Genomic DNA, 46422 nt, shown 5'->3' with positions numbered 1-46422 from the left:
GCATTTTAAAATTCATAGTAAGGCTTCCTCCTTAAGACGTTGAGTTAGATTGGACTCTATACTCGTATCTTACTGAGGGGCTCTATTTTTTTCAAACCTGATATTTAAAGATCTACAGGAATGCTAACCTGCCTTGTTAGCTTAAGTACATCTTTTCACAAACTTTAATTTAATCTTTATATATATATCCAATTATAACTGGTTAAGCCAGCCATGTAATCAGCGGCACTGCAAGGAAAATAATCAAAATCCGGAAAATCAATAAATCCCCGGTATAAAAGCCAGGGATCACGGAGTTCTTAGGGTGATTGACCCTTTTACAACGGTCTCACCCCGGGAGGTTCCTTTAATATGAAGGATATCGCTTTCTCGGGAAAGCGTCAGCTGAACTTCATCCCCTGCATACACCGGCGCCAAAAACTTCATGCGTATCAGGCTTGGCTTGGGACCGGAAAGCTTGAGCTCCTGTGCTGCGGCGCTCCATATTTTAGCCATAGTCAACATGCCATGGCCAATTCGATTTGAATACCCGTATCTTTTTGCTGCCTCTATATCCATGTGGATTGGATTAACATCACCGGAAATGAGAGCATATTGCTCAATATCGGTCTCCTTCACTTGAAATGCTATTACTCTCATTTGTGAATGCCTCCTGCCACAAGGGATGATACACCTGTAAAGCATAAATGACCGTCCAGATCATATAAATGAAGGGTTTGTCTGACGAAAAAATAGTCCCCGTGCTTCCTTTGATCTGACAGGCTGATAACGGCTTTATACTTTTCATTGCTGAACATTACCTGATAAAGCGTGCACTGTTGCTCTCTGTGAATAACTGGTGCTTGCAGCTCCCATGGAACCGAAATCCGCTGATAGGAGATAACGGGCATGAGGGGCGGAAGGGGGATATGCTTATAGCCATGCTGCAATGCCTGTTCTGCAGATTGATATACAGGGTTGCGATCTCCGAGAGCCTGAACATAGGAGAGCACATCCTTATCTGTAAACAGTATTTCCTGTGCTTCTGTTTTCATCTGACCACCTCAAATAACACAGCTGCTCCTATTCCGCCGCCGCTGCCGATTGCGGCAAGGACATAGCGGCTGTCTTTTCTCCGCTGCACCTCGTAAAATAAGCGGGTTACAAGGATTGCACCTGATGCGCCATACGGATGCCCAAGGGTTAAGGCACCTCCCTGGACGTTTAATTTGCTATAGGGAATGTCAAGCTCCTTTGCACAAGCGGCAATTTTTGAAGCAAAGGCTTCATTGATTTCAATTAAATCAATATCCTCCATCGTCAGCTGGTTTCTCTTAAGCAATTCCCGAATGGCCGGAACTGGTCCAATGCCGGGGAAATGGGGATGCACACCAGTTACCTGACTGTCCTGAAAACGCAGTACAGGCTGCATGCCCATTTTCTTTGCCATACTCTCTTCCATCACAATGACAGCACTGGCGCCGTCATGAATGCCGCAGCTGTTTGCTGCCGTAACGGTGCCTGTTTCTTTTTCAAAGATGGGCTTCGCACGTTTGACAAGGCGTTCCATGTCCTTTTGCCTGCGAAACTCTTCATCTGCAGAAAATTCTCCGAGGGGGACGATCTCAGGCTCATATAGCTGAAGCTCATGTGCCTGAAGGCTCCTCTGATAAGACAGCAAAGCATACTCATCCTGCAATTCCCGGGAGACATTGAAGGCCTTTGCCACATATTCAGCTGCAGTTCCCATCTCTGGATCTCCGATTTCATAAGGAGCAAACTGGGCTCTTTTCTTAAAGGGAGAAGTACTGGCGCTTTCCACTCCGCCTGCTATGTAAGCCTGCCCTGCCCCGCCCTGAATGAGAAAGCAGGCTGTCCGGATGGCTTCAAGTCCAGCACTGCATTGGCGATCAATTGTCAAGCCGGGGACGGAAAGAGGGAAGCCCGCTTCCAATGCGGCAAGCCGGGCGATATTCCCCCCTGGTCCGACAACATTTCCTAAAAGGACATCGTCCAAACGGTAATCAATTGCCCTGCCCAAGTGCTGCAATAGAGGGGATATAAGCTTATGAGGTTCGTATTCCCTGAGCATCCCGTTTTCCCTGCCGACAGGTGTCCGCTTTGCCGCAGTAATAACCGCTTTCTTAGTCATAAACATATTCCTCTGCAAGTTTTTTCACCGCGGCTCTTGCGATTTTTCCGCTTGAGGTAAGAGGCATATCTTCAATAAAGAACCACCTGCGAGGCACCTTATAGGAAGAAAGCTTCTCGCGGCATAAGCTCTTCAGTTCCTTCTTGGCTGCCTGTCCTTTTATGGCTGCAGTAACAATCTCTCCCCAGTAGGAATCCTTTAAACCGACTACAGCAGCTTGCTCGACAAGGGGATGCTGCAGCAGGACCGATTCAATTTCTTCGGGGAAAATATTGATGCCGCCATAGATCATCATATGATTTTCCCGTCCTGCAAGATAGACAAATCCGTTCTTATCCAAGTATCCCATGTCATCCACCGACATCCACCCGTTACTGTCTGTTTCAGAAGCAATCATAGAGCCACGGGTATGCTTATAGCCGAGAAAAATCATATTGCTCTTGACGTAGATCTTTCCTATTTCACCAGCAGGCGCGATGCTGCCATCCTTCTTTCTGATTTGGATTTTCACATTATGGCAGGGTCTTCCGACAGAGCCCGGGTATTTAAAGTTATCCTCATGGGAGAGAACCGTTACAAAACTAAGCTCGCTGGCGCCATAAAATTCATACATCCTTAACTCGGGAAATACGGTATTCACTCTGCTTTTCGAATCCGGCTCCCATTTGGCTCCTGATGAAATGATGGTTACGGGCTTATTAACCTGATATTTATTCTTGATAAGCCCTTCAATCATGGTCGGTACGAGATAAACCACTGTTACTGGGTTATGATTCAATCCTGCAAGGAGCTTTTCAGCTGAATATTTTTCCAGCAAAAAAACGGTTCCGCCCAAATAGAGCGTACTGATAGCCCCATAGAGAAAATGCGAATGAATCAGCGGTCCGGGAATCAGAACCTGTTCCTGTTCTTTCATCTGAAAGTCGGTTTTATTGCAGGCAAAGCTTTCGACCCAGGAACCGTGAGAACGGACAAAGGCTTTGGGATTTCCGGTAGAGCCGGAGGTAAACCCCATATAAAAAGGGGGATCTTCTTTTATTGCAGGAGGGGAGGTGCCATACTGCTCTGTCTGCTTCAAGAATTCCTCCAGGAGGATAATTTTTGTCTGGACAGAGACCAATTGATCTGCATATTCCTCCGTTGTGATGATCATAGAGGGATTGCCGATTTCTGCTCTTGCATTTAAGTCCTCTTTTCCCCATCTAATATCCAGCGGGCACACTATCCATCCGGCACTCGCTGCCCCAGCAAAAAGCTGCAAAAAAGGAATGCCATTCGGCAAAAGAATGGCGGCTGTTTTGCTGCCAGCGTCCTTATAGGAGGAAAACCAATTCGCTGTCTGGAAAACGGAGTCGCTCCATTGTTTATAGGTGATCTGTTCATCAGCAGTCTGAAGCGCTATGGAGTCCGGTGAGGCAGCACTGTGCTCCAAATAGGAAGATGTAATAGAAGTCATGCTAATGCTCCTTTCTTAGAAAGAACGAGACACTTCAAAGTGTCTCGTTCTTGGTCAGTTTTAAGCTTCGCATTGCGGGGGATTTTCTCAGACGATAGACTAAAAAGGAAGCAAGCAAAGCTTTCAGAATATCCCCTGGGATATAGATAAGGGATATTTTAATGGTTTGGCTGATTGGAAGGTTCATAACGAAAGATTGGACAGGGACTCCGAAAACGTACAGCAAAAATACCCCTGCAATTAAATTTACTCCCAGTATCTTAGGGAAAGTAACTGTTTTTATCCGGGAAATGATGAATCCCAGCAGGAATGAAATAAAAATATAGCCGATTAAATAACCGGCACTTGGACCGACAAATACGCCAATACCCCCGCGTCCGCCTGATAGCAGGGGCATACCTGCCGCAACTAACGCTAAAAAGACAATTTGGCTCCAGGCGCCTAATCTCGCACCCAGGATCCCGCCCGAAAGCAATACACCCAGCGTTTGAAGGGTAATGGGAACAGGCGTAAAAGCTAAGGCGATGGGAGGGACTAATCCTAAAGCTCCCATAACGGCTGCAAATAATGAAATGTATGTAATGTCCCTTATTTTCATGATGCTCTCCTTTACAAGTCAGATGATAGGCAAGTGCTGAATTGGCACTTCTAATCTTATGGTGCCTGATTATTGTTATAAATGTCAACTTTTTATTTTTAATAGTTAACATATATTTGATAGAAATTTGTGATTTTCGGAATTGCTACTGAAAAAAGTGCAAAATGAATCTAAAAGTAACAGTTACAATAAGGGTGTTAAAAGGCGTCATAACTTATATTTAAAAGTGAAGGAGCAAGAGCCTTTATAAATCTAAAAATCTATGTATCTAAAAGTTGTAAGTTTTGAACATATCCATTTATTTTAAGGAGGAGAAAATATATGAAAAAAAAGAAGATTCTCTTAGCCTTACAGGGCGGAGGGGCGCATGGAGCTTTTACATGGGGAGTTCTCGACCGATTGCTTGAAGAAGAAAACTTGGAAGTTGTAGCTGTATCGGGTACGAGTGCAGGGGCGGTTAACGCAACCGTAATGGCCTATGGATTGACGATTGGAAACAGACAAACGGCGCGAGAGAAGCTCGACTTATTTTGGCGTAAAAACGCTGAATCGGGAATGTTTTCTCCTTTTCAACCGACATGGTTGGATAAAATGATGGGTCCTGGTAATATGGATTTCAACCCACTCTATCAATCATGGGGGATCATCACATCATTCCTCTCCCCTTATCAGCTCAATCCTTTCGATTTCAACCCGCTTAAGAATACTCTAAATGAGACGATTACTTTTGAGAAGGTCCGTAACAATCAGAAAATAAAGCTTTTCTTATCTGCTACTAATGTGAGGACTTCACAAATTAAAGTGTTTGATACCCATGAAATTACAGTCGATACCGTCTTAGCCTCAGCGTGCTTGCCGCAAATCTTTAAAGCTGTTGAAATCAATGGAGAGCATTACTGGGATGGTGGTTATGTAGGGAATCCTGCTCTCTTCCCACTGCTATGGGAGCATGACTGCAATGATTTAATAGTTGTGCAAATTGACCCAACCAATTACCCCAAGCTGCCGACAAATGCTCATGACATTGTTGATCGTGCAACCGACATCGGTTTTAACGCTAGTTTAATGCGTGAAATACTCGTCATCAATTCGTTAAATAGACTAGTTGATCATGGATTTGATTACAATGGTCAATTGGAGAAAGTTAATATTCACATTATTAATACAGGTGAAGGTTTGAACAATCTAGATGGTTCAAGCAAATTGAATGTTTCATGGGATTATCTCATTTACTTGCGTGACTTCGGCCGAAAAAATGCTGATTCATGGATCAAGGAAAATTACGATAAGATTGGCGTCAAGTCAACATTTGATGTTGAAAAGTTTTTTGGTTCGGACTCTCCTGAAGCCCTCGATTTAAAATTTCCCAGAAGGAAAAAAGTCCGACCATTTGATTGCTTTTTCCAATAAGTATTTTTACGCCAAGAAGTATCATAAAGGCATGTATAAATAATAGATTAAAAGGTTCCGGTTTCCCGGAGCTAAAAGAGGAGCACCCCATTAGTCATGAGACATAATGGGCCTGCTCCTTTGAATAATGACTTCGACACTTTGATTTTGGATGTAATCCTGATGAGGAGCTCGGAGAGAGAGCTTTGCCCAGTCCTTTTGTAAGGAAGATCAAAGACTAATCTATATAAATGAGCTGGCTCATTCTTAGGCCAGCTCATTTGTTATTCCAAATAATTGAAAACATACTTCCTGCCGGACTGGTCTTTCTCAAAACCAAGTCCCCGCCGAGCGCCTTTGCGAGCATCCGGCTGAAAGGAAGTCCAAGCCCAAGCCCGCGCACCTTCAGCTTTTTCTTTTCACCGCGGAAGAAGCGTTCAAAAATATAAGGCTGTTCTTTTTCTGGAATGCCGGTGCCGGTATCAGCGATATCAATTCCTGATTCAGAAAGGGATACGATAATCGAACCTTTTCCGTTCATTGCCTGAGCCGCATTGTTGAGCAGATTGATAAGAATCTGCTGCAGACGGAGTGGATCGGTTTCTCTATAAATGATTTCCTCCGGTGCCGATACAGTGCATTGAACTTCTGATTGCTGGGTAACACGCCACTCACGAATAATGGTATGAATGAGTTCGTTCATATTACAAGTTTCAGGATGAATCGTAAAAGCACCTGCTGAAAGGGAGTTGAAGTCAAGTAAATCAGCAATCATATTTTGCAGACGCCCGATTTCTTTTAAGGTAATGTCCAGAAATTCCTGCCGTTCATCTCCTGTAACAATGCCGTCCCGTACTGCTTGGATGAGTCCGCTTATGGAGGTGACAGGCGTTTTTAAATCATGGGTAACGCCCGCTAATAATTCTGCCCGGAGTTTCTCAAGCTGGGTCAGCCGCTGAGTCATTTCTTGAAATGAAGTAACTAAATCATAGATCTCCTGTTCCTTCACGGCGGAATTCAGCTTCACATCATAGTTCCCGTCTTTCATACTGGCAGCTGCATGGGCAACCTCCTGAATCGGCTTTACGATTTTTTTTGATAGAAAGTATATAACTAGCCAGCCCAATAGGCCAAGTCCGACAAGCAAAATAATCAAAAGGCGGTATTCCTGGTTCACCTTCGCAAGTTCCGCCTCATCCTGCATCACAACAACCCATCCTGTCTGAACGGAATTGTCTTTGATAGGTGCTTTGACAGCATATAAGGCAGTGCCGTTTGGATTCAGTTTTTGCACGGAATCGCTGTTTGCAAAGATTTCAGCAGGGAGTTTCACTTGAAAAGCTCCAGGCCTGTTATCATCTCTTAGGCCGCGGCCGCCGCCCCGTCCGATCTCATTTCCTTTCAAATCTGTGATGATTAAAAGGGGAGGGCGTTCCATATTGAGGACGCGCGATCTGTTGTCAAAACGTCTGTCAAAGGCATCAAATTCATTCCCTCCTGAGGACTGTGAGACCTGGTCAGCTGTTTCATCAGCCAAATATTCCAAGAGATTCAGCCTGTTTTCAATCGTAGTATGCCTAATCCACCAGAAAGATCCGGCACCAAGAAGAAGGAGACCGATGCAAAGAGAAATGAGGTAGCGGGTCGTCCAATAGGTTAAGAGACTTGTGCGTGTATTATTTTTCGTTAACACTGAACTGATACCCCAATCCTCTGAATGTGCGGATCACACCGTATGAAGATGACCAATTGGACAAAGCCTGACGGATCCGTTTCACAGCAAGATCAACGGCCCTGTCACTGCCTTCGTAATCAATGCCCCATACTTGATCAAGCAGTTCTTCTCTCGTAAAAGTGCGGTTCGGTCTTTCAGCGAGGAATAAAAGAAGAGAGAGATCCTTCGGGGTCAAAATAACTGTTTCGCCGTCGATCGTTACAAGGTGTGATTCTGTGTTAATGGTTAAATTTCCGAACTGTCTGCGGTTGTCTGACTCAAGTACTTTAGTGGATCTGCGCAAGACAGCATTGATCCTGGCAACCACTTCTTCACCGATAAACGGCTTTGATATGTAGTCATCGGCTCCCTGATTGAGCCCTTTTAATTTATAATCAATATCTCCAAGGGCAGTGAGCATTATGACCGGACAGGCACTGCTTTTCCTGATTTCCTGAAGAACACCCCAGCCATCCACCTCCGGAAGCATCACATCAAGGAGAACGAGATCAGGCGCATTTTCTTTGAATTTGGATACAGCTTCAGGTCCGTCAAAAGCATGCTGTACATCATAGCCATCATGTTTTAAATAAACCGTTAATACCCTTGAAATCGTTTCTTCGTCTTCAGCGACTAAAATGGTTTTATTCATGGCGATCCCCCTATCCTTCTCCACTATACAAGAAAAATCCCTGGCGATAAATACCAGGGATTTGCCCGAAATCAGATGCCCGTATTTTGCGAGTTGCTTTGCTGCAGGCCGTTTTGGGCTGAAGCAGAACCTGTGCCGTTTTGTCCTTGGTCAGGAGTACCTTGTGGACCGCCATCTGGACCATCATGCCCTGGGCCGCCATGGCCGTGGCCGCCGCCAAAACGGCCGTCTTCCATTCCACGGCCATGTCCGAATCCGCCTATGCCGAAGTGATCGTCGCCTAGAAGATCTTTCAATTTATCAGGGTTTTTGTCTTTGATTTCGTCAATCAAGTCTCTAGTTGTTTTGTTATCCGTTGTGATATTCAGTTCTTTTGCAAGGTTTTTCACTTTTTGATCCATTACCTCAGAAGCAAGCTGCCCAATGGATTTACCATCGATTGTGATATTCAATTTTTTCGCTTCTGCTTTCACCTTAGCTGCCTGAACTTCCTGAGCTGCCTGGCGGATATCCTTACCTGTCAGGGAGACACCATACTCTTTCGCATCTTTCTTCACTTGTGCGGTAAACACATCCTGCATAAGAGTTTGTACATCTTTACCTGAAGCTGCAACGCCAAGTTCCTTCGCTTTTTTGGTTAGAGCCGCTTTTTGAATATCCTGTCTTAACGTCTGCTCATTTTTGCCTGTTGTGGAAACACCGAGTGCAGCCGCTTCCTTTTTCAGTTCTGCAAGATGGATGTTGTTCATCAGTGTTTGAGCTGTTTTTCCTTTAGTAGCTACACCAAGCTTCGCAGCTTCTTTTTGAAGCTTGGCTAACTGAACTTCCTGCGCAAGCTTGTCTGTTGTTTTACCGCTAGTTGAGATGCCAAGATCCTTCGCTTCTTGTTTAAGAGTCAGATCTCTGATTTCTGTCATTAATGTTTCAGCGTCTTTTCCAGTTGTGCTGATGCCGAGTGATTTTGCTTTTGCCAACAGCTCGTCTGTATTTCCGCCAAAGAATCCTCCTGGACCGCCGTGTCCGCCAAATCCGCCGTGCCCTTTAAAGCCTCCGCCGTGACCCATGCCGTCAAAACCAGGTTTCGCTTGCTGTGCTGATGAAGCTGAGCTGCTTTGAGCCGTTTTCGCAGTCGTGTTATTTACCGCCGCAAACGCAGACGATGCCGTATATCCTCCAACTAAAACCGTTCCGGCAATCGCAAAAGTTAAAACTGATTTTTTCATTTTTCATTCCTCCTAAAGTATGTGGTAAGGATCATTTTGTCCTGAACCTTATACTCATACTTTACTGGGCGAATGTGTCAGGGAAATGTCAGAGGGGAGAGCTTTTAGAAAAATTATGAAAAAAATTCGAAACGGGGGAAGTGCTGCTGGGACTGGGCTGGGAAGCAGGTCTTTGTGTCAGGTGTATGTCAGGGGCAGCTATTTTAAAATGCGTTGTTAAAGAGGATAATTGATTTTTTTGACTTTCACTATGGTGATACAGATAAAAGAGCGCAAGCCCTTGACAGCCCCAACAAGCGACTTGCAGAGTGAAGAGCAGATCAGAGCGGTTGCAACTACTTTGATTGAGAAAGGCTTAAAAAATGTCATTGTTACTATGGGCAGCAGAAAGGTTATGTGGGTGACGAAAGAGGATGTACATGTTGTGGATTCCCATAAGGTAAAGGCTGTTGATACAACCGGTGCTGGGGATGACTTTATTGGTTGCTTCTCTCACTATTTTGTGAAGAATGGGGATATGCTGGAGGCTATTAAGATGGCTACTGCTTTTGCGGCATTGAGTGTGACGAAGTGGGGGACTCAGGCTTCTTATCCTAGTTTGGAGGAGGTTGAGGGGTTTTTGGAGACATTCGTATAATGTGCAATTAAGAGTATGGGAAACGCATTATCCTAAGAGCAGTTTGGGCAAATGCTTTGTTTTTTTGAACAGAAGTAGATAGCTCTCTTTAAATTTTCTATTAACAAATAACCACCTGCTATCTCAGGTGGTTTTAATTATATATTTTATAAGGAGTTGAAAATCAATAATTCTTCAATCGTTATTAATGGTGAAAGTGAAAACCTTAGTGTATTTCGAATCTGATCTAAAGTAAGTCCAATTGCAGCTAACACATGACTAGGCTTACTAGAACTACAAGCTGATCCAGTAGAAACAGCCATAACTGGTGCCAATTTTTTTACAAGGATCTCATTATTAATGCCTATAAACTGAACATTAAGTATTCCAGGGATCTTATTTACAATATCATTATTAAAAATAATATGATTTGAAAATTTCTCTTTTAATAAATCAGTTAATTTCTGTTCAAGTTCACCTATTTTAACAATGTTTTCTTCAAGAGATTTAAAGGCCAACTCTGCAGCCTTACCCATTCCTACAATATTGTGAACAGCTAAAGTTCCACTTCGAACTCCATTTTCCTGGCCACCGCCATGAAAAAGAGGAGTTAATGGAGTAGAGACACCATATTCATCTGATTTAATATAAGCAGCCCCGGTTCCTTTGGGGCCATGAAATTTATGAGCGGAACAGGATAAAAACGAGATCCCTGGATATTCTTCCAATGATAATTGAATCTTACCAACAACCTGCGTAGCATCAGTATGGAATAATACACCCATTTCCTTGCATGTATTCGAAATTTCTTCAATGTTATTCAATGATCCAAGTTCGTTATTACCCCACATGATTGAAACTAGAATTGTATCATTTCTGATAGAAGCTCTTAATTCCTCTAAAGATATTCTTCCGTATTGGTCTACATTGAGGTAAGTCACTTCATATCCTTTTGTTTCTAAAAATTCACACGTATCTAATACAGAAGGGTGTTCAACATTTGAAGTGATAATATGTTTCCCTTTTGATTGATAATAATCTGCAACACCTTTAATGATCATATTATTTGTTTCAGTAGATCCACTAGTAAAAGTGATTTCATTGGCATCACAGTCTAATAAAGTTGCTACATTATTCCGAGCTAATTCAACAGCTTCTTTAGCATTTACAGCATATGAATAGTACTTGCTCGATGGATTTCCAAATTCCTCAAGCAAGTAAGGCAACATTGCTTCTTTTACTTCAGGTAAGAGAGGAGTAGTAGCACTATTATCAAGATATAACATAGGTAACTCCACCTTTAAGAGTTAATTTTTAATAGATTATTGAGTAATTTATCGTAATTTCCTGCGTGTTTATATTCATTTTCAAGAAATTGAATTCCTCGCTCTAAATGTGCATTGAAGTAATCAGGAAAGTATTCTTCATCCTTTATGTTCTTTTTAGCATGCTGTCTAATCAATGCCTTATATACGTAATCATATTCACCAGTCATTGCATTACGATGAATATCAACTCCATTTTTATCTTGTACCAAATCTGGGATTTCGGGAATTCTTAAAGATAATCCAACAGCTAATCTTGAAAGAATATTCCAAGTAAGCCCTGTAGTAGCTTGGAGTGATTTTAGTTTTTCAGCAGTTCTCCTCGATGTTTTAATTCTAAAATTCATATTTATACCTCCAAGCGCTTAAATGAAAAATAGTTCGATAATATATTTGTTTCTTTTTTAACTACATTAAAATCTAATGTATATTCTTTTGCAGTGTACGTATGAAGTAATTCATAAGTCTTTTCATCTATCTCAGCGTCTGTAGAAAGGATAATAGCTTGCCTACCACAGTGGGGAATGTAATGAGTCAATAGACTATTCTTATGAGTACGATCTAATCTTCCTAATAGAGTATCAAAGATAAATGGTACATTTCTTCCGGAAGATTTAAAAATGGCCCATGAAATAGATAGTAACAAAATTTCTTTTTCCCCAGCAGATAAAGTTGATTTTTCCATAGGGTCGCCATTTTGATCGTATAAAGATACCTCAAACGAGACAGGATCTACTTTTAATGAAGAAATATAATTTTGTTTTCTCATCAATTTATTTAGCATTTTTGTAGCCTCAATTTGAACCTCTTGAAGCTTTTTCTTCAATTGAAGTACTCTGAATTTTCTGCTTAGAGAAATGATTTTTTGGGATTCAACGAAAGAATTTCGACTTTTTTCTTGGTCCTTAAAGTTTAATTCAATAGCTTCTATCGCAGAATTCACCTTTTTTAATGAGAATATTAATTCATCTTTAATTTCGTTATGTTTTTCAATGTCACTTTTAACTATATTCAACTTTTGAGAGTACTTTTCCATACTAGACAACATGTCACTGAATTCTGAAGACGCATCATTCACTTTTTGTTTTTCTCTAAGATTTTGAATATCTTTCAGCTTTTTCTTATTTTCTTCTATACGTTTAGATTGGTGAAGAAGCCTATCGCTTCTGATATCTTCATAGACATTCTCAATTTGTCTACTTTCGGAGAAAGAGGCTCCATGAATAATAGCAATTTCGTCAGATGGTTTAACGGTTGAAAGAATACCTTGTTTTAGTATGTCCTCTTTTTCAGGAGTTGCTTGTACTTCTGTAAGTAGTTGTGACAGTTTTTCATGTGTAAGATTTTTTTCAAGAGATGTATAGAGTTGATATTTTTCCTCATTCATTAATTGAGCACGAGTTTCGTTAACTACATCCTTTGCTAGAAAAAAGGGAAGAGAATTAGAGACAAATTGTCTTATTAATTCATGATTTTGTTTCCGAACATTTTCTAGTTCGATCATCTTTTGATTTATTTTGTCACGTTCATCTTGTGCTAAGCCACCGTGGACTTTAAAATCATTTTTAACATTTTGATAACTTTCCTCTAATTCCTGTTCTTTTAATAGAAGATGTGAGAGTTGTTCATCTATTTGATTTAACTTATGGGTTATAGTGTTCTTCTCCTCTATTAACTGCAAGTGTTCTTTTTCTTGTTTATTTAGATTAGAAAGAACTTCGTTTTGCTGAGAATAGGAATTCAAATCGTTTTCTAAGACATCAAATAGATCGAGATTAAATAATACATAAGTCAATTTTTCAAGGTAAAGGGATAGTTGATTATTATTAATAATCCTTGAAATTTCCTCTCCATCGAACAGGCACAAATCCAAAAGATGGGGCGGCATAATCTCTCTAATTTTAGATTGGAAAATATCTTTTTCATATTCAGTTAAGTGTTTTCCATCTTCTATAATATCTATTTGTTCTTTAATGTTGTCATTTTTAATCTTCCAAGCACGAAAAAGTGAGTAACTTTTCTTAGAAAGGTCATCAACGATATCAAAATCTAATTTTATTCGAAAATTATTTTCTTCATTATTAACAGCTATATGATTTAAAAGGGTTCCGACTTTTTTGAAGTAATCTTTATTCTCAGTTTTAAAGCCAAAAGCAAATGAGCCGAATAAACCTATTTTAATTGAGTTTAAAAAAGTGGTTTTTCCTGCACCATTTTCTCCACCAATTAATATTGTGTTTTTTCTATTAGAAGTGTCTAAGTCAATAGAATGAATACCACGGTATGGACCAATGTTAGTTAATTGAATTTGTTTTAAATACATAAATTAAACCTCACAGAATCATAGATGTAAATAATCTTGTTTAAGCACTTTAGAGATCTCATCCATCAATCCCCTACGTACTTTAAAACCGGAATAGTCTTTTTCAACCGAAAGAAGTTTCTTTAACACTTTAATGTCAACTTTATATTCATCACATAATAGGTCAAGGTCTGAAAGCTGATCTTTATTAAGTAGAGGGCGATCGTCCACTTCCCAATCCAAGACATAACCCATTACAGAATGAAAGATTTTAGGTAATTGGTCTTCCCAATCGCCTTTTTTATACCAAACTTTTCTAATCGCTTTTAATTCTTCTTCCTTAATTAGCTCATAATTAGGATCATCTGGATGCTGAAGTTGTTTTTGAACCTGCAACAACCGTTCCAATATTTCTCTGCGGGTTTCAATTGTGAATGGACCTAATCCTAATTGTGCTAGTTTTTGTGTATTGCTCTCTTCATCTAGATACTGAATAAGGATTGGAGGGTCTCCAGCAGCACTCAAGTCTATATTGTTTTCATGCAAATAATTCTTTAGATTTTCTTTTTTTACTATGGTGTAATGTTTTAATTGAATAAACTGTTTTGGTCGACTTCCTTTTTTAGGTACTATGTGAGTTGGTATGCCATCTATATCTTCAATCTTAATATCTTTATAATAGATTTGTCCGTTCATTCTATATTTCATCCGTCTGCTTCGGTCATCTCTAATAGAAGAAAGCCAATTTCTGAAATCCAATAAGGGTTTCATCCAATCATGGCCGCTTTGAATAAAACCAGTAAGAGCTTTGTCTTCATTTACAACAGTACATACCCAACAACCAAATCTACTATTTCCACAAGATCCAGCAGTATCTTTAACGGTTTTATCTACAACCAGTGGGCATTCACCACTGCTTGAATCTTGGTACAACCGATGAAGCTCAAAGTTGTCGTCTCCCCATGGTGAAGGGCTGCTTAATAAGTAATCCCATACATCATCTAATTTAAATCCTTTAATAGGTGCATATACATAAGCGTTTGATAAAGTTGAGTGTCGCATTAAGACTTTACCTTCAACGGAATGAGAACGAATAACGTTAGCTCTAGTTGCACTTTCATCCTCTCGGACACCTAAAACCATGATTACTTCCCCAAAAGAATTGACTTTATCAGTAATAAATTGATTGGCAGGATCAATCTTCAAACGGTCCGTACACCATCTGAATTGTTGATTAGGAGAAGGATATCCCTTGCCAATAATATTTAACCAAAATGATTGTTCTACGACTGGTTTTACCTTGTGAGTCTCTATAGGAAGCCCAATTTCTAAAGACTTTTCTTGAATTTTCCTAAGTGTATGATTAATTGATTGTATGATCAATGGGGTCTCTACTAACGTATCTGATGAGATCACGTAAACTTTTTTATGAAGTTTTTCACTAGGTAATTCTCTTAGTGCTTCAAAGACAAGTTGAACAACTACAGTTGAATCTTTTCCTCCGCTGTATCCAACTACCCAAGGGCGATCATCTTGAAGGTAAACATCCTTAATTTGCTGCTTTGCCTCTTTTACAAGCGTTTTCTCATTGCTGAGTAGACTTGAAATAATTCCTTCACTCATATTACATAACTCCCTGTTTAAATTTCTCTTCAATTTTTCTCTCTGTCTCCAGTAAAGGCAAATCCAATAAAGTTTTTATTTTGTTTGCCGTTAATTGAATCGTGTAATTGGTTTTTTGAATCCGTCCACTTTCATTGAATGCCCTGCCTAGCCATAAGTCTGTATTGGTTCGGTTCCAATCAATTGCAGATAATTTCTGTATTTTGCTAACCCAATCTTCAGGGTAATACTCTCTTAAATATTTCCCAATGATTCCGATCGCTTCTATAAAAACTCCGTGGCCAACGATGTAAGTAGCCCTCAATTCTCTTGGAGAAAGTTCTTTGTTTAATACTTGGTTCCATTCAGTCATTGAATTTGTTAATACAGTCCAAAACCTTATTAAAAACTTTTTATCTTCTTCTGTGATCGGCTCCCCTTTGCTTTTTCCGAGTAATTTTAGGTTGGTATTAAAAAGATGATTTAACGCTAAAATTTTTGGAGAGTTTTTTGAAAGGGAAACACGCTCTTTATCTGTATATCTTTTTAATAGTGGTATTTCATCAACGATTTCTTTGGTAACAAGTGACAGTTTATCACGGTGGTCATAAAGAATTCCAATGGAAGAGGTTGTGTTAACTGCATGACGATTCAGGTCTGAAAAGATTTGTTGGGACTTCGTTAATCCTTCATCATAAAAGAAAACTACAGATATTGTTTCAGAGCCAATTTCAGGAGAAACTTTGAGAGCTTCTTCAATCGCTGCCCGTCTATGCTGCCCATCATTGATTAGAAATCTTGCATCCAAGGAAATACGTAATTGTCCAAGATCTTTAGCAGATGGATCCTGACTAAAAGAAATAAACTCAATCTCTCCATCGATGGATGCTGTTAAAGACGAAAAGACATAATCGTGGTTATTCTCAACGATATAGTTTGCAATCTCAGGTATCCTTGTCTTATTTAAGATCCTCTGTGAGCGGTGTTCAGGTGGGATCTCTTCCTCATCAAAAAGAAAAATTTTCGGAATAATTCTTAACGGGCACATAGCAACATAATATTCCTTGTTTGCTTGGATTCCTCGTATAGCAGGGAAGCTGTAACTGAATGCTGCGTCCATTTATAATACCTCCAAATTACGTACGTAAATTCATAGTTCGATTATATACTTTTTATATTTTAAGTACAATAAAAATACGAACTTTTATTCGGGTTTTTTAGAGGGATATTTTGTTATTGGTAATAAGCATTACTACGACTAAAAAACAACATAGTTGTATGATAAAATTATTTTAATAATGCTTTTTTGGAGTTGATATTAAATGCTATCTTTTATGGATTTTTTAGAGAGTGTTAATCCTGTTGCATCTCTTAATGCTAAAAAAATGGAAGAACTAATATATGAAGATCCGGCAAGCGCAATAGTCAAAGCGAGACTTTTTGCAGAATCTATCTTAAACGAGGTTTATAAACAAGAAAATATTGAAGCCCCCTATACCACTACTTTTTTCGAAAAGATATCCTACTTAACTAGAGAGGGTTATATCCAAAGAGAAATACAAAAGTCGTTCGATACCATTCGTCTAGCTGGAAATAAGGCAGCACACGATGGAGGCTATAACGATATCACGGAAGCCTTTAGGCTTCACCGTGAAATGTACAATATTGGGGTCTGGTATTACGAAGTATATACTTCTGAACAACTGCAAGTACCATTATATGAAAATCCTAAACCTCCAAAGGAAGCAGAGAATGTAGAAGAAATTGTAAAGCGAAAATTAATGGAGTTATTAAGTACTAATAAATTCTCTCATCTAACTGACAGCGAAATGAAAGAAAATAGTATAGAAGAAAAAGAGAAGTTGTCCACTTACGAATTAGAAAAAAATCTGGAAGCAGGGGAAAGTTATCTTTTACGAGAGTTAGGAAGATTGAAAGATTCTTCTCAAGAAGCAATTGAAAATGCCAATCAATTTAGCCAATTTAAAAACTATTTACATGTTGAGCGAAAGATTCAAACAGATTTAGAAAACATTTTAAATCAAAGAAAAAATAACGGAAATGGAAATTTAATTTTATTATGTGGAAGCGTCGGGGATGGAAAGTCGCATTTACTTGCTTATATTAAGGAAAATAAACCGCATTTATTGAATGAATACGAAATATTTAATGATGCAACCGAGAGCTTTTCTCCCGGGAAAAATGCCATGGAAACACTTGAAGAGGTGTTAAGGAGCTTTTCGGATAAGGAAGTTGAAAATACAAATAGGAAAGTAATGGTAGCCATTAATATGGGCGTCTTACACAACTTTATTAATATGGAACATGCTGATCATAGTTATGTAAGTATTGTGAACTTTATTAATGAAAGTGGGCTTTACTCTCAAAATATTACCACTCATTTTTCTAATGAAAAATTCGACTTATTAAGTTTTGGAGACTATCATTCATACGAAATTACAGAAAACGGACCTACTTCTAATTTCTATTCGACTTTATTACAAAAGATCTTTTCTTTAAATGAAGAGAATCCATTTTATTTAGCTTTAATGGAAGACACTAGAAATGGAGTTAACACAATCGTACATGATAATTTCAAACTCCTGCAAAATACAACCGTTCAGCACAACATTGTTCAATTAGTTGTTAAAGCAATCATTAAGAATAAATTAGTTTTGTCTGCTCGAACCTTTTTAAACTTTATTGCAGATATACTAATTCCGGATAATGTAAATAGCATGGAACTTGTGACAGAATTTGATTTATTAAATCAATCATTACCCAATTTATTATTTAACAGAAAAGAAAGATCTAGTCTTTTAAGCGCAATGAGAGATTTAGACCCTATTCATATCCGGTCGTTTTTTATAGATGAGATCGTTGTTGGTCTTCATACTGTAGAGAACTGGGATGAATTGATTCAAAGTCATATTAAAGATCAGCATGCAATTAGATGGTTAAGCCCTTTTTCAAGTAGTGAATCTCTTAGTGGTTTTTCGTTTCAAGCTTTTTATGAATCATTTTTAAGAATTTCATACCTGACTAATAAAGACTTCTCTTTAAAACTTAAAGATGTGAATTATGAGAAATATCTTCAAAACCTTTATTCGTTTAATGTTGGAAATATGAAGAAAGTCAGAGATATTTATGATGAAATAAAATCAGCGATCTTTGCATGGAAAGGTAGTCCAAAGAAAGACTATATATATCTTAGCAAGACAGATGAAAAATTTAGGCTAGCTCAAAAGCTCAATCCCAAACCGTATATTTCCCATATAAAGAAAAATAATGTAGAGATACTTGATTCATTTAAATCATCTATATTACTAGGCTATCAAAATGAAGAGGGGACCTCACATGTCTTTCTTGATATTGATTTCCAACTATATCAGCTCATCAATAAGGTAAGAGAAGGGTATAGGCCAAATAAAAAGGATAAAGAGGATGCTATTAAGTTTGTAGAGTTTATTGAAAAGTTAATGGAATATGGAGAGAAAAGAAATGAGATGTTGATCCATTATCCATGTGACAATAAGTCATATAAAATCAAAAGAGATGATTTTGAAGGGTTTGTTTTTGAAAGGGAGTTGTAGCGTTGGAAGAAACATTATATAAAACTGATTTGAAAAATCACTTAGAGAAAAAGGGGAAACATGATGTAGGTGATGTTCTTGATGTGCTCCCTTTTTTATCAAAAAAAACAAGAGCGATTAGAGGAAACTTTAACAAAGTATTGGGCGAATATACAAGAAGAATCTGTTCTGTGCATTTGAATACGAACTTGTATAAGCAGAAAGAATTTTACACTTCTGCAGATGAGAACATCCTGAGCGAGCAAATTGCTGAGAGTTTAGATTTCAATGATAGTAGTGAAGCCTCTTACGACTTTATCCGCTTCCTTGATCAGTATTTATTTAATCAGGATGAAATTAAACCAATACATCTACACCTTTTTAACTATATAACAATAGATGAAAAAAATAGCAATGAATTTAAAAAATATGCCCAGTTTTTAAATGAAACGTTGGCTAAGAATAACCGTGAATTAAAGGAAGTATTTACAAATAAAACAGCAGAAGATATTCTAACTGAATTAATTTTAAGTCAATTAGATGCATTAAAAGAGGATAAAGCAATTCAAAATCACTATCAATCATTGTTAGAACCACTGGCAAAGTGTTATCAGGAAGATGTTTTATATTTAAGCAAGTTTAAAGACTATTTTATCTCCGCATTTCCTGTATTAACACATTTTTATGCGTTTATGTATGCGAGTCAATTAATAATAAAATTTGAACAATTTACAAAGGGCTCATTTGATCAAGTGCAACCAATATATTTTTCCTTAGATTGGGAGGCACTTAGTAAGAGAAGGAGAGCAGCAGAAGAAATACAAAGCTATAAATATATTAAAGCGAGTGCGAAACATCTTTTTCCTCATATACATGCTATTTCGCACTTAAGCAACAATGTACTTAATGAAAAAAGTAACGGGAAATTATCATTTATGCCTTATAAAGAACTTTATGATGAGATAGTTGCTAGAGGTACTGACTTTGAACAAGCATTTCTTAAAGATTTAAAAGCTTGGATTAATGAATATAAACAATTAAAATTTACAGGCGTTTCTATAGAAGATCATTCTGCAACAATACCAGAAGCATTTGAGGTTCTGTTTAAGTGTATAGAAGAAGGTACTAGTACATCTGTAAGTGAAAAATACGGTGGGAATATTGAAGACCTAGCAGCAAATCAATTTATAAAAAATCGAGGGAACCTAGGCCAAGTTTTGAATATTAAACATGATTTTTTATTACTCCTTACTGCAGTATCAGTAAAAGATAAACGAATTCCATTGAAAGATTTGTTTAATGAGTTTGAAAAACGAGGAATTCTGTTGGATCGCTACTCAAAGACTGAAGTCGTAAAACTGTACGATAATTTAAACATTATAGATAAAAAAAGTGATAGTGGGGATGCCCAATATGTCAAACCAATTTTATAACTACATTTCATCAGTTATTTTAGAATATTTTCAAGGAACAGGAATTAAAAATGGAGACAGGTTTTATTTGCAATTGGATAAACAGTCTGATGTTTCAGCTCTTATAGAGTCATTGGAAAATAAAAATGCTCGACCCTTTCAGTACCAGCATGAATATGGGGATAAGTATGAAACATTTTCAATTCCTTTTGAGAACATACAATTAGTGGTTGCCTACACCTCTGAAAAAGTTAAGCCTGACTTTCTCGTTACATTACGGAATCAGGTTGGAGAACAAAGAAATGAATGGGAAAACACCGCCTTATTAAGCCTAGTCTCAGAACAATTAGATTCTATTCAGGGTGGAAGCAGTGATCTCCAAAAAGAAGGTATGCCGCTGCATCCATCTTCTCTTTTTTTAAAGTTAAAAAAGCAAATTGAGGATAGCGAATTAAATAAAATTGAAAAACTAATTCTACTAGATAACCTTAAGAATCTGTTGACTGAACAAACATATCAGCAACTTACTATTTTTGAATTTGAAGACATTTTTTCTACATTACAAAGAGGAAATATTGCTGATACAGATTACTATAAATTTGGAATATTTAGAGATCCAGATCTTGATACATTTAAAGGAAAAGCCCAAACAGAACGATTAATTGAAAATAGGGAGTTATTTGAATTTGTAAGAAAAGTTCATGAGTTTGGACTGGGAAGTGATGAGTTAGAGAAGAGGTTTACACCTGAGGGTGCAAAAGAATTGCTAGATGTCGAGTGGAAGAACATTTCTTTTCCGAAAGTCTACAAACTCAACGAAGAATTTATCGTAACCAATAAAGGAAAAAAAATAGACATAGATTCTATTAAGATAAATGGTAACTTACTTTTTTGGGAACGGCCTCAAAAAAATTCTGCTGCAGGAAATCGAAAAAGACATATTATTGTATTTAACTCTAATAATGAAGAAGAAATTACCATTCAGGTTTCTTTTAGAATAACGGGTAGTGATAAAAGTCTCTCACAGCAATATTTTACGGTGCCTAACCAATTTAAAGTGAATACTACATTTGAAGTCAAAAGAACAAATGTTTTAGTGAATGTGCATACAGAGAGGAATAAAGTTAGATTTATAAGGTTTTCTTATAAACATGAAAAGAAAGCTCAATTAGGAGCAGACTTTTTAGTTGCTATTTTACCAGTAAACCCAGAGTATTTTAATGAATATAAATCTAATTATGTTATTGATCCTGTTGAGGGCTCAATAGGTCTTCATTTTGAAGATGAAGTGTTGAATTTTGGACATGGGCTTGAACGAAAAGAAGTTCAAATAGACTCTAACCAAAATCAGCCGATTGAAATAACAAATGACCTTCAAGTGAAAGTTCGGCCACTTCCAGAAGCATTTGATGACAATGATGAGCTATTGATTAACTTAAAATTTGATCAAACCCTTGTACCAATCAAATTAAAAAATGAACTCCCAGAATCAATGCCTATTTCTGGTCAACGGTTATGGAAGACTATTAGAGAAACAGGTAAGGATGTTCGGTGGGTTAAAGGCAACAATCGACTAGTTCATGAGAATAGAGAATTTTATTTTCATTCTGAGTACAAGGACTTCTTTAATTGGGAAAATAGCTGGGTTGAAAATGGAATAAAAGCAGCGGAATTTAGTTCGGACCAATTAGTCGTTAGGGAATTATCATTAAGCGAAGATCTTAGAGAAGCATATAGTAGATTAATTAACTATTTTAAACCTAGAGAAAGTATTCCGAGTTTATCTGCTGTTACTGAAGAGTACAAGCAAAGAGCTTTAGAATATTTAAAGATTTATATCAATGAAATAAAGAAATTCGAAGACGGAGCGGCTGCGGGAAGAAAAGGGATGGACCTATTTAAGCTGGGGACGATCCAAGCCAATGAGACAATCTATTTTACTCCTTTTCATCCCATTTCTGTTGCTTTTAAATTAAAAATGTATGAACAACTTGAACAAGAAGAAGTTGATAATAGTATTCTAAACCGTCTTAACCCTGTATCATTAGTACCCTTCATTTACGATGATAGAGATTTGTATAGGCCTGAACACCAGCAAGCAGCTATGGAATGGATAGTATATAAGCCTGTTAATCAAGTTTCTGTCTCAGACGCTAATCAGTATTTGGCTAAAGTCGTCATGGATAAAATTTCTCAGTTTAGAGAGCATTTTTCCTATTTGTTTATGGAAAAGTCTGAAGCTCCTTTACAACTAAATATCATTAATATTGCGAATGATATAGAAATTGTTCGCGGTATTATACTATGGATGATTAGAAAGATAGAGCGGAATGGAATTAACAATTTAGGCAAAATCGAAGTGACGATTTACACTGAATTGGTAAAAGAAAGTGCTTTTGATCTCTATGCTCGTACGGAATCAGTTCAACAAATAGAAGATACATTCAACTTAAAAATAAAATCTAAAGAATATGAACAGGATGATCTCTTAAGAAAGATTCGAGAGAATTTATCCTTTTATAAAAAAGACCCAAATTCAGCTTATAGATATGCACATATTTCTTTTTATAAAATGAACGCTCAAGAAAATTTTGCAGTTCAACCATATAAAGAAATGGTTTCTGGTTTTGCTCTTGAGGGATTATATGCTAGTGTTCCAACAATGAGAGATGAGGAAACTTATAAGGCTGGCTTTGGTATTAAAGGTTATTCAATAAAAGAGGATAACGTTCTAACAACCACGGCACTATATGTTAATGAACTAGCTGCAAATTTAAGAAATAGTGGGAATGATAGTTACCGTAAAGGTGAATCCATCTTTTCAAGGACAACTTCTACAGATTCAGAAAATCTAGAGAGAATATTCAAGGCTTCTTTATGGGTAACATTTGTGGATCCTACTATTGATTTAGAGTATTTTAATGAACAAGAAAACCTTGTAGTTATTCATTATAGTGATCAATATTCCTCATCAAACAGATATGATGCCATTACAGTAACGGACAAATCACATCAATATTATGCTGTGATCAAAGAGTTTCTTAAACAAAAAGATATAGAAGGAAACGATGAAAATGTTTTAAACACTATTAAAGCTTTTAATACATTTAATGGTGAATGGCTGCTAAGGATTATAGGCAGCAAAGGTCAATATGACCGGGAAAAGTTAAGTATTATTTCTGCAATCAAGTATGCTGTGTCGTATTTTGATCACCCAAATATTATTTGGATACCTATCTCATTGGAAGAAATACTTCGTGTTGCAGGGGCGGTAAGCTTAAGCAGAATTGATGGAGTATTTACAGCGAAAAATTTAGGTGTAAAAGGCAGCCATAGTGATGACCTGCTTTTAATTGGGCTTGAAGAAAGTGAAGGCGAAATTTCTCTCCATTTCTATCCTGTCGAAGTTAAAATAGGACTGAATAGAGGGGATGTTCTTGATAAGGCACAGAAACAGGTTAGACAAACCAAAAACTTATTTAGAGAAACTTTAATTGGAGAAACAGGTAAATCCTTTACAGGTAAATTTTATAGAAATTTCTTTGTGCAATTACTTATATCAAGTGCCCAAAGGCTTCATAAAAGTGGATTTTGGCTAGACAAAAACTACAATCTTTCAGAGTCTGTTATTGAAAAATTACTAAAAGATCAATATGAAATTTCCAACTCATTAACACATTATGTTGGTGAAGGGGCAATTCTCTCCTTTCAAAAAGATGCTTTTCACAGAAGTGCTGAGATGGAAGCTGAAGTGCTTTTATTAACACTTACTGAAAAGGATGGATATGAAGGTCTCGTTAAGCCAATCAGTAACCTATGGCAATGGATTCAGAAAGATGAAAGTGATTTTGTGAAAGAAGATATGCTTTCTTATCAGTATCAGGTTTCTTCTAATACAAATGATAAAAATCAACTAAGTAATTTAGCATCTGAAAAGTCACCTTCCATAATAAATAAACACCAAGGGGAAGAATATCTTACAACAACAGAAATAGCGACTACAATAGAAAATGAAGTGTTTGACAAAGAGGCAAAGGTAGAAAAGAAAGAAACTGACTTAGATTTTACTAATAAAAGGTTACCTTTAGAAAATGCAAGGATTTTAATTGGGAAAGCAGCTAATTCTAATAAAGATATCTATTGGGAATATGGTAATAGCGGGTTAGCTAATAGACACTTACTTATTTCAGGTAAGTCAGGCCAAGGAAAAACTTACTTTATGCAATGCCTATTGCTTGAAAAGTCTAAGCTGGGAATTCCAAGCATCATTATAGACTATACTGAAGGATTTCTTCCTAATCAACTTGAAGAAGAGTTTGTCAGTGCTTTAGGGGATCATTTAAAACAAAAAATAGTCTATAGCGAAAAACTTCCTTTAAATCCTTTTGAGAAAAACACACGGGATATCGGGGGAATCCTCCTGCCTGAATCTAATACTGATATTGCTGAGCGTGTAAAAAGCGTTTTCTCATCAGTTTATAAGCAGCTCGGTATTCAACAACTTAATGCAATATATGAAGCAATTCTGAATGGGCTTCAAAAGTTTGGAGACCAAATGAGTTTAGTTAAACTTAGAGATTTGCTTGAAGAGGATGGAAGTAATTACTCTAAAACTGCGCTATCTCAAATCAGACCATTAATCGATCGAGATCCATTCAGCATTAATAATACGATTAAATGGAGCGATATTATTGAGAGCAATGGAGATGTATATGTTATTCAATTGACTGGGTTTCCAAGAGATGTTCAATTAATCATAACGGAGTTCATTTTGTGGGACTTGTGGAACTATTCGGTGAAAAATGGAACCAAAAATAAACCAATGCCAGTAATTATGGATGAAGCACAAAATTTAGATCATACTGAAAAATCACCTTCTGCTAGAATTTTAACTGAAGGTAGAAAGTTCGGTTGGTCTGCTTGGTATGCTACACAATTTTTGAAGTCGCAACTAGATGCTGATGAGTTAGCAAGGTTACAGAATTCGTCTCAAAAGATTTATTTCTCACCACCTGAGCAAGAAATATCTCATATTGCAAGTAACTTATCAAAAGAACCTAGTGAAAGAAAATTGTGGGAAGGAAAACTCTCTTCTTTAAAAAAAGGACAATGTATTGTACATGGACCATTATTAAAAGAAAATGGAGAACTCTCCAACCCAACCATCACAGTAGTTGATATTATTCCACTAAGTGAGCGGATATAAAAAACAGACCCCATCTAAATATTGATGGGGTCTGTTTAATTTTCACAAGATCATTAACCGAAAGTCTTCCATGGAGGTTTTACTCTTTTTAAGAGAATCTAGGGCTCTTAAACCGATCTCAATATAAGCAATCATATAATCATGCAGCGTGTCATCATTAAGAGGCTTTTCCGCTTCATTGATAATTAAATGCTTAAATAATGTAAATTCCTTATCTTTAATAATACTATCAGGAATTGTCCATTTATTCTTTCCACTGGAATTGTATTGGGGAATATCAACGTTATCTGAAATCGAAATTCCTTTAGCTAACGCAATTTTAATTGCTTGAGGCCTTTCAGTTTCTAACAAAGCAATTATATTGTCCAGAATCTCTTTACCTTCTTCAGATAAATTCATTCTTTTATTGGCCATTATGTCACAACCTTACAAAATCAAAATACCCATCTCTGATGATGGTATATTTTTTATTCTCATCATAATCTAACATGTATTGTCTATAAGATGCATCTTGCATTATTTTTATATAATCTTCCGTGATTTCAGTATCCGTTGATAAAATGATAACTTGCTCGCCAAGCTCTTTATAATAATGATTTATTAGGTGATTCCTATGGTAACTATCCAATCGTCCTAGCGGGGTATCTATTACCATTGGTAATGAAAGATCTGATGCTTTAGTGAGAGCCCAAATTAATGAAGAGGAAATCATTTGCATCTCTCCAGCTGACCTTTCCTGAATACTAATTTCTTGCATTAGATCACTATATAACCTTATTGAATAAGTGTTGATATCAAATTCTATTTTTCCAAATTCATCTTGCTTTCTAAACAAAATTTTCAGCATTTTAGCAAATTCTGCTCTAATAAATTCTGCTTTCATTTTGGTTACTTCTGTAACGTATTCTTCCATTGCTGCAATCGTTTTATCGACATTCTTATATCTTTCCTGCAGTTCTTCTGTGTTTTCATCTTGGCCACTTAAGCGTGTGAATTTATTTTTAAGGTTCGTTCTTTGATCGTTTAGTTTGTTGAGTCTCAGCATGACTGATTTGTATTTAGAATCTATTTCGCCATATGATTTAGTTAAAAGGTCAATTTTATTGTTTTCTTCTTCTATGTTAACAGTATCTGGTGCATTTCTTATTTCATTATCTAATTCGTTAAATTCTTGACTAAGCTTTTCAATTCTGTTTAAAAATTGTATTACTTGCTGCTTATCTTTAATGGGTATAGAAGTTAAGAAACTATACTCTTTATTAGAAATATCGTGAATTTCTTCAGTATCAATAGAGCTTTTTATAGCATTTTCTTTTTTCCAAATTTCTTCACCTAGTCCGTTAATCTGCATTACTTGTTCTTCAGTTAAAGGAGGATGAATGTTCATCTTTAAAAGTTGATCCATAAAATTTCTATAAGGTGTTAAAGAGGCTTTTTGGATGATCTTGTTATGCGCATTTTGATTTTCTTCTTTTAATTTGGTTTTCAGATTGTGCAATTTTTCACCTAAAATGATGGTGATAACATTCTCGGAATAAAATGATGCGAAATCCTTATTAACCAATTCTAACTCAGTGGCTACTTTTGTTTGTTTCTTTAATACTGCCTCTCTAGATTTAGAATTGTGAATTAATTTATCATTTCTCTCTTTTTTAGCTTCAATAATTAATTTTTCATACTGTTGCTTTTTTTGTGAAATTAGGTTTTTTCTATCTTCAAATTTTGAAATACTTTCATTAAGCTCCTGTAATTCTGCTTCATCATTTTTAATACTCGCACGACTAGTTGATCTTGCAAGTTGATTTTGAATAGACGTCCTCATTGATTTTAAATCATTCAGCAAAAGTTTATATGATTCCATCCCTGTTATCTTATGAATGGCTTCCTTCATTTCATGGCTGTTTTGGCGGAGTATAATATCTTTTATCTCTTCCCCATCAAAAATAAAAAAAGGAGCAGCATGGTAAGGAATAATTTTATCAATGTAACGGTTATAGACCTCAATATTATCTATTCGAGCATGCTTTGTGGCGAAAGAACCTGTCTTTTTAACGTCTAAGGATCTCTCCTCGTGAGTTAGTCTCTTGAGATGATCAAAATACCACTTTACCTTTAGGGTCCATTCCTCGCCCGAATCTAGCTCCAAGGACAAGGATACTGAACAACTTTTACCACCTTCATTATAAAAAGTGTTATTAATTACATTTGAAAAAAGTCTTTTATATTCAACCTCACTCATTCCTCTTTTTCCAAACAAGATATATAAAATTGCCTTTAAAATTGTTGTTTTTCCAGCACCATTTAGTCCGCCTAATAGAATAATATTCTTCCCATTTTCTTTGCGTTCTTTTTCTGGTATATATAAATCTACTTCCTGAACACCATAATATGTTTTATAGTTGTCAAATGTCAGTTTCTTAAGAAGCATTGCTTTGTTTCATCACCTTTACTTTTCACTGTTAAAATGATAATCAATTAATTTCTGGTATTCCTTCATTCTAATAGCCTGTGAATTATTCTCGTAGGATTGAATTTCTGCTGTATTAATCAACAGTTTTCCTAATTTAGCAGGCACTTTGTGTCGCGCAAAGACTTTATACAGTAATTCTGTTTTTCTAATGTTAATTTCTTTCAAAAAGACCACCTATTCTTCTGTTTGGTGATAATACTAATAATTAAATACTACTATAATTTCCTTTTTTCTACATACCATTTCCTTAAAAAAATTATTTCCAATAAATCAGCAAGCTCCTCAATAGCCTCAGCATTGCTTTCGGCAGCCATGTATTCCTAACGTTCTTCATAACCCTTTTTCTTTAATTCTGTTATGTATTCATCCTTTTCAAGAATGCGAGTTTCAAAGGACTTTCCAGTCGCACTGATGATCTCTGGAATTCTGTCACGGACAAGCTTGTTGTAAGTTGGCATATCGTATTCCCCCAATTTCGTCATTATCTCTTATTTTACCATTACTCTATCGGTGCGTTTCAACTGCCTGTGAGGTAAGTTATAATGAAGAAAGAATATAGGATGGTTCTAAGGAGGCTGCTATGAAAAAGAATATTCATGTAGTAGGCGCAGTAATCATTGAAAACGGCAAAATCCTCTGTGCCCAGCGGGGAAATGGCAAAGTGCTTCCGCTAAAGTGGGAATTCCCAGGCGGCAAAATTGAAGAAGGGGAAACGCTGCAAGAGGCTTTGCGCCGGGAGATTGAAGAAGAAATGCTTTGCAAAGTGGAAATTGGAGAGAAGATTGAAACAACAATTTATGAATATGACTTTGGCATAGTGCATCTTACCACTTTTTACTGCGAGCTGAAGGAAGGGAAACCGGTATTAACCGAGCATGCTGCGATGAAATGGTTAGAGCCTGGGGAGCTGCAAACGCTGGATTGGGCTCCAGCTGATGTGCCTGCTATTGAAAAAATCTCAAGAGAATCCTTTATTAACTAATAGAGAGCTACTCACAAAATGTGGGTAGCTTTTTATGTTTAATCTTTATTTGCAGGATCTACTATATCGTCTTACAATGAAAGAATACTTGGTAAATAAGGGGATATTATGTCAAATTTAGTTGAGAACTTAACGGCTTCTTTATATAAAGGGTTTATTGATCAGAAGCATACTCGCTCAGGTAATTTTCGACCTGAATTATTGGTGAATAACACCCATAAAAACGAGAATGTCTTAAATGCCGTATTGGAAGAACTGGATAAAAGCATCGACTTTATCTTCTCTGTAGCGTTTATTACAGAGAGTGGCTTAGCTACATTAAAGTCTCATTTGCTTGATTTAAAACGAAAAGGGATTCGAGGTCGGATTTTAACCTCCACCTTCTTAAACTTTAACCAGCCAAAGGTATTTAAAGAGCTGCTGAAGCTTAAAAATGTAGAAGTGAGGACAACCGATTTAAAAGGCTTCCATTCTAAAGGATATATTTTCAAACATAAAACGCATTATTCTCTTATTGTAGGTAGCTCAAATTTAACCGCCCATGCCTTAAAGGTAAATTACGAATGGAATGTTAAGCTCACATCTCATGAAGATGGGGAGATTATTCACCATTTCAAGAATCAGTTTGAGGAAGTGTGGGAGAATGCCCATATCCTTACTCCAGACTGGATAGAAGAGTATGAGAGGTCATACACTCCAATTGCAAGAGGTAATGAGATCAATCAATTGATTGAACTGCCAGCTCCTTATGAAACAAATGCTTTGAAGGAAGCTTTGAGAATTGTCCCAAATAAAATGCAAGAGACTGCCCTACTACAAATTGAGGCCGTAAGAGATGCAGGAAAAAACAAAGGGCTTATTATTTCTGCCACTGGGACAGGAAAAACCTATTTATCGGCATTCGATGTTCGCCGCTATGCTCCAAAGAGAATGCTCTTTATCGTACATCGCGAACAAATTCTTTCAAAGGCTAAAGCAGACTTTTTAAAGATACTTGGTGGAATTGAATCTGAATTCGGCATTTACTCAGGCAACATTAAGCAGACGAAAGCAAAGTATCTTTTTGCTACGATTCAAACCATCTCGAAAGAAGAGAACCTAAATCAATTTGATTCAGAGGAATTTGATTATATTCTCATAGATGAAGTACACAAAACTGGCGCCGCATCTTATCGTCGAGTCATCGATTATTTTAAACCGAGATTTTTGATGGGAATGACAGCTACACCTGAACGGACAGATGATTTTAATATCTATCAGCTGTTTGATTACAATATTGCCTACGAAATTCGATTGCAGGAAGCATTAGAGGAAGATATGCTTTGCCCTTTCCATTACTTTGGTGTCACCGACATGATATATGAGGGGGAGTTGCTTGATGAAAAGGTCTCTTTTTCAAAATTATTTGATACCGAACGAGTGGATCATATTTTAGAGAAGCTTCACTACTATGGCCATTCTGGTGAAAAGGTAAAAGGATTAATCTTCTGTAGTAGAAAAGACGAGGCAGCCAAGCTTTCAATTGAATTAAACAATAGAGGATTACGTACCGTTTCCCTAACAGGTGAAAACTCGCAGGAAGAGCGGTCCCTTGCAATAAACCAGCTTGAAAATGGGGATTTGGAATATATTTTAACCGTCGACATTTTTAATGAAGGCATTGATATTCCTTGTATTAACCAAGTGGTGATGCTGCGACAAACACAATCCAGTATTATTTTTATTCAGCAGCTGGGAAGAGGTCTTCGTAAACACGCATCAAAAGAATATGTGACCATAATCGATTTTATCGGAAACTATAAAAATAACTATTTGATTCCTGTTGCGTTATCAGGGGACAAGTCACAAAACAAAGACAACATTCGCCGTCATGTTAAGGATACAAGCTATATTAAAGGCGTTTCTACCATCAATTTTGAAGAAATCGCCAAGAAGCAGATATTCAAGGCAATAACCAATAGTAAATTGACATCACTAAAAGTACTAAGGGAAGCCTATACGGAGCTTAAAAATCGCATTGGACGTATTCCTGAACTATATGACTTTATTCAGCATAACTCGATTGATCCAGTCGTTATTGTAGAGGAGCATTTCAATTACTATCAATTTCTAATGAAAATGAAAGAAAAGGTTCCTGTTATCACAGAGTATGAAAGTAAGGTACTCACAATGCTTTCATTAGAAGTACTAAATGGACAACGGCTACATGAGATTGTATTGATAGAACTCTTAATGAAGCATAAAAGAGTAAGTATCGAAATGTATACGGATAAATTACTTGAACTAAATTGTCAAATTAGTCCTGAGAAGCTTACTTCTGTTCGTCGAGTATTCGATCTATCCTTCTTTACGAAAGTTATTAGTAAAAAATACGGGGATATACCTATCGTTGTTGCGGAAGAGGCATTTTTTACTTTTGGTCAGTCAGTGAAGGAAAGCCTTCGAACGAATTCTTATTTTAGAAGAATAGTAGAGGATATTATAAAAAGTGCTAAGGTAAAGACAAAAGCCTATCGATGTGATCAGCCGCTTACGATTAACCAGAAGTATTCTCGTAAGGACGTCTGTAAGCTCTTAAATTGGGAGAACGATGAAAGTGCTATTGTAAATGGATATAAAACAAAGCATCAAACATGTCCTATTTTTATTACCTATCATAAAAAGGCGGATATAGATGAAAGTATTAATTATAAAGATGAGTTCCTTAGCCAGGAACTCCTAAAATGGGTAACTAGAAGGAATAGAAAGTTGGATTCGAAGGAAGTAAAGGAGATCATTCATGCCGATGAGAACAACATTAACCTTCATATCTTTGTGAAAAAGGAAGATGGGGAAGGTAGCGATTTTTATTACTTAGGAAAGGCCCATCCTGATAAAACGAATATCAAGCAAAGTAAGATGATCGCTGATGGAAAAGAGCTTCCGGTTGTTCATGTTCATATGGTGATGGAGCAGACGATTGATTATAAGATTTATGATTATCTTGTTAATGGTGAAGAGCAAGCTAATTAATATGGATAAAATACAAAGAGGCCCAAAATCGGCCTCTTTCTAATTTTCCATTATTCCTTCGCACCAACTTCAAAGGCACCGGAATTCAGCCATTATCTTCTTTCTTCTGTTCACAAGATCATACATCTGTCCCATTCCTCATTCTCCTTTCCACAGCCAATACTTTTCTGCGGCGCTATTGTTCGCTTTCTGTTCCATTTCAGAGCAAGCTTAAAATATGCAGCCGGCCTTAAGCTTAAGCATTTGCAGTCCTTCTTTCCGGAATCCTCTCTTCTTTGCCAAGAATTTGATCCAATAGTTTACCTGCTTCCTGGGCAAAAGCCGCACTGTCCCTTTGTCTTGGACGCGGCAATGAAACGGGCATGTTCAGGGCTGCTTTCCCTTCGTCGATCACAATGACCCGGTCAGCCAGCGCGATCGCTTCCTCAGTATCATGTGTGACCAAAAGCGCTGTAAAACGATTTTCCTGCCAAATCTTTTCGATTAAACGCTGCATTTCAATTCTAGTCAGGGCATCTAAGGCTCCAAGCGGCTCATCCAAAAGCAGAATAGAAGGCTCATTGATCAGCGCTCTTGCCAGCGCCACTCTTTGCCTTTGGCCGCCTGACAAAACAGTTGGCCAGTCATTTGCCCGGTCGCGGAGGCCTACTTTTTCAAGCGTGCTCAGCGCTTTTTCTTTCCAATCGCCTTTCAAGCCTGTGCCGACATTCTGAAGAACAGTTTTCCACGGAAAAAGCCGCCCATCCTGAAACATCATCCTTGAATTTTTGTTCAGCCCCTTCAGCACTGTGTTATTAACCCTTATTTCGCCTTCATCCTGCCTTTCCAGTCCAGCTGCGATTCTCAGAAGCGTGCTTTTTCCGCAGCCGCTCTTTCCAACTATGGCGGCAAACTCTCCGGGTTCCAGATCCAGGCTGAAATTTTTCAAAACATCATGGCTTCCAAACGATTTTTTTATGCTTTGAAGCTGGAGCCTCCCATTGACTGTCATCCGTCACCCTCCTTATTGATAAGATGGATGCCATTTCAGGCATCTTTTTTCGATCACCTTTGCAATGAAATCAGACAGCTTGCCTAACAGAGCGTATAACAGAATGCTAAGCACCACGACATCCATTTGAAGGAATTCCCGTGCGTTTGCTGCCATGTATCCAATCCCCGAGTCAGCTGAAATAGTTTCCGCTACGATTAAGGTCACCCACATGATGCCAAGCGAGAACCGGATTCCAACCAGTATCGATGGAAGCGCAGCCGGAAGAATAATTTCCCGGAAGAGCGCAAACCCGCTCAATCCATATATTTTCGCTGCTTCAATAAGTCCTTTGTCGATCGTTTTTAATCCATGGCATGTATTCAAATAAATAGGGAACAGAACCCCAATGGCCACCAGGAACACCTTGGCTTCCTCGCCGATCCCGAACCACAAGATGACAAGCGGGATCAGCGCCAGGTGGGGAATCGTTCTCAGCATCTGAAGAGAAGAGTCGAACAGCTTTTCCGAAACGGCGGATAATCCGTTCAGGAGTCCCAGCAAAAAGCCCGCACTCCCGCCAATGATAAAGCCGATCACAGCCCTTTGTGTGCTTGTGCCGATATAGCGGAGAAGTTCGCCGGTGGATCCAAGCTTAATAGCCGCTTTTACGACATCGCCCGGGGCCGGCAAAATCCTCGAGGAAAGAAAGCCGAACTGTGACAGGAGCTGCCAGACAACGATAAAGGCTGCCGGGACAGCCCAAGGCAAAAGCTCATTGAAATTCATACGTTTTGCTGTCATGACCGGTTCGCCTCTTTTTGCTTCGGATAATGGGAATTCGCTATGATCTCGCCAAACGGGCTGAAAAATTGGCCGCCGTTTTTCTCAGGCTGTGCGAGATGAAGCTTTGGAAATAACAGCTCGGCAACTCTGTAGGCCTCCTCCAGATGGGGATACCCTGAAAGAATAAAATGTTCAACCCCAAGGTCTTTGTATTCCTCTATCCGTTCTGCCACTTCATCCGGGCTGCCGACGAGGGCTGTTCCCGCTCCGCCTCTGACAAGTCCGACACCGGCCCATAAATTCGGACTGATTTCAAGTGAATCCCTCTTACTGTGATGAAGAGCGGCCATCCGCTTCTGACCCACTGAATCAAAACGGGCAAATACTTTTTGCGAAGCCTCGATGATATTGTCATCTGCATAGCGGATCAGATCGTCTGCTGCTTCCCACGCTTCTTGAGAGGTTTCGCGGACGATGACATGAAGCCTGATGCCAAAGCGCACCGTCCTTCCAGTTTTTTCAGCAGCTAGTTTGACCCTATTGATTTTTTCCGCCACATCTGCCGGCGGCTCTCCCCATGTCAGATATACATCAATGTGATTGGCCGCAGCCTCAATGGCCGGGTCGGAGGAGCCTCCGAAAAATAAAGGAGGATATGGCTTTTGAACAGGCGGGTAGAGAAGCTTGGCTCCCTTTACGTTAAGGTGCTTGCCGCTGTAATCAGTCTCCTCGCCGGCAGATACTCTTCTCCAAATATCCAGAAACTCATTTGTTACCTCATATCTCTCGTCATGATTCAGATGAATCCCGTCTCCTGCAAGCTCAACAGGATCACCTCCCGTCACCACATTGATCAGTATTCGGCCGCCGGACAGCCTGTCAAAGGTAGCTGCCATCCGTGCCGCTGCTGACGGCGAGATCAGCCCCGGACGGACGGCGATCAAGAATTTCATTCTTTCGGTGACAGGAATAAGCGAGGATGCTGTCACCCATGAATCTTCACAGGACCGCCCTGTAGGCAGTAAAGCACCGGTATATCCCAGTTCATCCACCGCTTGTGCAATTTGTCTTAAGTATGGAAAAGTAATGGCCCTTCCCCCTGTACTCGTTCCTAAATACCTGCTGTCACCATGAGTCGGCAAAAACCAATAAATATTCATTGGATACCCCTTTCTATTTTTTGCTTTCCGCTGCTTCATTGACGTCAATCTTTACCGGTATCAGCTTAAGATTGTAGAAGGAATCAGCAATTTTCTGCTGCTGGGCGAGAACCTCCGGCTTGATTTCTTCCAGACCGTATTTTCTTCTGTTAATTGTTTTCTCCAGAGCGGAAACACTGATGTTGATTTGAGGCGATAAAAATTCCGCAGCTTTTTTAGGATTGTCCTGGACCCATTGATCTGTTTTCCGGAGCTCTGCGAAAATGGTTTTTTGAATGTCAGGATGCTCGGCGGCAAATGTTTTGTTTGCCAGTAAAAATTCGCGATTGGCCACAAGTCCCTCGCCATCCTGCACTATTTTCACCCCCAGTTTTTCTTCTGCATTTGCCAAAAATGGATCCCAGATGACCCAAGCGTCTACACTGCCGCGCTGAAAAGCACCAAGTGCATCAGAAGGCGGAAGATAAACCGTTTTCACATCCTCCGGTTTTAAATGAGCTTTCTCCAAGGCTTTTACAAGCAGGTAATGCACGTTGGATCCTTTATTCAGCGCAATTTTTTTGCCCTTAAGATCCTCCAGGCTTTTAATTTTGGAGTCCTTCGGCACGACAATGGCTTCCCCTTTAGGATTGGATGGCTCATTCCCTGCATAGACAAGCGGTGCCTTTGCTGCCTGTGCAAATACAGGAGGAGCTTCTCCTGTATGCCCAAAATCGATGCTCCCTACATTGAGAGCCTCCAAAAGCTGCGGACCTGCCGGAAACTCAGCCCACTTCACGGAATAGCCCTGTTTCTTTAATGCCTGATCGAGATTCCCCTGTGCCTTTAAGATGTTCAGTGTCCCGAATTTCTGATAACCAATGCGGATTTCTTTCCCCCCGGCTGTACCTGCTGCCTTTTCATCGTTTGCCTGGCATGCGGCCAGCAGCATGAAGGCGGCCAGGGCGAATAATGCGTAGGAATGCTTTTTCACTACCATCTGCTTTCTCCCCCTTTTTTTATTAGTTCTGGCCTTTTTCTGTCCTCTTTCAAAAAAAGAAGGCTCCATAAAAACTATAAAATTTTATTAGAATGCAAAACAGCCTCCAAAAGGGAGGCTGTTCAACCTTCCCTCTTATCTGTGCAGGAATTGGCACCGTTCAAAAAGTGGTTGCCGAGGCTTCATTGGGCCAATCCCTCCGCCTCTCTTGATAAGAGTTTAATTGTTTTGCTTGAAACACATGTTAATACACAGTAATCCGATCTGTCAACTTAATATTCAAAAAATTAAAAATTAAGCCAAAAGTCATTTTTTATAATTCCAAGTTGACTTATCGGTTAAATCGTATTTAGAATAGGAATATCCATATAATAAGCCGATCGGTTAACCGAAGGCATTTTATTTTCCAACCTGGAAATAGAGTGCCTTTTTTTATCTTATTCTTAATGAAAGGCAGGAGCGGCTATGGGAAAAGTTGATCAGGAAAAGAAAGAATACCTTCTGTCCATTCTTGAAAAGCTGGAATACGGCTCACTGTTTATCACCATTCATGAAGGGGTTATCACTCAGTTGGATATCCATGAGAAAACGAGATTGATTAAGAAAAATCCGCAGCCTAAGAATAGACAATAAGTTATGAAAGGAGACAAGGGGGGTTGGGTGAAGAACTGCATTTTCCAGATTTGAAATTTCAGCAGTATTGCAAAGAAAAATACGGTGTCAACAGAGGGATTTATAATACTATTGAAGAATGGCTGTACAGCAGAGGAGCTTATGAAATCCTCAAAAGAAGGAAATGGCTGCTTCTATTTCTCGAATTCGCAAAAAGCAGACAGCAGAATGAACAGGCTCTGCAGCTTTTTAAGATCGGCAAGGGCGAGCTTATTCCTTCTCTTGAAGTCTTTTACAAGCGGTTTGTAAAATCGGCTTAGCAGCCAGCATCACCGCGACAGCCACTTATGAAGCGGTATGCTGAGCAAAAGACCGATAAAAAACTGCGCGGCAGCTGTCTCAAAAAGCAGTTTTAAGGAGAAAATGCTATACCTTTTTTATTACAAAAACAACATATTAAAATTAGTAAAAGCAATTAAAAATTTATATCCCCTCTTATAAGACTTGAGCTCATTATTAGCCCTTTTAACAGTCGATCAGAGGGGATTTATTTAATTAATTGAATCCCTTGGCAGATCCATCATTACTTTTAGTCCTTCGCCACCAACCTCAAAGGCACCGGAATCTTTTTCTCTATCTTCTTCCCACTTAGTACATCTTTTCCTGCTTTCACAGCCAGTGACCCAATCAATTCAGGCTGCTGCGCAATGGTGGCTTCCATCTTTCCTGCTTTAATGGCGTTGAGTGCATCATCATTTCCATCAAAGCCGATGACCATAATGTCTTTACCAGAGCTGTTAATAGCCTGGATCGCACCTAATGCCATTTCGTCGTTGTGGGCGAACACGGCCTTGATGTTTGGTTTGGCCTGGAGGATGTTTTCCATGACGTTTAAGCCTTTTGTGCGGTCGAAGTCGGCTGCCTGGCTTGCTGTGATGTTGAGCTGTTTGTCCGCGACGTTGTGGAATCCTTTTCCTCTTTCGCGTGTGGCTGATGCCCCTGGTACCCCTTGGAGCTCAGCTACCTCTGCATTTTTCCCGAGCTTTTTCACTAGGTAGTCGCCAGCCATTTCGCCGCCTTTGATGTTGTCAGAGGCTACGAGAGTTTTGACATCTCCTTTTTCAGCGGAGCGGTCAAGCGTGATGACAGGGATCCCGATGTTGTTTGCTGATTGTACCGCTGATGAGATCGCGGAGGAATCTGTTGGATTTATGAGCAGCACATCTACGTTTTGCTGCATCAAGTCTTCGACATCGTTAATTTGCTTCGCTGAGTCGTTTTGGGCATCCACGACCTTTACCTGCATGCCGAGTGCTTTCGCTTCTTTTACGACGCCATCCTTTAATGAAACAAAGAACGGGTTATTTAAGGTAGAGACAGATAATCCGATTTTAATATCCTTTAGATTCTTTTTCTTCCCAGGCTTTGCCCATTCCGGTGGATCAAGGGAGCATGCGCTTAAAAGCATGAGAGATAATGCGACAAGTATGACAAGTGTTTTTTTCATAGTAGCCTCTCCTTACGCTGATTTATTTCGGTCGAGCAATACGGCAATGATGATGACAATCCCTTTTACAACCATCTGATAGAAGGAGGAGACGCCAAGCAGGTTCAAGCCGTTGTTTAACGTTCCGATAATTAAGGCACCGATCAGTGTGCCGGCAATTCTTCCTTTACCGCCTGACAGGCTTGTCCCGCCAAGGACAACGGCTGCGATCGCATCCAGCTCATATGACGTGCCGGCTGTTGGCTGCGCTGAGTTCAACCTGGAAGTGAGAATGGATCCGGCAAGGGCTGCGAGTAAACCGGACAAGCCGTAAATCATCATTTTCACACGAGGCACTTTAATCCCGGATATAATTGATGCCTTTTCGTTCCCGCCAATGGCATACGTTCGTCTGCCGAAAGGTGTTTTATGAAGAAGGACATAAAGAATGACAAAGGTGAAGATCATCGTAATTGCGGGAACTGGGATGCCGAAGAAATAGCCGCGTCCAAACAACTGGAAGAGGTAATTGTCTCCGAGACCTGTGATTGGATTTCCGTTTGTGAAGACAAGCGTGAGTCCTCTAAACAGCGTCATTGTTGCGAGTGTTGCGATAAACGGTGCCATTTTTCCTTTAGTGATTAATAGGCCGTTCACCATCCCCATGATTCCGCCAAGGATTGTTCCGATGAAAATAGCGAGAATGGGATCAACGCCTGCAATGATCATGCCTGCGGATAGAGCGCTTGATAGGGCGAGAATAGCGCCGACAGATAAATCAATGCCGCCGGTTAAAATAACAAACGTCATGCCAAAGGCGATTAAGGCATTAATGGCCACCTGACGAAGCAGGTTAAGGATGTTCAATGGTTCTAGAAAGCTTGGATTTAATATCGAAACGATAAGGACTAATAAAAGTAAACCGAGCAGCGGGCCAAGCTTTTGCGTGATGGACTGAACACTGGCTGCTTTTTTAGGCTGTGTGCCTTCGATGATTGTTTTCATGTTATAGACCTCCTGTAGCTAATGACATAATCTTTTCCTGATCAGCTTCTTCTTTTGGCAGATTTCCGGTCAGCTTTCCTTCATGAACAACAAGGATCCGGTCGCTCATTCCGAGTATTTCAGGGAGCTCAGAGGAGACCATAATAATCGCGACTCCTCTGTCCGTCAGCTCGTTCATCAGCTGATAGATTTCTCGTTTTGCCCCGACATCCACACCGCGTGTCGGCTCGTCAAGGATCAGAAGCTTTGGTCCAATCCCGATCCATTTCGCAATGACGACCTTTTGCTGATTTCCTCCGGACAGGGTGCTGACCTTTGCAGCGGCTGAAGCGGTTTTGACAGAAAGGCGCTTGATCAGCATGTCTGTAAAATCAGCCTCGCTTTGGTCGCTGATGATTCCATTAGGGGCAAAGCTGTACAGCGTAGGGAGGACCATGTTGTCTTTAATGGAGAAATCAAGGATTAATCCTTCTGTTTTTCGGTCTTCTGTAATAAAGCCGATTCCTGCTTTTACTGCCTGGTCTGGCGTTTTAATGGAGAGCTTTTTTCCTTCGAGCCAGATTTCACCGCTATCGAAGGAATCAACCCCGAAGATCGCTCTCATGATTTCGGTTCGGCCTGCTCCCATGAGACCGGAAACACCGAGAATTTCACCTGCATGCACGGTAAAGCTGATATCCTGAAAGGCGTCCTTTTTTGTAAGCGATTTCACTTCAAGGGTGATGGGTCCTTCTTTGAAGCTTCGATCAGGGAAGCGGTCATTCAGCTCCCGGCCGACCATTTTTTTCACGACATCATTGAAATTCGTTTCTGGAATCGCCTTTGTGTCAATTATTTTCCCGTCCCGCATGACGGTAATCCTGTCACAGATTGCAAAGATTTCTTCCATTCGATGAGAGATGTAGACGATCGACACGCCTTGATTTCTGAGCGAGTTCATAACATTGAACAGCTTCTGAATTTCGCGCTCCGTCAGGGCAGCTGTCGGTTCATCCATGATCATGACCTTGGCATCTGTCATTAAGGCCTTCGCAATTTCAATCATCTGCTGTTCGCCGACGGAGCAGCTGCCAGCCGGTTTATCAAGCGGAATCGAGACGTCGAGCCGGTCGAATTGTTTTATGGCAAGCGCCCTCATTTCTTTTGTCTTTAAAAAGCCGATAGGGGATCGCAATTCTTTTCCGATAAACAGATTCTCAAGCACCGTCATATCCGGCCAGATATTCAGCTCCTGATGAATAAAGGTAATACCGTTTTGCTCGGCTTCCTTTGGATTGCTGAAGACGATTTCCTTACCATCTATATGGATGGTCCCTTCATCAATGGAATGAAGACCTGTCAAAAGGTTCATCAAGGTGGATTTTCCGGCTCCGTTTTCCCCCATGAGAGCGTGAATCTCTCCTTGCTTTAAAGGGAAGTCAACTCCCCGCAGCACCTGATTGCTTCCAAATGCTTTGTGAATGTTCTTCATTTGAATGTCCATTTTTTCACCTCATTTATTTAGAAAAGGCTGTTTTCGCCAAGATTGCTGCTATTCGTAAAAGCCTTTATCACCCGTTTAGTCTAGCTTCGGGGCATCTTTTCTTAAAGTTCTTGCCTTATAGCTGGTTTGTTGAACGAAATATAGGATCATGAGCAACAAAGTTTAAGAAAAGAGCCTTAAAAGATTACACCTGCATGTAAAATACAATTGGCATAAGGTGTGATTTCACCTGTTCGGATAATAGCCTTCACGTCTTTTGAAAGGCGCTTCAATTCTTCATGAGAAACTGTTTCGATATCGGTATTTGTAAAAAAAGAGTCTAAAAAGGCTTTTGCAGCAGGGTTGGCATGTTCGATCTCAGAAGCAATGGTTACTTTTTCAATGACCATATCTGATGCCACGGCATGGACGACATCTTGAAAGGATGGCGTTCCGGCTGTGAGGGCAAGGTCAATTTTATGAACACCGTCTGGAACAGGCAGACCGGCATCCGCGATCACAATGGTGTCGGTGTGGCCAAAGTCAGAGAGTACCTTGGCTATATTGCTGTTGAGTATCCCGTGTCTTTTCATTTTTCACAGCTCCTTTTCTACTTCAGCTCGTGTTGGCATTCCGCCTTGTGCTCCGAACTTCGTAACTGAAAGGGAGGCAGCGCGATTGGCAAACCGGATGCTTTCTTCAAGGCTCATCCCTTCTGAGATCGCAACGGCAAATCCGGCATTGAAGGTATCGCCGGCTCCTGTTGTATCAACAGCTTCAACCTTAAAGGAAGGAACGGTCATTTCTTCCATGCCATTATAGAAACGGGCACCCTTGCTGCCTTCTGTGATCAGCAGTTTGTTTGGAAACTGCTTTAGTGCATCGGTAATCGAAATTTTTTCGAAGATAACGTTTGCCTCTGATTCATTCGGAGTCAGGTAGGCAGCTTGCTTTAGCACTTTTTCACTGACTGGACGGGCAGGAGCAGGATTCAAAAGGAGCGGGATGTTAACCTTATCGCAAATTTCGCTGACGTACTCAACTGTTTCTTCTGGAATCTCCTGCTGAATGAGCACCATATCCGACTCGCGAACAACATCCAGCGCTTTTTCAACAAGCGAAGGGAGCACGTATTGATTCGCTCCTTTAACTACAATGATGCTGTTGTCTCCTTCGGCTAACGTTATATGAGCGGTTCCGCTTTCTGCATGTGTAACCGGTTTCATATATTCGGTACGAACGCCGTTTTCCTTTAAATTCGCCAGGATCTGTTCTCCGAATGCGTCATCTCCGACACATCCAATCATCGTGACGTCTGCGCCAAGCCGGGCTGCTGCTACTGCCTGATTCGCGCCTTTTCCGCCGGGAACCGTTTTAAAGGATTCTCCCATAATGGTTTCCCCGATGGCCGGGCGTTTTTTCGCTTCGACGACAAGGTCCATTGAGGCACTTCCGATTACTGTGATTTTAGCCATTTCACTCTTCCTTTCTCGTGGTTTGCCTTTCAATAAAGGTGACAGGCATCTGAATGTTTTTTTGACTGACAGGTTCGTTTTGAATCAGCTTGATTAACAGCTTAGCCGCTTCCTTCCCCATATCGTAGGCAGGCTGCCTGATGGTTGAAAGAGGCGGGAATAAAAGACTGGATAACGGAATATCGTCAAAGCCGATAATCTGAAGATCTTCAGGAAGTGATTTTCCAAGACGGTGGGCTTCATGCAAAACAGCTGCCGCCACTATGTCGTTGCTGGCAATGACGCCATCTGTTTCAGGGAATTCCTCGAACAATTCGTGAGCCCACTTCTGAGCTTCTTCAAAAGAAAAAGAGGTTGTGCTCATGACATTCACTTTTGCGTTTGAATGTGACAATTCATCGATGGCGCCTCTGAAACGATCCTGGGCGGTAGGAAGATCTGCCGGGCCTCTTAGAACGGTAATCGTTTGACTGCCTCTTTTAAGGAGCACTTTTGCTGCGATTTTTCCGCCTTCCACACCATTTGCATATACGGAAGGATGATGATTTGAAACACGGTCCAGAAAGACAATTGGCAGTGAGAGGTTGTTATAGTGATCTCTGTCACCGTGGCTAGTAGCAGAGATAATTCCAATGACATTGTTTTGGATGAAGGTTTCAATGTACTCGGATTCTTTTGCAGGCATTTCATCTGCATTGCCGATCATCAGCCGAAAGCCCTGTTCCTGCATCTCGTCCTCTACACCGCGGGCAAGCTCAGGGAAAAAGGGGTTACGGATATCAGGGAGCAGCAGTCCAATCAATCTTGATTTTTTCTTATAAAGGGATCGGGCCACTTCATTTGGTTTGTAATTTAATTGCTGAATCGCATCATTTACGAGTTTCCTAGTATCTTCATGCACATAACCGTTATTATTTAAAACTCGGGAAACTGTTGCAACGGATACACCAGCCTCTATTGCAACATCTTTAATTTTTATCAATGCTTTCACCTCTGATATGTAACCGGTTACACAATTAAAATAGCACAGCTTAGGGAAATTTACAATAGTTTGATATTTTTCATCCTGGAAACTGGCACAGTAACCATTCGAAGCCCAAGTCATACCCTATGAAAAAGGATTTCGATGAATAACGCATATAATGAGGAGTGCAGTGATGGAAAAACGAACCTTACATCAATCGGGGGGAAATATACCTCAGCCAATTCGAAGTGACGGAGCTGGGGGGATTGACTCCGGACCGCGTAATATTATGCGGGATCTTCAAAATCCCGATATGCTCGTCCCGCCGATTACGGATGCGGGCTTGCTCCCAAACTTAAAATTCTCATTCTCAGATACTTCTATGATATTAAAACACGGTGGATGGTCCCGTGAAATCACGGTGAGGGAACTTCCTATAGCAACCACCCTTGCAGGAGTAAATATGAGTTTAAACGCAGGCGGAATACGTGAACTCCATTGGCATAAACAAGCAGAATGGTCCTATATGCTGTTAGGAAGGGCACGCATAACTACGGTTGATCAACAAGGACGAAATTTTATTGCCGACATCGGACCGGGAGATATTTGGTACTTCCCGCCAGGCATCCCGCATTCTATTCAAGGGCTGGACCATTGTGAATTTCTGCTCGTTTTTGATGACGGAAACTTTTCCGATCTTTCCACTTTATCGATCTCCGATTGGTTTGCGCATACCCAAAAAGATGTTCTGTCTGCCAATTTCGGAGTACCAGAGAGTGCTTTTAACTCCATTCCTTCTAAACAGGTCTATATCTATCAAGGGGAGGTACCAGGTTCACTGGAAAGTCAAAAAGTCCAGTCACCCTACGGAGAAGTTCCTTTAACTTTCAAGCACGAGCTGTTGAAACAAACACCAATTAAAACTCCTGGCGGCAGCGCACGAATTGTAGACTCTTCTAACTTCCCAATTTCACAAACAATCGCAGCAGCACTCGTTGAGATTGAGCCAGGTGCAATGAGAGAGCTTCATTGGCATCCCAATAACGATGAGTGGCAGTATTACCTTACCGGACAAGGGCGAATGACAGTATTTACTGGAAACGGTACAGCTGGTACATTTGATTATAGAGCTGGCGATGTCGGATATGTACCCTTTGCTGCTGGACACTATATTCAAAACACCGGTACCGAAACATTATGGATTTTAGAGATGTTCAAAAGCAGCCGCTTTGAAGATGTATCGCTAAATCAATGGATGGCACTGACTCCTAAAGAATTAGTTAAGAGCAACTTAAATGTCGGATCAGAATTGCTCATTCTCTACGCAAGGAGAAATGGCCCGTTGTAAAATATCCCGGGTATCCTACTGCCTAAAAAACAGGTAGATAAAAGTGGATTTTATTGACATATTTTAAGATAATTCTTTTGGGTAAGATGCAAGGTTATTTTGAACAAAGAAGAGCATAAAAGGGACCATTGTCGGTCCCTTTTATTGTTCTTCTTTAATAGTTAAAATCGCGTTATTATCTAAACTCCATAACTTACTTGAGGGCCTTAAATACGATTTTAGCAGCCTGTGCAATTAATGCATCATCAGGAGCAGCATCCTTCGCATCCTTTGTAGACAAAATAGCCATCACAATGGGAGCGCGATTCGGCGGCCAAATGACGGCAATATCATTTCTCGTTCCGTAGCTTCCTGTTCCAGTTTTGTCGCCAACTACCCAGCCTTTTGGAACACCTGCACGAATCGTATGATCCCCAGTCGTATTTCCTTTCATCCAATCAGTAAGTAATGTCCTCTTGTCGGCAGTAAGAACGTTATCGGCTGCGAAAGCCTTAAGGCTCTTTGCGAGTGCTCTTGGGGTGCTTGTGTCACGGATATCTCCAGGTAGGGCTTCGTTCAAATCTGTCTCCAAGCGATCCGACTCGATGACCCTGTCTCCAATTTGTCTCATGGCATTTTCAAATCCGTCAGGACCTCCGAGCTGCTGAAATAAGAGATTTCCCGCTGTATTGTCACTGTAGCGGATTGCGGCATCGCAGATTTCCTTCAAGGTCATTCCGGTATCCACATGCTTCTCTGTAATTGGCGAGTAAGTAACGAGATCATTTTTTGTATAGTGAATGACTTCGTCTAATTGTGACAGCGATTTTTGCTGAAGCACTGCTCCTGCAGCAAGAGCCTTATAGGTTGATGCGAAAGGGAAACGCTCATCTGCCCGGTAAGTGATCATCTTTTTTGTGCCCGTATCAAAAGCATAGACGCCAAGCCTGGCATCAAATTCTTTCTCGAGCTTAACGAGTTTCTGTTTTGCAGCATGGCTTGTCCGTGAGGCTTTTCCCTCTGCATTTGCCTGATTCGTTCCAATTGAATTGAGCAATAAACCTGTTAGACTTAAACACAATAGTCCGAGCCAAAGCCTTTTGAAAATCCTCACACTTTTCCCCAAGATGTTCAGTCCTTTCGAATTTTTTTGGCAGGGTCCGAAAAAGTCACTGTCATTACAACATTTATCCTATCAGAATGTCATCGATAGATTAAAAAAATTTTCTGAAAATATAAAAATGGTAAATTTCTTCTATAAGAGTTAATCAATTTATGGGGAGATTTACTCAAGTGTGGATATCTGTCTATTTTACCTAAATTTAGTTAAGTTAACTGTCTGATTATTCTTGGTAACAACCAAAATTATCAAAAAATTTGAAAATATAGGTTGTTTTATCGTTATGCCCCTGCTATATTAAAGTTAACATTTAGTTAAATTAACTAAAATTAACAAGTTAAGTTAACTAGTCAGGGTGATGTGATGATAACGATAAGAGATATAGCCAATAAAGCTAAAGTATCTACAGCAACAGTATCTAGAATCCTTAACAACGATCAAACGCTCTCTGTTACAGAGGATACCAGAAAACGGGTGCTTGAGGTAAAAGAGGAGCTGAACTATAAGCCATCTCGTCAGAGAAGCTCTAGAAACAACGGAAATAGTGAAAAGCAAACCGTTCAGATTGGCTTGATTTCTGCTTTGTCTCAGGAAGAAGAAGTAAATGATCCCTATTTCCTTTCTATCCGACTTGGCATCGAGCTTGCTTGTCAGCAGCTTTCAATGAATGTCGCAGAGACGATCAGAGCAGGAAAAATGGAAGCGGCTTCAGACTTGAACTATTTGGATGGCTTGATTGTGGTTGGCGGGGTAGATCTTGATTCCATTAAAGAAATTTACTCGAAAAATGATCATCTTGTTTTTGTTAATCATCAGGAGCATAACGGGTCTTATGATGTAGTTGCAGCAGACCTTGGAAAAGCGACAGAGGATGTCCTGCAGTGGCTGATCCATTTAAACCATCGAGAAATCGGCTTCATTGGAGGCTTCGATGATGTTAAGAGCATTGATGATGATAAGATCCTCTATGAAGTAGATGATATCCGCAAAAGAACGTTTGAAAAATTGATGACTGAGAAAGGCTTACATAAGCCGGAAAATGTGCTGATTGGAGAATGGGGTCCAAACGGCGGATATCAGATGATGAAGCAGGCGATTGAAAGAGGGAAACTGCCAAGTGCTTTTGTGATCGCCAGTGATCCGATGGTCATCGGTGCGCAAAGAGCTTTGCATGAAGCAGGTATAAGCGTTCCTGAGGACGTCTCACTCGTCAGCTTTGATGATATTGAAGCAGCTGAATTTTTAAATCCGCCGCTGACAACCGTCAAAATTCATGCGGATGAAATGGGCAAGACAGCTGTGAAGCTGTTATGGGACAGGCTGAACGGCAGGAAAATTCCAATGAATGCGATCCTCGGAACAGAGCTGATCGTGAGGGAAAGCTGCAAGGCAAGGGAAGAATAAAGTTAACCAT

Annotated in this window: 37 protein-coding genes, 2 pseudogenes and 1 riboswitch; of the genes and pseudogenes, 11 read left to right on the top strand and 28 right to left on the bottom strand. The window is 39.5% G+C overall.

The window, feature by feature from the left end; all coding sequences use genetic code 11:
- Window positions 1-288: 288 nt before the first annotated feature.
- The 5 genes from ACOT8F_RS12200 to ACOT8F_RS12180 are packed head-to-tail and all read right to left on the bottom strand — an operon-like array spanning window position 289 to window position 4185.
- Window positions 289-639 (bottom strand): MaoC family dehydratase, encoded by a 351-nt coding sequence (locus tag ACOT8F_RS12200; RefSeq protein WP_421652183.1) that lies wholly within the window; start codon window positions 637-639, stop codon window positions 289-291.
- The gene (locus ACOT8F_RS12195; protein ID WP_421652182.1) at window positions 636-1034 is read right to left on the bottom strand and encodes an FAS1-like dehydratase domain-containing protein; all 399 of its coding nucleotides are present in this window, start codon (window positions 1032-1034) and stop codon (window positions 636-638) included. The genes ACOT8F_RS12200 and ACOT8F_RS12195 overlap by 4 nt, the downstream gene beginning before the upstream one ends.
- On the bottom strand, window positions 1031-2131 hold the full coding sequence (locus ACOT8F_RS12190) for an acetyl-CoA C-acyltransferase (protein ID WP_421652181.1): 1101 nt from the start codon (window positions 2129-2131) through the stop codon (window positions 1031-1033). The genes ACOT8F_RS12195 and ACOT8F_RS12190 overlap by 4 nt, the downstream gene beginning before the upstream one ends.
- Window positions 2124-3587, bottom strand: coding sequence for an AMP-binding protein (locus ACOT8F_RS12185; RefSeq protein ID WP_421652180.1), 1464 nt, complete (start codon window positions 3585-3587; stop codon window positions 2124-2126). Before ACOT8F_RS12185 ends, ACOT8F_RS12190 begins: the two co-directional genes overlap by 8 nt.
- Before the next feature lie 34 nt (window positions 3588-3621).
- Window positions 3622-4185, bottom strand: coding sequence for a biotin transporter BioY (locus ACOT8F_RS12180; protein WP_421652179.1), 564 nt, complete (start codon window positions 4183-4185; stop codon window positions 3622-3624).
- Between the two features lie 321 nt (window positions 4186-4506).
- Here ACOT8F_RS12180 and ACOT8F_RS12175 point away from each other — a divergent pair, with 321 nt between their 5' ends.
- Window positions 4507-5595 (top strand): patatin-like phospholipase family protein, encoded by a 1089-nt coding sequence (locus ACOT8F_RS12175; protein ID WP_421652178.1) that lies wholly within the window; start codon window positions 4507-4509, stop codon window positions 5593-5595.
- A gap of 256 nt (window positions 5596-5851) precedes the next feature.
- Here ACOT8F_RS12175 and ACOT8F_RS12170 read toward each other — a convergent pair whose 3' ends face one another.
- The 3 genes from ACOT8F_RS12170 to ACOT8F_RS12160 form a co-directional block, all read right to left on the bottom strand.
- Window positions 5852-7267, bottom strand: coding sequence for a HAMP domain-containing sensor histidine kinase (locus tag ACOT8F_RS12170; protein ID WP_421652177.1), 1416 nt, complete (start codon window positions 7265-7267; stop codon window positions 5852-5854).
- Complete coding sequence (locus tag ACOT8F_RS12165; RefSeq protein ID WP_421652176.1) at window positions 7251-7940, bottom strand: response regulator transcription factor; 690 nt, start codon at window positions 7938-7940, stop codon at window positions 7251-7253. The genes ACOT8F_RS12170 and ACOT8F_RS12165 overlap by 17 nt, the downstream gene beginning before the upstream one ends.
- 71 nt (window positions 7941-8011) lie before the next feature.
- A complete protein-coding gene (locus tag ACOT8F_RS12160; protein ID WP_421652175.1) occupies window positions 8012-9163 on the bottom strand; it encodes a hypothetical protein in 1152 nt (383 codons plus the stop codon).
- 250 nt (window positions 9164-9413) lie between these two features.
- Here ACOT8F_RS12160 and ACOT8F_RS12155 point away from each other — a divergent pair, with 250 nt between their 5' ends.
- Window positions 9414-9800: a PfkB family carbohydrate kinase gene (locus ACOT8F_RS12155; RefSeq protein WP_421652192.1), complete on the top strand. Its 387-nt coding sequence runs from the start codon at window positions 9414-9416 to the stop codon at window positions 9798-9800.
- 146 nt (window positions 9801-9946) lie between these two features.
- On the opposite strand, the gene dndA is transcribed toward ACOT8F_RS12155, so the two are convergent.
- The 5 genes from dndA to dndB are packed head-to-tail and all read right to left on the bottom strand — an operon-like array spanning window position 9947 to window position 16128.
- A complete protein-coding gene (gene dndA / locus ACOT8F_RS12150) occupies window positions 9947-11065 on the bottom strand; it encodes a cysteine desulfurase DndA (RefSeq protein WP_421652174.1) in 1119 nt (372 codons plus the stop codon).
- 14 nt (window positions 11066-11079) lie between these two features.
- Window positions 11080-11451, bottom strand: coding sequence for a DNA sulfur modification protein DndE (gene dndE / locus ACOT8F_RS12145; RefSeq protein ID WP_421652173.1), 372 nt, complete (start codon window positions 11449-11451; stop codon window positions 11080-11082).
- A gap of 2 nt (window positions 11452-11453) precedes the next feature.
- A complete protein-coding gene (gene dndD / locus ACOT8F_RS12140; protein WP_421652172.1) occupies window positions 11454-13427 on the bottom strand; it encodes a DNA sulfur modification protein DndD in 1974 nt (657 codons plus the stop codon).
- Window positions 13428-13445: 18 nt separating this feature from the next.
- Window positions 13446-15029, bottom strand: a complete 1584-nt coding sequence (gene dndC, locus ACOT8F_RS12135) for a DNA phosphorothioation system sulfurtransferase DndC (RefSeq protein ID WP_421652171.1) — start codon at window positions 15027-15029, stop codon at window positions 13446-13448.
- Between the two features lies 1 nt (window position 15030).
- Complete coding sequence (gene dndB, locus ACOT8F_RS12130) at window positions 15031-16128, bottom strand: DNA sulfur modification protein DndB (RefSeq protein ID WP_421652170.1); 1098 nt, start codon at window positions 16126-16128, stop codon at window positions 15031-15033.
- A 202-nt stretch (window positions 16129-16330) separates the two neighbouring features.
- Between dndB and dptF the strand changes: the two genes are divergently transcribed.
- From dptF to dptH, 3 genes are read left to right on the top strand one after another with little or no spacing between them, the layout of a single operon-like run.
- A complete protein-coding gene (gene dptF / locus ACOT8F_RS12125) occupies window positions 16331-18601 on the top strand; it encodes a DNA phosphorothioation-dependent restriction protein DptF (protein WP_421652169.1) in 2271 nt (756 codons plus the stop codon).
- Window positions 18602-18603: 2 nt separating this feature from the next.
- Window positions 18604-20013 carry a DNA phosphorothioation-dependent restriction protein DptG gene (gene dptG, locus ACOT8F_RS12120; protein WP_421652168.1) on the top strand — a complete coding sequence of 470 codons (1410 nt, stop codon included), beginning with the start codon at window positions 18604-18606 and terminating at the stop codon, window positions 20011-20013.
- Complete coding sequence (dptH, locus tag ACOT8F_RS12115; RefSeq protein ID WP_421652167.1) at window positions 19994-25198, top strand: DNA phosphorothioation-dependent restriction protein DptH; 5205 nt, start codon at window positions 19994-19996, stop codon at window positions 25196-25198. Before dptG ends, dptH begins: the two co-directional genes overlap by 20 nt.
- Window positions 25199-25240: 42 nt before the next feature.
- Here the strand turns inward: dptH and ACOT8F_RS12110 are convergent, their stop codons facing one another.
- The 4 genes and pseudogenes from ACOT8F_RS12110 to ACOT8F_RS12095 all read right to left on the bottom strand — a co-directional run.
- The gene (locus tag ACOT8F_RS12110; protein ID WP_421652166.1) at window positions 25241-25612 is read right to left on the bottom strand and encodes a hypothetical protein; all 372 of its coding nucleotides are present in this window, start codon (window positions 25610-25612) and stop codon (window positions 25241-25243) included.
- A gap of 4 nt (window positions 25613-25616) precedes the next feature.
- Window positions 25617-27626, bottom strand: a complete 2010-nt coding sequence (gene dndD / locus ACOT8F_RS12105) for a DNA sulfur modification protein DndD (RefSeq protein ID WP_421652165.1) — start codon at window positions 27624-27626, stop codon at window positions 25617-25619.
- Window positions 27627-27644: 18 nt separating this feature from the next.
- A complete protein-coding gene (locus tag ACOT8F_RS12100) occupies window positions 27645-27833 on the bottom strand; it encodes a hypothetical protein (RefSeq protein WP_421652164.1) in 189 nt (62 codons plus the stop codon).
- Window positions 27834-27922: 89 nt separating this feature from the next.
- Window positions 27923-28126, bottom strand: a pseudogene (locus ACOT8F_RS12095) (nucleoside triphosphate pyrophosphohydrolase); the annotation flags it as partial.
- Between the two features lie 122 nt (window positions 28127-28248).
- On the opposite strand from ACOT8F_RS12095, the gene ACOT8F_RS12090 reads away from it, so the two are divergent.
- Both ACOT8F_RS12090 and ACOT8F_RS12085 read left to right on the top strand, forming a co-directional pair.
- Complete coding sequence (locus tag ACOT8F_RS12090; RefSeq protein ID WP_421652163.1) at window positions 28249-28650, top strand: (deoxy)nucleoside triphosphate pyrophosphohydrolase; 402 nt, start codon at window positions 28249-28251, stop codon at window positions 28648-28650.
- Between the two features lie 108 nt (window positions 28651-28758).
- Window positions 28759-31662: a DEAD/DEAH box helicase gene (locus ACOT8F_RS12085; protein WP_421652162.1), complete on the top strand. Its 2904-nt coding sequence runs from the start codon at window positions 28759-28761 to the stop codon at window positions 31660-31662.
- Window positions 31663-31897: 235 nt separating this feature from the next.
- Here ACOT8F_RS12085 and ACOT8F_RS12080 read toward each other — a convergent pair whose 3' ends face one another.
- The 4 genes from ACOT8F_RS12080 to ACOT8F_RS12065 are packed head-to-tail and all read right to left on the bottom strand — an operon-like array spanning window position 31898 to window position 35557.
- The gene (locus ACOT8F_RS12080; RefSeq protein WP_421652161.1) at window positions 31898-32653 is read right to left on the bottom strand and encodes an ATP-binding cassette domain-containing protein; all 756 of its coding nucleotides are present in this window, start codon (window positions 32651-32653) and stop codon (window positions 31898-31900) included.
- A 12-nt stretch (window positions 32654-32665) separates the two neighbouring features.
- The gene (gene ssuC / locus ACOT8F_RS12075) at window positions 32666-33436 is read right to left on the bottom strand and encodes an aliphatic sulfonate ABC transporter permease SsuC (protein ID WP_421652160.1); all 771 of its coding nucleotides are present in this window, start codon (window positions 33434-33436) and stop codon (window positions 32666-32668) included.
- A complete protein-coding gene (ssuD, locus tag ACOT8F_RS12070) occupies window positions 33433-34578 on the bottom strand; it encodes an FMNH2-dependent alkanesulfonate monooxygenase (protein WP_421652159.1) in 1146 nt (381 codons plus the stop codon). Before ssuD ends, ssuC begins: the two co-directional genes overlap by 4 nt.
- Before the next feature lie 13 nt (window positions 34579-34591).
- Entirely contained in the window at window positions 34592-35557 is a 966-nt protein-coding gene (locus ACOT8F_RS12065; protein ID WP_421652158.1) for a sulfonate ABC transporter substrate-binding protein, read from the bottom strand.
- A gap of 132 nt (window positions 35558-35689) precedes the next feature.
- Window positions 35690-35775, bottom strand: a riboswitch (SAM riboswitch).
- Between the two features lie 247 nt (window positions 35776-36022).
- Between ACOT8F_RS12065 and ACOT8F_RS12060 the strand changes: the two genes are divergently transcribed.
- Both ACOT8F_RS12060 and ACOT8F_RS12055 read left to right on the top strand, forming a co-directional pair.
- Entirely contained in the window at window positions 36023-36190 is a 168-nt protein-coding gene (locus tag ACOT8F_RS12060; RefSeq protein WP_421652157.1) for a DUF2292 domain-containing protein, read from the top strand.
- Window positions 36191-36213: 23 nt separating this feature from the next.
- Entirely contained in the window at window positions 36214-36489 is a 276-nt protein-coding gene (locus ACOT8F_RS12055; RefSeq protein WP_421652156.1) for a hypothetical protein, read from the top strand.
- Window positions 36490-36758: 269 nt separating this feature from the next.
- Here ACOT8F_RS12055 and rbsB read toward each other — a convergent pair whose 3' ends face one another.
- The 6 genes from rbsB to ACOT8F_RS12025 form a co-directional block, all read right to left on the bottom strand.
- Entirely contained in the window at window positions 36759-37676 is a 918-nt protein-coding gene (gene rbsB, locus ACOT8F_RS12050) for a ribose ABC transporter substrate-binding protein RbsB (protein WP_421652155.1), read from the bottom strand.
- A 12-nt stretch (window positions 37677-37688) separates the two neighbouring features.
- Window positions 37689-38660, bottom strand: coding sequence for a ribose ABC transporter permease RbsC (rbsC, locus tag ACOT8F_RS12045; RefSeq protein WP_421652154.1), 972 nt, complete (start codon window positions 38658-38660; stop codon window positions 37689-37691).
- A 1-nt stretch (window position 38661) separates the two neighbouring features.
- Window positions 38662-40143, bottom strand: a complete 1482-nt coding sequence (locus tag ACOT8F_RS12040) for a sugar ABC transporter ATP-binding protein (RefSeq protein WP_421652153.1) — start codon at window positions 40141-40143, stop codon at window positions 38662-38664.
- Window positions 40144-40319: 176 nt separating this feature from the next.
- Window positions 40320-40715 (bottom strand): D-ribose pyranase, encoded by a 396-nt coding sequence (gene rbsD / locus ACOT8F_RS12035; RefSeq protein ID WP_421652152.1) that lies wholly within the window; start codon window positions 40713-40715, stop codon window positions 40320-40322.
- A 3-nt stretch (window positions 40716-40718) separates the two neighbouring features.
- Window positions 40719-41597, bottom strand: a complete 879-nt coding sequence (gene rbsK, locus ACOT8F_RS12030) for a ribokinase (protein ID WP_421652151.1) — start codon at window positions 41595-41597, stop codon at window positions 40719-40721.
- A gap of 1 nt (window position 41598) precedes the next feature.
- Complete coding sequence (locus ACOT8F_RS12025; protein ID WP_421652150.1) at window positions 41599-42579, bottom strand: LacI family DNA-binding transcriptional regulator; 981 nt, start codon at window positions 42577-42579, stop codon at window positions 41599-41601.
- A 175-nt stretch (window positions 42580-42754) separates the two neighbouring features.
- Between ACOT8F_RS12025 and ACOT8F_RS12020 the strand changes: the two are divergent.
- Window positions 42755-43935, top strand: a pseudogene (locus ACOT8F_RS12020) (oxalate decarboxylase family bicupin).
- Window positions 43936-44102: 167 nt separating this feature from the next.
- On the opposite strand, the gene bla reads toward ACOT8F_RS12020, so the two are convergent.
- Window positions 44103-44969 carry a class A beta-lactamase gene (gene bla / locus ACOT8F_RS12015; RefSeq protein ID WP_421652191.1) on the bottom strand — a complete coding sequence of 289 codons (867 nt, stop codon included), beginning with the start codon at window positions 44967-44969 and terminating at the stop codon, window positions 44103-44105.
- Window positions 44970-45371: 402 nt separating this feature from the next.
- Between bla and ACOT8F_RS12010 the strand changes: the two genes are divergently transcribed.
- Window positions 45372-46412, top strand: coding sequence for a LacI family DNA-binding transcriptional regulator (locus ACOT8F_RS12010; protein WP_421652149.1), 1041 nt, complete (start codon window positions 45372-45374; stop codon window positions 46410-46412).
- Window positions 46413-46422: the final 10 nt, after the last annotated feature.

The organism is Chryseobacillus diguaensis, assembly GCF_049220665.1.
GTDB lineage: Bacteria > Bacillota > Bacilli > Bacillales > Bacillaceae > Metabacillus_B.
The sequence above is the reverse complement of the archived record's forward strand: the minus strand, read 5'-3'. Positions and strand labels throughout refer to the sequence as shown.

Excerpts from the sequence above, each read along its gene's own strand:
- ACOT8F_RS12200 (WP_421652183.1), bottom strand. The coding sequence starts at position 639 with ATGAGAGTAATAGCATTTCAAGTGAAGGAGACCGATATTGAGCAATAT.
- ACOT8F_RS12195 (WP_421652182.1), bottom strand. The coding sequence starts at position 1,034 with ATGAAAACAGAAGCACAGGAAATACTGTTTACAGATAAGGATGTGCTC.
- ACOT8F_RS12190 (WP_421652181.1), bottom strand. The coding sequence starts at position 2,131 with ATGACTAAGAAAGCGGTTATTACTGCGGCAAAGCGGACACCTGTCGGC.
- ACOT8F_RS12185 (WP_421652180.1), bottom strand. The coding sequence starts at position 3,587 with ATGACTTCTATTACATCTTCCTATTTGGAGCACAGTGCTGCCTCACCG.
- ACOT8F_RS12180 (WP_421652179.1), bottom strand. The coding sequence starts at position 4,185 with ATGAAAATAAGGGACATTACATACATTTCATTATTTGCAGCCGTTATG.
- ACOT8F_RS12175 (WP_421652178.1), top strand. The coding sequence starts at position 4,507 with ATGAAAAAAAAGAAGATTCTCTTAGCCTTACAGGGCGGAGGGGCGCAT.
- ACOT8F_RS12165 (WP_421652176.1), bottom strand. The coding sequence starts at position 7,940 with ATGAATAAAACCATTTTAGTCGCTGAAGACGAAGAAACGATTTCAAGG.
- ACOT8F_RS12160 (WP_421652175.1), bottom strand. The coding sequence starts at position 9,163 with ATGAAAAAATCAGTTTTAACTTTTGCGATTGCCGGAACGGTTTTAGTT.
- ACOT8F_RS12155 (WP_421652192.1), top strand. The coding sequence starts at position 9,414 with ATGGTGATACAGATAAAAGAGCGCAAGCCCTTGACAGCCCCAACAAGC.
- dndA (WP_421652174.1), bottom strand. The coding sequence starts at position 11,065 with ATGTTATATCTTGATAATAGTGCTACTACTCCTCTCTTACCTGAAGTA.
- dndE (WP_421652173.1), bottom strand. The coding sequence starts at position 11,451 with ATGAATTTTAGAATTAAAACATCGAGGAGAACTGCTGAAAAACTAAAA.
- dndD (WP_421652172.1), bottom strand. The coding sequence starts at position 13,427 with ATGTATTTAAAACAAATTCAATTAACTAACATTGGTCCATACCGTGGT.
- dndC (WP_421652171.1), bottom strand. The coding sequence starts at position 15,029 with ATGAGTGAAGGAATTATTTCAAGTCTACTCAGCAATGAGAAAACGCTT.
- dndB (WP_421652170.1), bottom strand. The coding sequence starts at position 16,128 with ATGGACGCAGCATTCAGTTACAGCTTCCCTGCTATACGAGGAATCCAA.
- dptF (WP_421652169.1), top strand. The coding sequence starts at position 16,331 with ATGCTATCTTTTATGGATTTTTTAGAGAGTGTTAATCCTGTTGCATCT.
- dptH (WP_421652167.1), top strand. The coding sequence starts at position 19,994 with ATGTCAAACCAATTTTATAACTACATTTCATCAGTTATTTTAGAATAT.
- ACOT8F_RS12110 (WP_421652166.1), bottom strand. The coding sequence starts at position 25,612 with ATGGCCAATAAAAGAATGAATTTATCTGAAGAAGGTAAAGAGATTCTG.
- dndD (WP_421652165.1), bottom strand. The coding sequence starts at position 27,626 with ATGCTTCTTAAGAAACTGACATTTGACAACTATAAAACATATTATGGT.
- ACOT8F_RS12090 (WP_421652163.1), top strand. The coding sequence starts at position 28,249 with ATGAAAAAGAATATTCATGTAGTAGGCGCAGTAATCATTGAAAACGGC.
- ACOT8F_RS12085 (WP_421652162.1), top strand. The coding sequence starts at position 28,759 with ATGTCAAATTTAGTTGAGAACTTAACGGCTTCTTTATATAAAGGGTTT.
- ACOT8F_RS12080 (WP_421652161.1), bottom strand. The coding sequence starts at position 32,653 with ATGACAGTCAATGGGAGGCTCCAGCTTCAAAGCATAAAAAAATCGTTT.
- ssuC (WP_421652160.1), bottom strand. The coding sequence starts at position 33,436 with ATGACAGCAAAACGTATGAATTTCAATGAGCTTTTGCCTTGGGCTGTC.
- ssuD (WP_421652159.1), bottom strand. The coding sequence starts at position 34,578 with ATGAATATTTATTGGTTTTTGCCGACTCATGGTGACAGCAGGTATTTA.
- ACOT8F_RS12065 (WP_421652158.1), bottom strand. The coding sequence starts at position 35,557 with ATGGTAGTGAAAAAGCATTCCTACGCATTATTCGCCCTGGCCGCCTTC.
- ACOT8F_RS12060 (WP_421652157.1), top strand. The coding sequence starts at position 36,023 with ATGGGAAAAGTTGATCAGGAAAAGAAAGAATACCTTCTGTCCATTCTT.
- rbsB (WP_421652155.1), bottom strand. The coding sequence starts at position 37,676 with ATGAAAAAAACACTTGTCATACTTGTCGCATTATCTCTCATGCTTTTA.
- rbsC (WP_421652154.1), bottom strand. The coding sequence starts at position 38,660 with ATGAAAACAATCATCGAAGGCACACAGCCTAAAAAAGCAGCCAGTGTT.
- ACOT8F_RS12040 (WP_421652153.1), bottom strand. The coding sequence starts at position 40,143 with ATGGACATTCAAATGAAGAACATTCACAAAGCATTTGGAAGCAATCAG.
- rbsD (WP_421652152.1), bottom strand. The coding sequence starts at position 40,715 with ATGAAAAGACACGGGATACTCAACAGCAATATAGCCAAGGTACTCTCT.
- rbsK (WP_421652151.1), bottom strand. The coding sequence starts at position 41,597 with ATGGCTAAAATCACAGTAATCGGAAGTGCCTCAATGGACCTTGTCGTC.
- ACOT8F_RS12010 (WP_421652149.1), top strand. The coding sequence starts at position 45,372 with ATGATAACGATAAGAGATATAGCCAATAAAGCTAAAGTATCTACAGCA.